The sequence below is a fragment of the Peribacillus sp. TH14 genome (genome assembly GCF_016651145.1).
GTDB classification, from domain to species: Bacteria; Bacillota; Bacilli; order Bacillales; family DSM-1321; genus Peribacillus; species Peribacillus butanolivorans.
Window position 1 is genome coordinate 1 of the sequence record NZ_JAEKEK010000003.1, and the last position, 57,671, is coordinate 57,671.

General features: G+C 37.0%; 55 protein-coding genes and 4 pseudogenes (1 of these 59 running past the window's edge). 21 read left to right on the forward strand and 38 right to left on the reverse strand.

The window, feature by feature from the left end:
• Window positions 1-26 precede the first annotated feature (26 nt).
• The 16 genes and pseudogenes from iolI to JFU50_RS29805 form a co-directional block, all read right to left on the reverse strand.
• Window positions 27-872, reverse strand: coding sequence for a 2-keto-myo-inositol isomerase (gene iolI / locus JFU50_RS29735; RefSeq protein ID WP_201184451.1), 846 nt, complete (start codon window positions 870-872; stop codon window positions 27-29).
• A 4-nt stretch (window positions 873-876) separates the two neighbouring features.
• Window positions 877-1,755, reverse strand: a complete 879-nt coding sequence (locus JFU50_RS29740; protein ID WP_201184453.1) for a sugar phosphate isomerase/epimerase family protein — start codon at window positions 1,753-1,755, stop codon at window positions 877-879.
• A gap of 66 nt (window positions 1,756-1,821) precedes the next feature.
• A complete protein-coding gene (locus tag JFU50_RS29745) occupies window positions 1,822-2,853 on the reverse strand; it encodes a Gfo/Idh/MocA family protein (RefSeq protein ID WP_201225649.1) in 1,032 nt (343 codons plus the stop codon).
• A gap of 55 nt (window positions 2,854-2,908) precedes the next feature.
• A complete protein-coding gene (locus tag JFU50_RS29750) occupies window positions 2,909-4,321 on the reverse strand; it encodes a sugar porter family MFS transporter (protein ID WP_201225651.1) in 1,413 nt (470 codons plus the stop codon).
• Window positions 4,322-4,343: 22 nt separating this feature from the next.
• Window positions 4,344-5,234: a myo-inosose-2 dehydratase gene (gene iolE, locus JFU50_RS29755; RefSeq protein ID WP_201225653.1), complete on the reverse strand. Its 891-nt coding sequence runs from the start codon at window positions 5,232-5,234 to the stop codon at window positions 4,344-4,346.
• Between the two features lie 17 nt (window positions 5,235-5,251).
• Complete coding sequence (iolD, locus tag JFU50_RS29760; protein ID WP_201225655.1) at window positions 5,252-7,162, reverse strand: 3D-(3,5/4)-trihydroxycyclohexane-1,2-dione acylhydrolase (decyclizing); 1,911 nt, start codon at window positions 7,160-7,162, stop codon at window positions 5,252-5,254.
• 30 nt (window positions 7,163-7,192) lie between these two features.
• Window positions 7,193-8,170 (reverse strand): 5-dehydro-2-deoxygluconokinase, encoded by a 978-nt coding sequence (iolC, locus tag JFU50_RS29765; protein ID WP_201225656.1) that lies wholly within the window; start codon window positions 8,168-8,170, stop codon window positions 7,193-7,195.
• Window positions 8,171-8,194: 24 nt separating this feature from the next.
• Window positions 8,195-9,010 (reverse strand): 5-deoxy-glucuronate isomerase, encoded by an 816-nt coding sequence (gene iolB, locus JFU50_RS29770; protein ID WP_201184464.1) that lies wholly within the window; start codon window positions 9,008-9,010, stop codon window positions 8,195-8,197.
• A gap of 94 nt (window positions 9,011-9,104) precedes the next feature.
• Complete coding sequence (locus JFU50_RS29775) at window positions 9,105-10,574, reverse strand: CoA-acylating methylmalonate-semialdehyde dehydrogenase (protein ID WP_201225657.1); 1,470 nt, start codon at window positions 10,572-10,574, stop codon at window positions 9,105-9,107.
• 1,394 nt (window positions 10,575-11,968) lie between these two features.
• Window positions 11,969-12,103 carry a hypothetical protein gene (locus JFU50_RS31685; RefSeq protein ID WP_260398231.1) on the reverse strand — a complete coding sequence of 45 codons (135 nt, stop codon included), beginning with the start codon at window positions 12,101-12,103 and terminating at the stop codon, window positions 11,969-11,971.
• A gap of 577 nt (window positions 12,104-12,680) precedes the next feature.
• Window positions 12,681-12,860 carry an IDEAL domain-containing protein gene (locus JFU50_RS29780; RefSeq protein WP_056521479.1) on the reverse strand — a complete coding sequence of 60 codons (180 nt, stop codon included), beginning with the start codon at window positions 12,858-12,860 and terminating at the stop codon, window positions 12,681-12,683.
• 441 nt (window positions 12,861-13,301) lie between these two features.
• Complete coding sequence (locus JFU50_RS29785) at window positions 13,302-13,928, reverse strand: hypothetical protein (RefSeq protein ID WP_201225658.1); 627 nt, start codon at window positions 13,926-13,928, stop codon at window positions 13,302-13,304.
• Window positions 13,912-14,400: a hypothetical protein gene (locus JFU50_RS29790; protein ID WP_201225659.1), complete on the reverse strand. Its 489-nt coding sequence runs from the start codon at window positions 14,398-14,400 to the stop codon at window positions 13,912-13,914. Before JFU50_RS29790 ends, JFU50_RS29785 begins: the two co-directional genes overlap by 17 nt.
• Before the next feature lie 419 nt (window positions 14,401-14,819).
• Window positions 14,820-14,954, reverse strand: a pseudogene (locus JFU50_RS29795) (HU family DNA-binding protein); the annotation flags it as partial.
• Window positions 14,955-15,173: 219 nt separating this feature from the next.
• Window positions 15,174-16,043 carry a cation diffusion facilitator family transporter gene (locus JFU50_RS29800; RefSeq protein WP_201225660.1) on the reverse strand — a complete coding sequence of 290 codons (870 nt, stop codon included), beginning with the start codon at window positions 16,041-16,043 and terminating at the stop codon, window positions 15,174-15,176.
• A gap of 461 nt (window positions 16,044-16,504) precedes the next feature.
• Window positions 16,505-17,335 carry a DUF2935 domain-containing protein gene (locus JFU50_RS29805; RefSeq protein ID WP_201184471.1) on the reverse strand — a complete coding sequence of 277 codons (831 nt, stop codon included), beginning with the start codon at window positions 17,333-17,335 and terminating at the stop codon, window positions 16,505-16,507.
• Between the two features lie 521 nt (window positions 17,336-17,856).
• Here JFU50_RS29805 and JFU50_RS29810 point away from each other — a divergent pair.
• Window positions 17,857-18,039, forward strand: coding sequence for a YolD-like family protein (locus JFU50_RS29810; RefSeq protein WP_056521496.1), 183 nt, complete (start codon window positions 17,857-17,859; stop codon window positions 18,037-18,039).
• Window positions 18,040-18,186: 147 nt separating this feature from the next.
• Here the strand turns inward: JFU50_RS29810 and JFU50_RS29815 are convergent, their stop codons facing one another.
• Window positions 18,187-19,713, reverse strand: a complete 1,527-nt coding sequence (locus tag JFU50_RS29815; RefSeq protein ID WP_201225662.1) for an MFS transporter — start codon at window positions 19,711-19,713, stop codon at window positions 18,187-18,189.
• 465 nt (window positions 19,714-20,178) lie between these two features.
• Between JFU50_RS29815 and JFU50_RS29820 the strand changes: the two are divergent.
• Window positions 20,179-20,563 (forward strand): annotated as a pseudogene (locus tag JFU50_RS29820) (IS6 family transposase); the annotation flags it as partial.
• Window positions 20,564-20,611: 48 nt separating this feature from the next.
• Here JFU50_RS29820 and JFU50_RS29825 read toward each other — a convergent pair.
• A complete protein-coding gene (locus tag JFU50_RS29825; protein ID WP_201184477.1) occupies window positions 20,612-21,232 on the reverse strand; it encodes a recombinase family protein in 621 nt (206 codons plus the stop codon).
• A 472-nt stretch (window positions 21,233-21,704) separates the two neighbouring features.
• On the opposite strand from JFU50_RS29825, the gene JFU50_RS29830 reads away from it, so the two are divergent.
• Window positions 21,705-21,902, forward strand: coding sequence for a hypothetical protein (locus JFU50_RS29830; protein ID WP_201225663.1), 198 nt, complete (start codon window positions 21,705-21,707; stop codon window positions 21,900-21,902).
• A gap of 452 nt (window positions 21,903-22,354) precedes the next feature.
• On the opposite strand, the gene JFU50_RS29835 is transcribed toward JFU50_RS29830, so the two are convergent.
• The 3 genes from JFU50_RS29835 to JFU50_RS29845 all read right to left on the reverse strand — a co-directional run bounded on the left by JFU50_RS29835 (window position 22,355) and on the right by JFU50_RS29845 (window position 25,476).
• Window positions 22,355-22,723, reverse strand: a complete 369-nt coding sequence (locus JFU50_RS29835) for a hypothetical protein (RefSeq protein WP_201225664.1) — start codon at window positions 22,721-22,723, stop codon at window positions 22,355-22,357.
• Between the two features lie 345 nt (window positions 22,724-23,068).
• Complete coding sequence (locus tag JFU50_RS29840; protein ID WP_201225665.1) at window positions 23,069-23,302, reverse strand: YczI family protein; 234 nt, start codon at window positions 23,300-23,302, stop codon at window positions 23,069-23,071.
• 938 nt (window positions 23,303-24,240) lie between these two features.
• Window positions 24,241-25,476 (reverse strand): IS110 family transposase, encoded by a 1,236-nt coding sequence (locus JFU50_RS29845; protein ID WP_201225666.1) that lies wholly within the window; start codon window positions 25,474-25,476, stop codon window positions 24,241-24,243.
• 596 nt (window positions 25,477-26,072) lie between these two features.
• Between JFU50_RS29845 and JFU50_RS29850 the strand changes: the two genes are divergently transcribed.
• From JFU50_RS29850 to JFU50_RS29860, 3 genes and pseudogenes are all read left to right on the forward strand, one after another.
• Entirely contained in the window at window positions 26,073-27,041 is a 969-nt protein-coding gene (locus JFU50_RS29850) for a hypothetical protein (protein WP_201225667.1), read from the forward strand.
• A gap of 254 nt (window positions 27,042-27,295) precedes the next feature.
• Window positions 27,296-27,478, forward strand: a complete 183-nt coding sequence (locus JFU50_RS29855; protein WP_201225668.1) for a hypothetical protein — start codon at window positions 27,296-27,298, stop codon at window positions 27,476-27,478.
• 195 nt (window positions 27,479-27,673) lie between these two features.
• Window positions 27,674-28,242 (forward strand): annotated as a pseudogene (locus tag JFU50_RS29860) (transposase); the annotation flags it as partial.
• Between the two features lie 19 nt (window positions 28,243-28,261).
• On the opposite strand, the gene JFU50_RS29865 reads toward JFU50_RS29860, so the two are convergent.
• The gene (locus JFU50_RS29865; RefSeq protein WP_207198916.1) at window positions 28,262-28,744 is read right to left on the reverse strand and encodes a CBO0543 family protein; all 483 of its coding nucleotides are present in this window, start codon (window positions 28,742-28,744) and stop codon (window positions 28,262-28,264) included.
• 394 nt (window positions 28,745-29,138) lie between these two features.
• Here JFU50_RS29865 and JFU50_RS29870 point away from each other — a divergent pair, with 394 nt between their 5' ends.
• The gene (locus JFU50_RS29870) at window positions 29,139-29,273 is read left to right on the forward strand and encodes a YjcZ family sporulation protein (protein WP_201225671.1); all 135 of its coding nucleotides are present in this window, start codon (window positions 29,139-29,141) and stop codon (window positions 29,271-29,273) included.
• A 27-nt stretch (window positions 29,274-29,300) separates the two neighbouring features.
• Here the strand turns inward: JFU50_RS29870 and JFU50_RS29875 are convergent, their stop codons facing one another.
• Window positions 29,301-29,792: a LysM peptidoglycan-binding domain-containing protein gene (locus JFU50_RS29875; protein WP_207198917.1), complete on the reverse strand. Its 492-nt coding sequence runs from the start codon at window positions 29,790-29,792 to the stop codon at window positions 29,301-29,303.
• 212 nt (window positions 29,793-30,004) lie between these two features.
• Between JFU50_RS29875 and JFU50_RS29880 the strand changes: the two genes are divergently transcribed.
• From JFU50_RS29880 to JFU50_RS29910, 6 genes are all read left to right on the forward strand, one after another.
• Window positions 30,005-31,513 (forward strand): phospholipase D-like domain-containing protein, encoded by a 1,509-nt coding sequence (locus tag JFU50_RS29880; protein ID WP_201225675.1) that lies wholly within the window; start codon window positions 30,005-30,007, stop codon window positions 31,511-31,513.
• Between the two features lie 173 nt (window positions 31,514-31,686).
• Window positions 31,687-33,219: a spore germination protein gene (locus tag JFU50_RS29885; RefSeq protein WP_446728203.1), complete on the forward strand. Its 1,533-nt coding sequence runs from the start codon at window positions 31,687-31,689 to the stop codon at window positions 33,217-33,219.
• A gap of 30 nt (window positions 33,220-33,249) precedes the next feature.
• On the forward strand, window positions 33,250-34,347 hold the full coding sequence (locus JFU50_RS29890; RefSeq protein ID WP_201225679.1) for a GerAB/ArcD/ProY family transporter: 1,098 nt from the start codon (window positions 33,250-33,252) through the stop codon (window positions 34,345-34,347).
• Window positions 34,348-34,375: 28 nt separating this feature from the next.
• Window positions 34,376-35,566, forward strand: coding sequence for a Ger(x)C family spore germination protein (locus JFU50_RS29895; RefSeq protein WP_201225681.1), 1,191 nt, complete (start codon window positions 34,376-34,378; stop codon window positions 35,564-35,566).
• Window positions 35,563-35,790 carry a hypothetical protein gene (locus JFU50_RS29900; protein WP_201225683.1) on the forward strand — a complete coding sequence of 76 codons (228 nt, stop codon included), beginning with the start codon at window positions 35,563-35,565 and terminating at the stop codon, window positions 35,788-35,790. Before JFU50_RS29895 ends, JFU50_RS29900 begins: the two co-directional genes overlap by 4 nt.
• 280 nt (window positions 35,791-36,070) lie before the next feature.
• On the forward strand, window positions 36,071-36,235 hold the full coding sequence (locus JFU50_RS29910; RefSeq protein ID WP_201225824.1) for a hypothetical protein: 165 nt from the start codon (window positions 36,071-36,073) through the stop codon (window positions 36,233-36,235).
• Here JFU50_RS29910 and JFU50_RS32140 read toward each other — a convergent pair.
• The 3 genes and pseudogenes from JFU50_RS32140 to JFU50_RS29920 all read right to left on the reverse strand — a co-directional run.
• Window positions 36,221-36,357: pseudogene (locus JFU50_RS32140) on the reverse strand (IS110 family transposase); the annotation flags it as partial. The gene JFU50_RS29910 and the pseudogene JFU50_RS32140 sit on opposite strands and share 15 nt — an antisense overlap.
• Before the next feature lie 492 nt (window positions 36,358-36,849).
• A complete protein-coding gene (locus JFU50_RS29915; RefSeq protein WP_201225687.1) occupies window positions 36,850-37,410 on the reverse strand; it encodes a recombinase family protein in 561 nt (186 codons plus the stop codon).
• Between the two features lie 306 nt (window positions 37,411-37,716).
• On the reverse strand, window positions 37,717-37,914 hold the full coding sequence (locus tag JFU50_RS29920; RefSeq protein WP_056527760.1) for an IDEAL domain-containing protein: 198 nt from the start codon (window positions 37,912-37,914) through the stop codon (window positions 37,717-37,719).
• Between the two features lie 560 nt (window positions 37,915-38,474).
• Here JFU50_RS29920 and JFU50_RS29925 point away from each other — a divergent pair.
• Window positions 38,475-39,386, forward strand: a complete 912-nt coding sequence (locus tag JFU50_RS29925; protein ID WP_201225689.1) for a VanZ family protein — start codon at window positions 38,475-38,477, stop codon at window positions 39,384-39,386.
• Between the two features lie 585 nt (window positions 39,387-39,971).
• On the opposite strand, the gene JFU50_RS29930 is transcribed toward JFU50_RS29925, so the two are convergent.
• The 7 genes from JFU50_RS29930 to JFU50_RS29960 all read right to left on the reverse strand — a co-directional run bounded on the left by JFU50_RS29930 (window position 39,972) and on the right by JFU50_RS29960 (window position 45,362).
• Complete coding sequence (locus JFU50_RS29930) at window positions 39,972-41,234, reverse strand: MFS transporter (protein WP_201184510.1); 1,263 nt, start codon at window positions 41,232-41,234, stop codon at window positions 39,972-39,974.
• 249 nt (window positions 41,235-41,483) lie between these two features.
• On the reverse strand, window positions 41,484-41,642 hold the full coding sequence (locus JFU50_RS29935) for a hypothetical protein (RefSeq protein WP_201225691.1): 159 nt from the start codon (window positions 41,640-41,642) through the stop codon (window positions 41,484-41,486).
• A gap of 24 nt (window positions 41,643-41,666) precedes the next feature.
• Window positions 41,667-43,283 carry a gamma-glutamyltransferase gene (gene ggt, locus JFU50_RS29940; protein ID WP_201225693.1) on the reverse strand — a complete coding sequence of 539 codons (1,617 nt, stop codon included), beginning with the start codon at window positions 43,281-43,283 and terminating at the stop codon, window positions 41,667-41,669.
• 245 nt (window positions 43,284-43,528) lie between these two features.
• Complete coding sequence (locus JFU50_RS29945) at window positions 43,529-43,978, reverse strand: Lrp/AsnC family transcriptional regulator (protein WP_201184519.1); 450 nt, start codon at window positions 43,976-43,978, stop codon at window positions 43,529-43,531.
• Window positions 43,979-44,356: 378 nt separating this feature from the next.
• Complete coding sequence (locus JFU50_RS29950; protein ID WP_200949405.1) at window positions 44,357-44,524, reverse strand: hypothetical protein; 168 nt, start codon at window positions 44,522-44,524, stop codon at window positions 44,357-44,359.
• Between the two features lie 273 nt (window positions 44,525-44,797).
• A complete protein-coding gene (locus JFU50_RS29955) occupies window positions 44,798-44,968 on the reverse strand; it encodes a hypothetical protein (protein WP_157443828.1) in 171 nt (56 codons plus the stop codon).
• Between the two features lie 139 nt (window positions 44,969-45,107).
• Window positions 45,108-45,362 carry a hypothetical protein gene (locus JFU50_RS29960; protein ID WP_201225694.1) on the reverse strand — a complete coding sequence of 85 codons (255 nt, stop codon included), beginning with the start codon at window positions 45,360-45,362 and terminating at the stop codon, window positions 45,108-45,110.
• A gap of 963 nt (window positions 45,363-46,325) precedes the next feature.
• Here JFU50_RS29960 and JFU50_RS29965 point away from each other — a divergent pair.
• From JFU50_RS29965 to JFU50_RS29975, 3 genes are all read left to right on the forward strand, one after another.
• Complete coding sequence (locus JFU50_RS29965) at window positions 46,326-47,342, forward strand: multicopper oxidase domain-containing protein (RefSeq protein WP_201225695.1); 1,017 nt, start codon at window positions 46,326-46,328, stop codon at window positions 47,340-47,342.
• Window positions 47,343-47,360: 18 nt separating this feature from the next.
• Complete coding sequence (locus JFU50_RS29970; protein ID WP_201225696.1) at window positions 47,361-48,530, forward strand: ZIP family metal transporter; 1,170 nt, start codon at window positions 47,361-47,363, stop codon at window positions 48,528-48,530.
• Between the two features lie 131 nt (window positions 48,531-48,661).
• A complete protein-coding gene (locus tag JFU50_RS29975; RefSeq protein ID WP_057219691.1) occupies window positions 48,662-48,889 on the forward strand; it encodes a twin-arginine translocase TatA/TatE family subunit in 228 nt (75 codons plus the stop codon).
• A 506-nt stretch (window positions 48,890-49,395) separates the two neighbouring features.
• Here the strand turns inward: JFU50_RS29975 and JFU50_RS29980 are convergent.
• On the reverse strand, window positions 49,396-49,815 hold the full coding sequence (locus JFU50_RS29980) for a sporulation protein (protein ID WP_201225697.1): 420 nt from the start codon (window positions 49,813-49,815) through the stop codon (window positions 49,396-49,398).
• A 1,022-nt stretch (window positions 49,816-50,837) separates the two neighbouring features.
• Here JFU50_RS29980 and accD point away from each other — a divergent pair.
• The 4 genes from accD to JFU50_RS30000 all read left to right on the forward strand — a co-directional run bounded on the left by accD (window position 50,838) and on the right by JFU50_RS30000 (window position 55,080).
• The gene (gene accD, locus JFU50_RS29985) at window positions 50,838-51,671 is read left to right on the forward strand and encodes an acetyl-CoA carboxylase, carboxyltransferase subunit beta (RefSeq protein WP_397443458.1); all 834 of its coding nucleotides are present in this window, start codon (window positions 50,838-50,840) and stop codon (window positions 51,669-51,671) included.
• Complete coding sequence (locus tag JFU50_RS29990) at window positions 51,668-52,621, forward strand: acetyl-CoA carboxylase carboxyltransferase subunit alpha (RefSeq protein ID WP_201184537.1); 954 nt, start codon at window positions 51,668-51,670, stop codon at window positions 52,619-52,621. The genes accD and JFU50_RS29990 overlap by 4 nt, the downstream gene beginning before the upstream one ends.
• A gap of 975 nt (window positions 52,622-53,596) precedes the next feature.
• The gene (locus tag JFU50_RS29995) at window positions 53,597-54,349 is read left to right on the forward strand and encodes an NUDIX domain-containing protein (RefSeq protein ID WP_201225699.1); all 753 of its coding nucleotides are present in this window, start codon (window positions 53,597-53,599) and stop codon (window positions 54,347-54,349) included.
• Between the two features lie 482 nt (window positions 54,350-54,831).
• Complete coding sequence (locus JFU50_RS30000; RefSeq protein WP_201225700.1) at window positions 54,832-55,080, forward strand: hypothetical protein; 249 nt, start codon at window positions 54,832-54,834, stop codon at window positions 55,078-55,080.
• A gap of 119 nt (window positions 55,081-55,199) precedes the next feature.
• Here the strand turns inward: JFU50_RS30000 and JFU50_RS30005 are convergent, their stop codons facing one another.
• From JFU50_RS30005 to JFU50_RS30015, 4 genes are all read right to left on the reverse strand, one after another.
• Window positions 55,200-55,349, reverse strand: a complete 150-nt coding sequence (locus JFU50_RS30005; RefSeq protein WP_201225702.1) for a DUF1540 domain-containing protein — start codon at window positions 55,347-55,349, stop codon at window positions 55,200-55,202.
• A 135-nt stretch (window positions 55,350-55,484) separates the two neighbouring features.
• Entirely contained in the window at window positions 55,485-56,492 is a 1,008-nt protein-coding gene (locus JFU50_RS30010; RefSeq protein WP_201225813.1) for an NAD-dependent epimerase, read from the reverse strand.
• A gap of 363 nt (window positions 56,493-56,855) precedes the next feature.
• Window positions 56,856-57,011, reverse strand: a complete 156-nt coding sequence (locus JFU50_RS30515) for a hypothetical protein (RefSeq protein WP_207196617.1) — start codon at window positions 57,009-57,011, stop codon at window positions 56,856-56,858.
• 31 nt (window positions 57,012-57,042) lie between these two features.
• On the reverse strand, window positions 57,043-57,671 hold the 3' portion of the coding sequence (locus JFU50_RS30015; RefSeq protein ID WP_201225704.1) for a hypothetical protein. Its footprint extends 553 nt past the window's final position; the window shows 629 of its 1,182 coding nt (coding positions 554-1,182); its start codon lies beyond the right edge, outside the window; it ends in the stop codon at window positions 57,043-57,045.

Consider the following 57,671-nt stretch of genomic DNA (forward strand, 5'->3'; position numbering starts at 1 on the left):
TGTTTCCCGAAATTATCATGATTCACTCACACAGTCTGAAGCGCAAAGTATTTTGAAATCACTTGGATTGTTGTTTCTTTTGCTGTTTTAATGGCCTCTTCTGCATCTAGTTCATAATATTCCGGACGGAACAATTCAACAGAGACAACGTCAGAATAACCGATTTCTTTCAATGTAGATAATATACTGTCTAAATCTATAGTGCCATGCCCCGGCCACACCCGGTCTTGGTCTGTCAGGAAACCGATTGGAAAATCCTCTGTATCATCAATGTGTAAAATAAAGATTTTCGATCCATCCGCTTTTTTCAGGTCTTCCAAATTAGATCCCATTGCATGAAAATGAAAGCAGTCGAGCACTAATCCAACATTGTTACGATTGACAGTTTCAACAATATCGTATGCCTGACCGAATGTATTTACTGTACATTGTGGATGGCCAACAAATTCCACCGCAATTTTCACACCGTACGGTTTTGCGATCTCAGATAGCTCCGTTAACACTTCGACACAGCTCTTTTTAATGTCTTCTTTCAAAATTTTATCTTCTGTTACAAGTGGAACCGCCACTACGTATTTCACACCTAGCTTCTCCGCCATAACCATCATTTTTTTAAACTCATCGATAATCGCTTTATAGCCGACTTCATCACGATTATTAAAAAATACAAGAGCGTTGAAAGCAAGTGGCTTAATATGATTCGTATTGAAAAATTCAGCTAGTTCATCAATTGAGCGTTCTTTTAAGTACTCAGGCAATTTATCCATTGTACGGATTTCGATATAGTCGTAACCATGTGTTTCGCAGTACTTGAGATCTTTGTCCAAGTTGGAATTCTCAAGCGTCGTCGCTTGGTTAAAACAAAGTTTCATTATGTCAACCTCCAATTCTTTCTGCTAAACCTAATCCATCTCTCATTTTTTGGAGCATAAGCTTACTTGACCAGTCTGCTTTGTCAATCCAAGCAAATACTGCATTTGTAGCAATACCATCAAAATTCATTTCATTCAGCTTTCTGAAGATCGTATCAAAGTCAACTTCTGCCTCGCCGATGTTCAAGTGCTGGTGAACGGTTGCTTCAACACCTGGAGGGTTGACGATATAACGGAGTCCGTTGGATGCTTTATGATTGAATGTATCGGCAAACAATACGTGTTGTAGGCGATCACCGGCAGAATCAAACATTGGGGCAATATCACCCTTTCCATCATCGTAGAAAAACGTATGGGCGGTTGAATATACAAGGTTGATCCATGAGCGGTCAAGGGCACGAATCATATCCATCGCTCCTTCATGTGTTTCGATAAAATCGAATGGATGCGCCTGTAAGTTCAGTTTAACGCCTTCTTTCTCAAAAACCGGAATGAGCTCATCCATTGATTTAATGAATTTTTCTTCACATACAACTTCATTGAATTTAGAACCGTTAAATTCGCTGTTCATCAAATCAACATCCAATTCCACTGCCACTTCGATGGCGCGTTTCCAGTTGCGAACTGCAGCCTGGCGGCGGTCCTCATCAGGACCAGCCCAGTAGTAAAGTGGAAGCAAGGATGAGATCTTCACACCCGCGTCGCTGCACCAGCGCTTCAAATTTTTAATCTGTTCTTTATCTACTTTAGGATATTTATAGAATGGGCAAAAGTCTTCACGCGGTGATAGTTCGATATATTCATAGCCTAATTCCGCCGTTTTATCGACCATTTCTTTTAAAGATAAATTGGCATACATCGTTGGATCTAATGCTAGTTTCATCGTCGTTTCCTCCAATTTGAATGTAATTATTTTTACCACAACACCACTTAGTTTGTGTTACGAAGTTCACTGTACTGTGATTTTCCCCGTATAAAAATCAGGTTTCTCAGCCAGATCAACCGGTTCTTTTTGGCCTGATTCCTGTGCTTTTACGCAAGCATCAGCTGTTACAGCTGCAATGTATCCGTCCCATGAAGTCGGACCATTTGGCTGACCTGTCTGTTTAATAGAATCTATGAAATCCTGCAATTCTATGTCATACGCATCCATAAAGCGATCTTTCCAGTCTATTAAAATGTCCGTGCTGCGTTTTGCGCCTTTCCTTGTAACGATGCTTGCCGGTTCAGGAAGATACGCAACACCGTCTTCACCAATGACTTCACACTGGATATCATAGCCATATTTACAATTTACGAATACTTCTGCTTGAATAACAATCCCGCTTTTCGTTTCCAATATGATGATTTGAGGATCTTTTAAGTTAGCATGCGCACGACTTGCTTTCTTCGGGTAAATTACTTGAACGGATTTGTAATCATCGCTGATTAGCCAGTGCAATACATCAATTTCATGAATCAATGTATCAACGACCGCCATTTCCGTTGTGTAGTTCTCATCCACTTCTGGATTGCGGTGTACGCAACGGACCATGAGCGGCTCGCCAATTTCATTTCTATCAATGGCTTCTTTCAATTGTACGTAACCGCTGTCATAACGGCGCATAAAACCAACTTGTACCAAACGCTTCCCGTGTTTCATTTCCGCTTCGGTAATTCTCTTGCAACCTTCCGCTGTTGTCGCTAGTGGCTTTTCACAGAACACATATTTTCCGGCTTCAATCGCATTCAATACGTTTTGTTCATGGGCTGGTCCCCAACTTGTCACAAGCACAGCATTCACGTTTTCATCTGATACAAGTGATTGGTCATCCGGATACACGACCGCCTCAAGTCCATATTGGTTTACGACCTGCTTCGCCGCTTCTTCATTCACATCGGTTACAGCGACAATTTTCCCGCCGGATAATTTGTTTGTAATTCTTTTAATGTGCTCCCGTCCTATTGCTCCAGTTCCTATTACGCCAATATTTAATGTCATGATTATATTCCTCCTATTATACGTATCTGCATTTATGCCAATTAACCTGTATCTCTTATACTATTTTTGTTATTTCTTTAACAGGATCTTTTCCATGGTTACGGAAGTTTTGTTCAAGCTGTTCAAGTGTAAGCCCTCTTGTTTCTGGCAAACATTTTTTCACAAATGTGATAGCCAATATACCTAAAATCGCAAAGACATAGAATGTTGTAGACAATCCGACTTTATCAAGTAAAACCGGGAACGTTAAACCAATTAGGAAGTTCACTATCCAAAGGAAGAATACGGTAACACCCATACCAAGCCCACGTACTTGAAGTGGGAAAATCTCTGAAAGCATCAACCAAGTAACCGGTGAAATGGCTCCCTGCTGGAAGGCAAGAAACGTAACAGTCAAAGATAAAATAACATATGGAAGAGCAGCCGTTCCTTCAAGGAGGGAAGAGAAGATGCCAATCAATAGAAGGGCCGTCGTTGTTCCAATCAATCCAGATATAAGCATTGGACGACGCCCAATTTTACCAAGTAGCCAAATACCGAAGAACGTGGCCAAAACGGAGATGACACCGTTTGCAATATTTCCAATCAATGCAGCTTTTGTTGCAAAACCTGCATCTTTTAAAATCTGGGTACCATAGTACATAATCGAGTTGACGCCTGTTATTTGCTGGACAATGGCAATCCCCATTCCGAGAAAAACAATTCTCCGTATCCATGGAACGGTTAAATCTTTATATGTAGCTTTCTTAACATTGGTTTCTTCAACGAATGTTTCTTTAATTCCCTGATATTCTGATTCTGCCTGGTTTGTATTGCGTATTTTTTTCAAAACGTTCAGAGCCTCGGCATTTTTCTTCTTTGATACTAGCCACCTTGGACTTTCAGGCAACCGGAGCATTCCGAAGAAAAGAAGGATAGCTGGAAGTGCCGCTATAGCCAGCATGTAACGCCATACATGAGAACTGTCGCCCATTGTTGTACCAAGAATGGCATTGAAGATAAATGCGAGCAACTGCCCACTTACAATCATTAATTCATTCTGAGTAACAATTCGTCCACGTCGTTCAGCAGGAGACATTTCCGCCAAATAAGTCGGAACGGTTACAGATGCTCCCCCAACAGCAAGTCCGAGTAGAAAACGGCAAGCTATCATGACCGTAACATTCGGTGCAAGCGTACATCCAATCGTAGAAAAGAAGAAGAGTATCGAAAGGAAAAGAATATTTTTTCGGCGACCAGCATAATCCGAAAGCCGGCCTCCTAAAAACGCTCCAAGTGCCGCGCCTAAAAGAAGTGAACTGGCAACAATACCTTGCGTAAGTGAATTGAGGTTAAGTTGGTCTTCTTCTGACATATACGGCAATGCGCCATTAATAACACCTGTATCATATCCAAACAAAAGACCGCCTAACGTCGAGATAATAATAATCTTGCGTAAGAATGCCATTTGATTTCCCTCATTATTCAAATGAATCACTTCTTTCTAGTTTTTAATCTTGAACTAGGAGCAATCTGTCATTTATATATTTGCGAGCGATTAACGCGTATTCTAATGGATGGGCAACAGATGGATCTTGTTCAGCCTCTACAACAATCCACCCTTTATATTGATGGTCAAGGAGTGTATGAAAAGGTTCCACAAAGTCAACGCAACCGTCACCAGGGACTGTAAACATACCAGCTAAAAAAGACTCTTGAAACGATTTTTCTTCTTTCCGACACTTCTCCAGGACCTTATGTCTTACATCTTTAAAATGGACATGTCCAATGCGGTCAATGTGCTTTCTTAACAGTGTCATGTACTCACCATCTGATACATAAATATGTCCAGTATCATATAGCAAATGAACCAAGTTTTTTTCGGTGTTTTCCATAAGACGATCAATTTCAGACAATGTCTGAACTCCTGTCCCCATATGATGGTGATATACCAACTTCAAATTGTACTGACTCGCGATTTTCCCGAGCTTATTTAGTCCGACACACAATATTCCCCATTCTTCATCTGTAAAGTAAGGTTTTCCCTTAAATACATTGATCTCTCCACCTTGAATACTGTAAGTCTGTTCGGATACAACCGCCACATCCCCATGGACAGCCTGTAAATATTGGCAGTGCTTATGGAAATCCTGTTCTGCTTTTTCGATACCATCGCGGATGATATAGCTGCTGAACCACTGACCAGCGATTTTTAAGTTTCGAAGCTGAAGTTCTTTATTCAGGGCGGCTGGTTCAGGGAAGAAACCACCTACTTCTGTCCCCTGAAATCCTGCCACGACAATATCGCTTAAAAGGTGGGATAAGGTATTCTCAGCCCCTATTTCCGGAATGTCATCATTACGCCAACCAATTGGGGCAATCCCCCATAAAATCTCCTGCATTTTCTGAATTCCTCCTTTTAATATTGTTTGGCGGTCTTTAATTTTTCTTGCCTCGCTTCATATGCCTTTTGAACACTTTCTTGTTCAGAAACTTCTGCCACACCAACATTCCACCAAGCGTCATAGCCATCTGTCATTGTTTTCGGAAGTACTTTCATTTCAATTAATGTAGATACTGATTGTTTTTTTGCATCTTCCAAAGCGGCTTTCAATTCAGCAACAGTATTAGCCCGATAAGTCTTGGCTCCGTATCCTTCTGCCACTTTTGCGTAATCAATATTCATAATTTGATTGTCATGTGTTCTGAACTCACAGCTATAAGTGCCGCTACCATTCTCCATTTGCAGATTGTTAATACAGCCAAAGCCTGAATTATCAAACAATAAAATATTGATTTTATGATTATATTGAATGGCCGTGATTAATTCAGAATGGAGCATTAAGAAACTGCCGTCTCCTACCATTGAATAGACTTCCCGGTCCGGATGAGCAAGCTTCGCTCCTAAAGTTCCTGCAATTTCGTAGCCCATGCAGGAGAAGCCATATTCAAGATGGTACGTGTTCGGAACTGTCGAATGCCAGAGACGCTGCAAGTCCCCCGGAAGTGATCCGGCTGAACCGACGACCACACTGTCCGGATTGACTGTATCATTAATTGCGATCATCGCAGTGGATTGTGCCAATTCAGTTTTCAATGCATCTGAGTATTCATTCAAGATTTGCTGTGAAAATTGGCTTTTAATTTCAGGTGTAAAATTTTCACGATTGAATGTCACTCTACTCAAACGGTCTCGTTCGGTAAGCCAATCTTCCTTCCATTCTGCAAACATTTCACCAAATTCTGTTTCGTATCCCTCTAGTAACCCCTCAAGTTGCTCAAGCGCTATTTTTGCATCCGCGACGACTTGAAATCCATCTAGCTTATATGTCTGAAGACGGCTGACATTAATGTTCAAAAACTTAGTGTCTTCAAAATTAAAAGCAGTTTTAGAAGACGTTGTAAAGTCTGTATAACGTGTCCCGACACCAATTACGAGATCTGCCTGGCGGGCTGCTTTATTGGCAGCCATTGTACCAAGAATGCCCACTCCGCCCAAGTTCTTAGTAAAAGATGATTCCACCGTTGATTTACCAGCCTGCGTTTCCACAAGTGGTATGTTATGCTTTTCTGATAGCTTGATTAAAATATCATGTGCACCGGAATACCTTGCTCCTCCTCCGACGATAATGATTGGCTTCTTACTTGCTTTAATCAGATCTGCAGCTCCATTCAGTTCCCGTTCCACTGGCGCTTTCCGATCCAAATAATGAACGCGTTTATCAAAAAATCGTTCATCGTAATCGAATGCTTCTCCTTCTACATCCTGCGAGATGCAAATCGTCGCCGGACCCGCTTTTCCAGGATCGGTCATCACTTCAAATGCACGAATCAGACTTGACATGAGCTGCTCTGGACGAGTGACGCGATCCCAATATCTTGATACCGCCATAAAAGCGTCATTAGTAGTTATCGCCGTACTGTGCTCATGCTCAAGTTGCTGAAGCACCGGATCAGGCTGGCGTGTGGCAAATGTATCTGCCGGGAGCAAAAGGACAGGAATATTATTAGCAAGTGCTGTACCAGCTGCCGCTATTAAGTTAGCAGAACCTGGACCGGCCGATGTGGTAACGGCATAAATTTTACGGCGGAGCATTTCGCGACTATAGGCGATTGCTGCGTGTGCCATTCCTTGCTCATTCTTTCCTTGAATCACTTTCAAGTGGCCCGCATCCTGTTCAAGGGCCTGACCAATTCCAACGACATTTCCATGACCGAATACATTAAAAATCCCTTCGACAAATGGATACTCTTCACCGTCAACGTGGATATACTGCTGATTTAAAAACTTAATTAAAGCTTGGGCTGTTGTTAACCTCACTTTTCCCATCCTTTGCTCACCTCTATGTAGATAATTTGCTTACACTCGTTCGGCAATTAGTTCCTCAATTTCTTCTACAACTGGCATAGCTTCAGAAGAGCTATGTTTGCTTACTACTATTGAAGCAGAAGCACTGCCAAATTTTAAGGCGCTTTCAATCTCTTTGCCGCTCACTAATGCATATAAGAAAGCGGAAGCATATGAATCTCCTGCGCCAAAGGTTTTTAATACTTTCGTTTTATAAGCCTTCGCTTGAAATACTTCGCCCGATTTGGCATAAGCATATGAACCCTCGACACCATGTTTGATGACCACTAGATCTGCGGAATGGTTAAACAAGTAACGGACAGTCTCTTCGTTTGTACCTTTTTCAGAGTTTTCCATTACATCATATTCATCACGCGTGCCTATCAAAATGTCTGATTGCTCTGCTACTAAAGAATAATAAACAGAGGTTTCTTCAATAGAATTCCAGGTATACGGACGGTAATCCAATTCAAATACGACTTTTACATGATGTTTTTTCGCCAGACTGACCGCTTTTAACACAGCTTCACGTGATGGGCTTTGCGCTAAGGCCGTTCCAGAAACAAGAAGAATTTTTGATTTTTTGATGTATTCTTCGTTTACTTCTGAAGGCGCTAAATGAAGGTCGGCTACGTTATCTCTATACATAAGGATGCTACATTCTTCAGGACTTTTGATTTCTGTGAATGCTAGTCCCGTTTTATGCCCCTTCTGATCAATCACCATATTTGATGTATCCACGCCTGCTTCGCGCATATACCGCTCGATAAATCGTCCGTGTTGGTCATCCGCAAGCTTGCCGATGAATCCAACAGTCAAACCTAATTTTGCACTGCCAATGGCAACATTGGCAGGTGAACCGCCCACATATTTTGTAAACGTCATGGTATCTTCCATCGGGCAATTATATTCATTGGCATTTAAGTCGAGGCAGGCACGGCCGATAGCAATCAAGTCAAACTCCTTGTCGGTACTAAATGTATAGTTCATCCAATTAACAGCTCCTTCTTTTTTTTACCGCTTTAAGATCCATTCATGATCTGGATCATTGTAGAATTTCCAAGTCCTCGTCGGGCCAGCCATGACATTTAAGTAATAAGATTCATAACCATCCGGTACCCCTACCGGATGATACCCCGCCGGTACAAGGACAACATCTCCGTTTTCGACAGTCATGGTCTCATCAATCGAACGGTCATCCGTATAAACACGCTGGAAGACAAAACCCTGAGGTGGATTCATTTCATGGTAGTAAGACTCTTCTAATTGCGACTCTACTGGTAAGTTGTCCTGGTCATGTTTATGCGGAGGATAGCTCGACCAGTTGCCGCTTTCTGTGTAGACTTCGACCACAAGAAGACTGTTCGCTGACGGATCCGAATCCGGCAAAATATTATGCACCATCCGTTTATTACTCAAAATACCTCGTTGTTCAACACCAACATCCTCTGCTTTAATCAATTTGGTCGGAAGTTGCTTTTCAGAAGGGGAATAACATAGTGCTACGCGGGCTTCAGTTATACCTTCTACTTGAAAATGGTTGTTATTCGATATGTAGATGCTGTCCGTCGGCACCTTTTCAAACACACTTTCACGTGTGCCTAAATCGTGGAATGTTTCTTCGCCTACTGTCACGTTGATCTTTCCAGTCAAAGCGACGATACAACACTCCGTTTTATTTAATGATTCTGAATATTTAGAGTGTGAAGCTAACTCAACTATTTTAAACTCAACAAATTCTAATGGAGAATTTACTTTCGTTACTTCCTGAACAACTGTAACACCTTCACCAACCTCAAGTTTTCCTGGTTTTTTCAGTAATTTGCTCATATGTACCTCCTTGTTTCTCAGGCAAAAAATTGGATTAATCTGGCCCGTATCTAAACGGACCAGACTTCATTTATTTTCTATGGGATTTATACGATTACTTCACGTAGCGTGCAGTCACCATTTTTTTTCGAGTGTAGAACTCCACACCGTCTGTCCCGTTTGCATGAAGGTCACCATAGAATGAATCTTTATATCCAGAGAATGGGAAGAATGCCATAGGTGCGGGAACCCCCACGTTAATGCCCAGCATACCCGCATGAATTGTTTCACGGAACTGGCGTACATCAGCTGCACTGTCTGTATATAGGCAAGCGCCATTAGCAAGAGCGGATGCATTCGCAATCTCAACGGCCTCTGTTAAATCTTTCGCACGGACTATGGAGAGGACCGGAGCGAAAATTTCATCTTGCCAAATTTTCATTTCCTGTGTTACATGATCAAAAATCGTAGCCCCAAGGTAGTAACCATTTCCACTTGCGGCCTCGTCTTTACGGCCGTCACGTACAAGGGTCGCCCCTTGCGCTACACCGGATTCAATATAGCTAATAGTCCGTTGCTTAGCCCCTTCCCGGATAACTGGTCCAAGAAAAACGCCGTCGTCTAGGCCATTACCGATTGTAATGGTATCTGCAGCCTTTTTTAATTTTTCAACTAACTCATCCGCTACACATTCTTCTACTACAACAACAGCAGCTGCCATGCAACGTTCACCAGCTGAGCCGAAAGCCGCACTTGTAATTTCTTTTGCTGTCATATCAAGATTGGCATCTTTCAAGACAATCGAGTGGTTTTTTGCTCCTGCAAGTGCCTGAACGCGCTTCAAGTTGGCCGTACCTGTTTTATAAACATATTCAGCAACTGGTTGTGAACCAACGAATGAGATAGCTTTCACATCTTTATGTTCAAGAAGCCCGTTTACCACATCATGTGCGCCATTTACAATGTTCAATACACCTTTAGGAAGACCCGCTTCCTCAAACAGTTCAACAATACGTGCTGCAAGAAGTGGTGTACGCTCAGATGGCTTTAACACGAATGTATTGCCACATGCAATTGCAAGTGGGAACATCCAGCAAGGGACCATCATCGGAAAGTTAAACGGTGTGATACCGCCAATTACACCGATTGGATAACGATACATACCCGATTCAATGTTTGTCGCAATATCTGGAAGCTGTTTGCCCATCATAAGTGTAGGTGCACCCGCGGCAAACTCCACACACTCGATGCCTCGCTGTACTTCACCGATTGATTCTGATAAACTTTTTCCATTTTCGATGGTAACAAGTTTCGCAAGTTCCTCCCAATTATCTACTAGGAGCTGCTGATATTTGAACAATATGCGAGCTCTTTTTGGAACGGCTACCTGCGACCATTTTTTAAACGCTTCATTCGCAACTTGAACTGCACGATCCACATCTTCTTTAGTTGAAAGTGGCACTTCGGCAATCGCCTCACCAGTTGCAGGATTAACGACGATCTCCGTTTGCTTTGAGGTGGATTCAATCCACTCACCATTTATGTAGTTTTTTAATTTTTTAACCTCATGTGTTACTGATGACATGCTTTTTTCCTCCTTGTTTTTTCGAAATTATCAGTCTTTTGTGATTAAAGGTTAAATGAAATCGATTTCATTTAACTTTAAATACCATCCGCATTTTAATTCTTTGTCAGGTTTTTTTAGACCAAACAAATAGATCTCTTACTTTCAACGGTAATAGTTTAGTAGTTATAGACTCAATTTGTAATAAGGCTAGTAATGAAATCGATTTCATTATCTTCTAAATCTCTAATTGAAAAGAAAGCTTCCAAAACTCAGATCGGTTACTATTGATTCAAAATCCTAATAGCCTTATTAAATTACCTTTTCTTTTTTTGAAGCAAAATATAAGAATCATTGCGACATGACTATAATTACCTCAAGCGTTTAGACACTTTATCTCCTGAATACAGGTTGCCTATACGGTAAATCGAAAAATGAAATCGATTTCATTTACTTTATAAGGAAATACTACAATGAATTTTTTTCCTTGTAAACACTTTTTTGTATTTTTTTAAACAAACATCCTCTTTTTGTCGATTCAGAGGACCGATAACTAAAAGGAAATTAAGTATGAATACTTAGAGTACCATGACATCTATATGGAGATGAATTCGTAGGTAAGGACTATCTTGATTGTGTTGTATACAATTGCACGATGTAAAATCCAATCTCGATATTGATATTTTCAAATACTAATTTACTAGGTTCATTTACCTTGAATATTCTGCTCTTTTAAAAAACATCACCAGCTGCTCCCCATGCTTTCCCAATTCACTAATTAAGCTATACCCTGATCGAACATATGGTGTAGTTCAAATCAATCCTCCTGGATAAAATCCATTATCAGAACCTTTTCTCCTCCATTTTTTTAAATTCATCCTTATATAAAGCTTTCTATCTACATGACTTCTAATCTCTAAACTTCTTATTAATGTTCTGTTCTTACAACATAGGGCATAGAGCATGCTGAAAAACTTGCTAATAAGTGAACACAAAAAGTACTATAGCAGGAGAAAGAGAATCGATTAGGGATAACAAGAGCCAAACCTAATCTGAGAAAAACAGTGTTAACGAAATAAGGCAATTCATCAGGAAAGCTGATATTTTAGTGAAGGTAAATCTATTGTTTGGATCCCTCCATTCCTTTGTTTTTTTATTTATTTTAAAATATCTTTCTAAATTTCAATGGCTGATCATTTTTTAGAATTCCCTTAGGGTATATTTTTGCTGAAAATAATGAAATAAACGAATGCTAATTAACATAATACTGTACTAATTCCTGCTAAGAATAACATAAGACCAGGGGATGCAATCTAAATAGGTTCATGCATCCTTAACCAAGAATCAATAATAAAGAAAGTGACCCAGGAAGTTTAAAAGCTTTTCCTGAGTCACTATTTCCTGTTGCTTAATTGTTATTGATTTCTTTTATCTTTAAGACTTTTGGGGACATAGTCATTAAGTTTGTTAAATAAAGAAGTAAGGTAGGAGTTGAGTTCAAATCGATCTTCCTGAACAAATTCGGCTAACGAAACACCATTTTTTTTCATTTCTTTTCCCCCCTTCGCAACTTCCATTTCATCTTGATGATGCACAAACTCTCATTCTCTTATACCGTCAAATTGCTTTTCACAAATTTACCCGATTTTCAATTAATTATTATTTTTGAGACAGCCATCTATTGCTATCTTAATTCATATCCTTACAATAAATATTCACAAAAATTAGTGAAACTAAAAGATCATTATGAAGATAGACCCTACCTCGGTCTACTTACCCCATTATGGTTCCACACCATTTGATTATCATAATTATACAAGAAAGCGCTTACAATGTAAAATGTTATAATACTATAGATTCCTATTTACTTAGAATGTTTCTCATAATAAAATTTTATGTCCATCCAAACTGAAGGTAAAGGAATATCAAATAATATTTAACCTCACCAGCTTTTTAAGTGCGACTGCGCTTCTTTTTTATTTTTTCTTGCCTTGTTCCTTAATGGATATTTCAATATTCCTACTATAAACTTTAATAATCAAACCAATTCAAGGATTTCTTACATTGTGAGCCTTATTTTTTATAAAAAAATTTCTGTATGCGTTTTTACTTTGTGCGTACAAAAGTTTAAGAAATACTCTTTAATTCATCTGTTAAACGAATAAACTCTTCCTTATTACGCATTTTCAATGATTCATCGATTTTTTTTTCAATTTGGGCTTTCCTGTAATCGCTGAGAGCCTTTTTTAAAACCATTTCAGCCATCACTTCAGGTTCTAGTGGTGTTCCAGGCAATTGCTTCTCCATACGAAACCAACTCCTTAACCTTTTTTCTATTATACTAAGTAACTTGGAGATTATTATTATTAATTAAATCCTTGTCTTCCCCCCTCTTTTCTATTTGCTTATTCTCATGATTCCCATGTAACCACTCTTCTATACATAAAGATTACTAATTTTATTATTTTGAATACAAACAAGTTAAACCTTAGTCTTAATTCTAATTCGACCTTCAATATTTTATGAGGTTTGAGAATATAAGTGGTGGACTTTTCCCTTTTTTGAAAGGATTCAAACTAAGAAAAACATTACTCCAATATGTACGGTCAAATGAGCTTGAACAATAAAGTAACCTACATAAATGATTTAATGACCCATTTATTCTTTCATTCAATGTGTATAAGTCCATAAAAAAAAGGATAGTGGTTAACACCTATCCTTTTTTCATGATTGTCCTCTGCTCTCTCATTAAAAATAATCCTCATAGTTCAATAAAATGGCCTTCATGGTTTGACTGGAGTTTCCCTTTTCTTTAATTCTTTGTAGAAAGTCCATAAACAAAATCACCAGTAAATCCTCGACAGTGAGTTCTTCATCCATTAAGTACGGTGATATGTCATGAAGAAAGACCTCTCCCCGGTAAATCTCTGACTCCTTGATCCGAAGTGTAATCTCCGCTTGTTTTTCTTCTGATGTTACCTCCATCTCTTCTTCCCTTTGCTCAAAAGAGAAAAGATTGGTTGTCACCTGTTTCAACACCCTTTTTTCGATCATCGGGCGTTGAAGAAATTTTTTCTTGGAAGAAATCAAAAAGGAACATAGCTGGTCATATTTGGCTCCTTTTTTCACTTGTTCCAGAAAATCAAAATACAAGAGGGCAATCAGGTGATACAGTGTCAAATTTTGAGGCGCCTCTTCAAACAAGTCCTTAATGTCTTCAACGAATACCTCACCTCTCAAATATTCATAATAGGGTACCACAATCTGTAGATACCTATATTTAGGCAATAGGTAATCTAAAAAACCCTTTTTTTCCTTAGTCCCATAAAGCAGCTTGTTCGATAGAAGACTGAATTGACTATAGGATTTCTTCAACGGAACCCCCTCTTTCCAGCCAGGAAACAGCATGATGGATCATGAAATAAACGACTCTACGATCAGAAAGATCCTTCAAAATCGCGATTTCATGTAAGCCCCCTTTTTGACCATATTCCGTTTCCAATAGGTAGGTATGCATATATTCCTTCGTGTCTTTGTAATCCATAACATAATCCACATCCCTCCACCTTGCTAGTCCAAACCGCAGCAACAAAGTATTACAGGCCGTTTGTGTCAAAGGCTTTCCCGTCTTTTGATGATATTTGGGGCTTAATGCTTGGCAAAGCGTCCGGAGCTTGACCTTCATAACATAATCTACAGGGAATTTAATATCATGCTGCTTGTCCTTTCTCACTTTTCTCACCGACGTTATTTGATGTGATGGATTTTCCAAAGATTTTTTTTGAATAACTTTTTCTTTAGGATTCGTTTTCTTCCATTCATTGAAAAAAGGGTTCAAAGACGACATCCCCTCCCTCCTCTCTCCTCACATTCTGCAAAAATGGGAAAATACCTTAAGGTCACTTTGTCAGTTTTCCACTTTACTAACAATATAGTGGGGAAAAGCAAGCATTAGAACCGGATAAAGTATGAATTCCCTTTTCCATGGTCATACTATTTAGCAAGAATATTAAATTGCGAGGGATATAAAAATGAAAAAGATTAAGAAGGATACAGAGACAAAGAAAAAATTTGCGAAATTATTGGAACAGGCAGGTAAAAAAGCCGGAGGGAAAATTGTAAAGGTAAAGATTAAGTAAAGTGATAATAAATTTCAAAAGTACACTTAAATAAAAAATTACATAAACAAAAAAACTCTGGTGACTATATCATCTCCAGAGCCCTTTTCACGATTATCATTAAATAAATTTATTTAACAGCTTCTTTTTATTCCTTACCTGCTTTAAAAGCGGGAACTTTTGAAGTTGCAATATGTATTTCTTCTTCTGTTTGTGGGTTTCTATCCGTTCAGGCTGCTCAGTCGCGCACTTCAAATGTGCCAAATCCAACTAATTGGATTTTCCCCTCACAAGACATCCACTGCTTTTTTAGTTTTGCTTGTTTTGCCACACAGTTTTTTCAATCGTTTAACGCCTTCAACAATTTTGTCCGATCACTACATTATATGAGTCTCAAAAAAGGGGGAAAACCCTTCTAATCATCATCCACTATTGTCAAAAGATGCCCGACTACCACACAGTAAAGTACCATACAATTTGTCACTTCTTAATAATCGGCTTTTTAGTTCGGTTCTACATGAATATGAACCTCATAGACATCGTGTTCGGTTTTTAATACATTTTCAACCTTTGTAGAAATGTCATGTGCATCTTTAATTTCCAAAGTAGAATTAACGAGAATAACAGCATCTACAACAGTATTATTACCGTAATTCCTTGCTCTGATATCCTTAACTCCTTTTACACCAAAGGTATTAAGAATGGTTTTTTTATAAGTTTCTATCAGTTCTTCATCGAAACCATCTGTCAAATTAAGTGAAGCTTCTCGGAAAATATCCCAACCAGTTTTACAAATCAATAGACCTACGATAACAGCTGCTACAGGGTCAAGCCATGCAAGGTTAAATTGAGAACCAATAATTCCGACTACCGTACCTATACTTACCCAGGCATCTGAAAGGTTGTCCTTTGCTGCAGCCATTACTGATTGACTATTAATTTTCTTCGCCAAATTCCTATTATATCGATATACGAAATATATAACTATTGCACAGAACATGCCTGTCCATGCTGCGATTAAATCAGGAGATTCTTTTCTTCCCTCGAATACCGAAGAGATAGCTGTATATAAAACTTGAATACCAACAGCCACCATAATAAAAGAAGCAACCATCGATGCTACAGTCTCGGATTTCCAATGACCGTATGGATGGTTCTCATCAGCCGGCTTTTGTGCTATTTTCAGACCTATTAGAACTGCGATCGAAGCAATGATATCAGTCAAATTGTTTAGCCCATCTGCTTTTAAAGCTTCTGAGTCTGCTGAATAACCTATAAATAACTTTGCAGCAGATAAAAATATATAAGTGCAGATACTAAGGATAACTCCCCGTTCACCCATTTTTAACTCATTATACTTCTGTTGTTCCATGGCTACCCCTCCAAATATAACACTTGATTATATTACCAAGCATTAAGTGGGTGGGTCTATAGCAATCTTTTGTTGTTAGTCCATAGAAATAACATCTGTCAAAAAAAGTTTCCTTAAGCAAACACGGTAAAGGTCATTATTTCCTAATCATATTTTTTACTTTAGTGGATTTTTTCTTTAATACCTATGGAAGTACTTCTTATAGTTGTAAATCCACACGAATCAAAAAAAGGGGAAATTCCTCCCCCTTACCCTTACTGCAACTTCATCAATGATGGTTTTATCCAAACTTCAACTTTATATTTGCTTCAAAGATCGACTGTTATCGTTCAAATTGGTTGATTCCTTCATCTCTATGATGAATTTCCCTACATAATCTTCTTAATCAATATAAGACAAAAAAAACGCTAGTTCTTAATTAAGGAATGAATTTTCCATACATTTGTAACTTATTTAGGTTGCTATTTTTCTTCCATCAAATGTGCTTCAAACATATCAATAATTGCAAGGAATCGTTCGGCTTCTCGGAAAACATGATCCGCCAAAAGAGGATGGATAATACTCTTAATTTTACATTCCTCAATTAGATCCCGGGCAGTTTTCTTAAAATCTCGCAGTGATACTACAGACACTCGATTCTGATCAAGAAACTGATCCAAGAGAGGAACGGTCTGTGATTGTGGTTTCATAGACTCTAAATCAGTAGCCTGAAAGACCAATTGATCAAAATCATTGCTAAAGTTTCTCGCCATATCTACAAGCTTTCTTTCCGATGGGTCAAGTAAGTGTCCAATAAATTTAGCGTGGTCGGCCATTATTCTTAAAAAGAAAACATTCTCTTTAATGATAGCATCAGGTAGTGGTTTCAATTTCCCTTCGTTTAATTCAATTAATCTTTTTCTAAAATAATTGGCTTCTCTACTTGTATGATCCACTAAAAGAGGAAAATTGTTTGCTCCTGGTAATTGACAGGTTAGTATCAGTCCTAATACTTTTCGCTTAAATGCGAATATACCTGTTGCAGCCTGTTGGACTTCCGAATTAAATCTTTTAATTTGTTCTGGATCGGTTTGATTTGTAAATGAATGTGATTGCTGTTCAATCCTTTCAAACAATCGATAAAACTGATTAGCTTCTTCAATTAACTGTGTATCTTCACATCTAAATCCTAGCCTAAGAAATAAAGAGTGTTCTTTCATAATTCTTGACCAAAAACGTATTTCATCTAATGAACGCGCAACAAACATTCCAGATGCTATTCTCATATTAAATTCTTGTGAATTCTCAGTCATAGCTAAATCCCCCTTTAAAAAAACCATCTTTCAAATTTTATTAACCGGGAGTCATAAAAAGACCTAAGTAATAATACGAATCAATTGTTAGAGTCACCACCAATAATCTGAATATTCTAATTTAAATTAGTCGTTTTCTCTGAATGTATGAAAAAAAATTACGGACAAAGAATTGTTCGTGAATCGTTGAGTCAGCTTAAAATATTATTAATTATTAACTAGAAGGTGAAAGCCTCTATACATAGAAGTAAGCCTTTGTTTCGTTTAACAAAGGCTTCATTTTGATGAGTTTCTTCTATTATTTATTGCTACTTTGAAGGTCAATCTATAATATAATGCATCCTACAGAAAATGATAATTTCACACAACGTTCATATATAGATGAAAGCGTTTGCAATTATTGGTGTATACTATATGTTATACAACCGATTATTACACTAGCTTTCTTACTATTTATCATAAATAATGGATTGCTAGCATAAAAATTACTTTTATAAACCAGACAGGAAGGAGATGATCAAATGATATTAAAATCATTGAAAAAAAATGGCATAATGACAATCACTTATTTTAAAGATGGGTTTTTAGAAACTTGCAAGGGCCATATGTATAAACTGAACCTTTATGAACAAACCCTGTCCTTAACGGATAAAAATCAAAATATTTTCTCCATTCGATTATCTCACATCAAGGAAATACATTAATTTAGGTACAAACGAGATTTGAGGAAAACCAAGGACTTTAAGAAAATCCCTCTTGATTGGCTGTTCGAAATATTATTAATCCTAACATAAAATCGAGTAGGAGGGGGTTAGTCGCCCCCTCCTACTCGATTTTTAATAGTTAACAAGTTAAGAAGCGTTCTCCTTTTCGGTTGGATCCTCAGGCCATACATTTTCATAAGCATAACCAGTCAGACTTTCAACAACTTCTTTCGTTTTTGGATTAACGTCTGCTTTAGAACCATTATTTTTTAAACGATCAATTTCATCTACTAAGATTTCATGTGTTTTTTTATTTAATTTGAAAGTGAAAGCTATGCACATTGAAATTACTAGCAACAGTGAAGTCCCAATCACTAACGTATATACGATAGTATGAATTGCTTCAGGTGTTTGTGTTGCTGATCCTTCGACAAAACCACCATATTCTAATAGAAGACCAACAGCCATAGTAGCAATTGCTACAGAAGATTTTCTAGCAAATGTCATAACTGCAGCAAAGAGACCTTCACGTCTTTGTCTTGTTACGATTTCATCGATATCCGGAATAAATGGGAAAACATTCCACGGAGTGAATTCCAATATACTTCTACCAACTTGATAAATCCCAGCAATTATAAATAACAAAACGATCATTGAACTTGGTTGAGTTAAATAAATAACATAAAATCCAATTAAACATAAGATCATTATAGAATAAGCTACTTTAAATAAATTTGCAGGTCCCACTTTAACAATCAAAAATCCTGCTAAGATTGTCACCGGTATACCAATGATGCTTAATGAAAGTAAATTAGCACCAAGTGTAGAAGATGTACCTAATGCAAATATACAGAAATATATGAATACTGTATTAAATACATCTTTCCCAGTAAATGAGAAAAGATAAATTCCTAAATGTTTTCGGAAACTCTTGATTTTAAAAGTTGTAGCAAATTCCTTAAGCACAGAACCAATGGCTTTTAATGTTTCACCAAATCCTTTAGTCTCATTTGCTTTTTCGAGGATTACTTTTTCTTCCTCAGGTGAAAACTTATTTTCCCATGATGATTTATACGAAATAAATATACAGATTGCAAATAGTATAGCAAAGAAGGCACCGTTAATTAAGTAAGCGTTGGCATTGTTATCTCCAAAATAAGCAATTAATTGCCCTGGAACAAAAGTAGCTAAAAACGTACCTGTACCAGAAAGAAACATTCTTGATGTTGACATTTTAGTTCTTTCTTTAAAATCTTTTGTCATTTCAGAAGGTAGTGTTTCCCAAGGGATTAATACCATCGCTGCAATTATTTCGAATAGTAAATAAGTGAAAAGATAGTACCAGTAGTTCATTCCTGATACCCATAATAAAACATAAGTAAGCATTAATGGTGAACCGATTAATAGGAAAAAGCGACGTCTACCGAACATTCTACCTAACTTATACTTAAAGAAATTATCTGATATACTTCCAACAAACAAAGCGATAACTGCATCGACAATGCGAGCAATGGCAATGATAGAAGCGGCTTGTACCGGTGATAAACCAGCAAACGTTGTAAAGAAAAATAGTAGCCAAGCTCCAATAATGGTAAAAGCCCCACCACCCATTATGTCTGTTAATCCAAAACCGATACTAGTACGTAATGTAACTTTTCTATCTTTTCTAGACATGGATATTCCCTGCTTTCTCTTCTATTCTGGTTGCAAAGATTTTGATAATAAAAACGCTTACAATACGATTCTGATAATTACAATTAAAAAACTTTAAACGCTTACATTATTGACTTAAAAAATGTAAGTAGATAATAAATTTGTAGTAATTCATATGTTAATGTAAAAAAATTAAAGCGAGTGAATCACTTTTGAATATTAGTTTGTTTATTAAACAAACTAATAAGTAAAATAATGATAACGTTTTATTATAGTTGCGTCAATTATAAAATTAAAAATTAAAAATATTTTGTGATTTTGTTTTAAGTGCATGAAAACACCGAAAATTGGTTTCTTGTGTAAAAACTCCAAGATAATTGCAATTAATCTCTAAATCATGAACACACTGATACTATTACTCTAAAAAAGGTGCGTGATCAGTATGGGGAAAAATATTAATTCAAATGGAAACATTATCAGTCTGACATGATTTTATTAACAGTGAAATGGTATGAGGTACAACTTGAGCTTTCGTAATTTAGTGGAGATGATGGAAGAACGCTTATCGATGGCTCACACACCGATTATGCGTTGGGGTTCATCAATATGGACCGGAATTAGATGAAAGAGTATGAGTACGACGTCATCTTAAGCCAACAAATGACTCCTGGAGAGTCGATGAAACCTATATCAAAGTAAAAGGTCAATGGTTGTATCTGTACGTGCAGGGGATTCCGAAGGAAACACGATTGATTTTCATTTCAGTAAAACAAGAGACAAAAAGACTGCAAAGCACTTCTTCAAGAAAGCTTTGCGGTCTTTACATGTTTCTAAACCTCGCGTCATTACGGTGGATAAGAGTCCTTTTTTTCTATCAAATCATATTTGCATCAGAACCGCCTTTAACGAGTTTCTTCTATTATATATTGATAATTTGAAGGTCTCTCTCATATTCCTTAACCAACTTATAAAAAGTCGTCTTTTTAACGCCTAATTCCGCCATAGCTTTAACGGCTGTCATCTCTCCTGCTTTCCAAAAATCATAGACTTCTTTAAACTCTTCCGTTACTTGTGCTTTCGGTCGGCCGAAAGGCACACCGTTTTGCAAAGCCACATCAATTCCTTCACGCTGCCGTTTTCGAATACGGTCCCGTTCCTCTTCTGCCATCCAAGAAAGGATTTGTAAAACTAGATCTGCAATGAAAGTCCCTAAACTATCCTTAAATTGAGTTGTATCCAACAAAGGCATATCCATCACAACGATATCTGCCTGGATATTTTTCGTGATGTCATTCCATTCTTTTAGAATTTCTTCCTTGTTTCGTCCAAAACGATCGAGTGAATGAATATATAGGACATCCCCTTTTCGGATCATCCGTTTTAATAGTTGATATTGTTCTCGTTCAAAATTTTTCCCACTCTGTTTATCCATAAAGATATCTCGTTCATCAAGCCCCTTTTCTTTCATTGCCTGAAATTGTCGTCCTTCATTTTGATCTTTGCTGCTAACTCGAATGTATCCAAATTTACGAATATCCATTTTTTTCTCCATCTTCTGCTTTTCTCTTATTCTACCAAAAACGTTCGTAAAAGTGTATATAAATACACGAACGTTCGTAAAATGATTTATAACTTTAATGAACGTTAAAACAAGATGATTTTGCATAAAAAATAACCGTTCGTAAAAGTCTACTTTTACGAACGGTAGCAACAATGCTATTTTATACACTAAGAGAATTCCAACCTAAAAAGTCGATCTCCTCTACGTTAAGGAATCGACTTTTTTTACTTTTTCTTAATAAACTAACGCACCCTTTAGCTGAAGAAGAAAATTATATTGCTAACTGGGGTTTGAAAATGGAGACAATCCCTTAGTTTAGGGATTGCTCCCTGCTGTTGATTAGTAGCTAATCACCTAATCACCTAATTTTAATAAAGATAAGCTCTTTCCTAGATATAGTCCATAGTATGAAATAGGCTAGACATTCTCCCACAAAAAAGTAGGTGAAAACATGAATCCAGACATGAGAGTCTGTATGCCTCATCATTATGGAACAGGATATATGCCATATCCTTACTATGGAACCCATTTGGGATACGGATACCCATCTTATGGAATGGGGTACTATCATCCCCACCATCCCCACTATCATCCTCATTATGATCCTTATCCTCATCATATGTTGGCTCCTGCCGTGCCTTTTCGCTAGGATTTTAGGAAGTACCCAAACTAAAAACCCCTTGGACGCCAAGGGGTTTTAACTTGTCCGTTTTATACGTCTATGCATGATTTTATACATCTTTGATGTATCACGTTTTTAGCTTCTGAAGAAGCCTGGCAGCTGTATAAAAAAGTGGTGGTTTATACAATTCTTGTTCAACTAAACTGCCCCGTTAGTTCAATAAGAAAAAAGAGTTGCGTATGCAATTTTTTTTGCAGAACGTGTGCCAGTGCAGTTTTTTTGAACATCGTTGAAAGCCTTGTTATATCTAGGTTCAAACGATTGTGATAAAAAGCTGTATAGGAATAGAATAAAGAAAAACACTTAAAACATTGATATGACAACGTTTTAAGTGTTTTGTTGTATCAACAAACTTTGATTTGGGATTGGTTTCTCAGCTGCGTATGTATAATTATTCTTATTATTTTTTTCAAAGTAAGCTACTCACCTGTGTGTGAATCCATAAGCTTTCCTGTCTTTAAATCGTAAATTTTATAATCCATTTCCCACATACGGTCTTTGGTCACCGTAATCTCACAGTAATAAGGAATTGATTTGCCATAAGCATCAAGGTCAGGAATCTCCATGAAACTAAATTGTTCGTCTGTATTAAACATATTGAAAGTCGAATCAGAAGAACGACCAGATGAAGATATTTCTATCGTACATTTTCCAATAACAACATCAAAGTCTTTCGTTATTACATCTTTTAGACTTGGAATGGTCATCCATAAAAGCAGGAGTCCCACTAGAAAACCGCCCAGCATTTTAATAGTCTGCCAAAACTCAATTTCTCTCTCTATATACATATGAATAAAAAATATCACTGTGAATATAACTAAAAACACACCTAAACCAAATAAAAAATAATAAATTAAAATAATAATCCCTTCCCTACAATAAATAATTACTATATTTACGTTAATTCAATTATAAAAGTTTCAAAAGTTATCATTATAACCTTTCCAAAGCGAGATTTGATATGTTCATTTCCGCTCATAGCAACATTCAATATAGTTATGGAATTTATAGTTTCACTTTTGTATATCTGTTTAAAGTAACTTTCTACTCCTTCATATTCAACTAAACTGCCCCTTTAGTGCCATAAGAAAAAGGCTGCCTCAGCAACCCCTGTTATTGAACTAAAGCACCCGTTAGTTCATTAAGAAACATTGGATTGATACAAATAAACTAAATATAAATACAACTATACTTAGCCAGCCGTAACCTTTTTGTCCCTTTTGAAATTCTCTTAATCCCATTACCAACATCGTTAAACCTAAAAACAACATCATATATGGTTGAAACTTAAAATCCCCAGTAATCAATCCATGTCCTGCAAGTGCAGTGACTGTTATGGATAAAATTATTTGCAAAAACTTTAACAATTAAAAACCTCCTTTAACCAAATTGATTGTTAAACTATCCTGCCCCGTTAGTGCCATAAGAAAAAGCCGCCTTAAAGACAGCCCCGATCTTAAGCTAATGCACCCGTTTGTGAAAATCTTAGAGAAAAATCACAATAAATAGTAATCCTACACCAATAAGAACTCCACCTATCAACTCAAAGTTATCCAATAATAAGAACAATTTACTTTTATTTTTAAAATCGAATGAAAGAATCCTTTTTCTTAACCAAAATCCAAAAATGAAAATAAATAGAAATGAAAAAAGAAGTAACATTGGATTATTTTTAATATAGAGTCACTCCCATTTTTTACACCTAGCAGTAATTACTAAATAATACTGATTGATTTTGTACTCATTCTTCATTGGAATAACTATACACTAAAATAATACCTTCTTGAACTAAACTGCCCCTTTAGTTGCACAAAGAAAAAGCAGCCATAATGACAGCTCTGATCTTCAGCTAACGCTCTGTCTTTGCCTTAAATAATATAAACCACGAGCTAAGTTGAAAAGGGAATAAGTACCAAAAAGGATTGGGAAAGCTTTAGAATTTTGAAAAACTCTAAAAGAAACTAAAGCCAAAATAAGAAAAAATAGAGTGAAGATAAAACTTTGTGTATATCTGGGAAGCTTTTTCAAAAGTAAATCACCTCTTTCTTACTTTACCAATAAATGAAAGATTAGTGAATCTCATAATACAGTGCTTCTAAACTCTATATTCATAAAAATTACTTATTAATTTATTACGTCACAGTTCGAACACACTACGCTTAATGAACTAAACCAGCTAATAGTTTGTCAACATTTTTCAATAAAAACTTAAAATATTTCATGCTATACTAAAAATATGCATGCCAAATAACCTACCTAATTTATATTTTTGGGAGGTTTTTCATTATATAGTTATATTTTTGAACTAAGCTATATCTTGGAAAGTTGAGTTATTTTGTAATAGTGCAAAAATCCATTGTAGAAGCTTATTGGCACATGCTATCACAGCTACTTTAAAGGGCTTTCCTTCTTCACTTTTCTTATCATAGAACTCTCGTAATCTCTTGTTCCGAGGGATGATTTCATCTGTCGTTTTCTTCTTGCGACAATCACGAATGGCACAACGAACTGCCATATATAAGGCATGTCGTAGTCTACCAGAACCTCTTTTGGTAATTCGATTTACTGAGCCTTTAAATTTACCTGATTCAAAGATACTTGGATCAATTCCGGCAAATGCCACTAGTTTTTTAGGGTGATTAAACCGATCAATCTCTCCAATTTCAGAAATAATCGTTGTAGCGATTTTTTCACCGATACCAGGGATGGATTGGATAATCTTATATTCTTCAATTTCTTTTGCCAAAGCATTTATCTCTTCTTCAAATTTGGATAGGTGCTTTTGGTATTCTAGAAGCATTTTTATATACATCTCTAGGCTTAAAATGTGACTCTGATATAAAGTTCTCTGAAAAGGATTTCGAGCTGAGGCAGCCATAAGTTTCTCTGCCTGTGTAATCGCCCACTTTCTAGAACGACTTGGACAAAGTTCATTAATCCTATTTGCTACAGTTTCTTCATCGACTGCTGATATGTCTTCAGAAGTAGGGAATTCTAATAGAGTAAGCAAAGAAACAACCGAATACAAATCTCCAAAAACCCCTCTATATTCAGGAAATACTTGATCAAGAACAGCCTGAAACTGTAGTTTTGTTTGTACATAGATACCTGTTATATTTGCATGTTGTCTTGAAAGATTACGAAGATTTAAGAGTTGCATCCCTCGTTTTTTATAAGGCTCTAAATCCTCTTTATAGTACAGCTCGCAGAGGTGACGTGCATCGATTAAATCTGTCTTTACTTTCCTTAAACTAGAGCTCTTCGCACGATAAGAAATGAGTGGGTTAACGATAATTAATAAGTAACCTCTCTCCTCAAAATACTGTACAACGGGCGTATGATAATGCCCAGTAGACTCTAAAACGACCGGAGGTCGAATTCCTGTTACGTTTTCTATCTCTCTAAGATATTGGTGTAAGCTCTCTAGTCCTTCAATGGTATGTGCTACTTTAAAACTTCTTTTATAAGGCTTCTTTTTATCCAAGAACGCTTGAACCTGACTTTCACCTTTCGCTACATCCAGACCAACCACTGGATTCATTTTTTATCTCCTCCAAAAACATAATATTGCCGGTAACCCCTAATCCTTCTTGCAGTATCATAGCTTCGCTTGTTATACGAGATCTTGGTCCCAACCAGCCAAATCATGTTTAAGCAAGTAGGGGGCGAACTGTTTAGTTGACGGGGTCCAAGCCCCACGGGCAGGAACGTTCTACCCCGGCTACCGTTATCATATATCGATATAAAAATTGTTCAACCAGAAATAACTGGCTGACCTTTATAATACGAAAGGGGCAGGATAGTTCAAGAAGAATTGACACAAGAAGGTCGTCAATGAAGACGATCTTCTTGTGTCAATTTTTTAGAATAAGGGATTTTAAATTGGAATATTATGTTAAAATCAAAGCGAACAGAGCAGTTTTTAGGGTATTGATGGTGAGAGTAATGGGGGAAATGATTATCTTCGTGAATAGTCCTATGATTCATTAAAACTAAAACAGTTTAAATTATAATTCTTAAGGGGTGTTTATTTATAGTTATAAATAGAAATAAAAATGAGAGTTTAATTGGAAGCGCTCTGTTCATTGTAGAGGTAGAGATTTACGAACTCACTGGTCTGGCGGCCGAGGTGACCTCATGACATTAATGAAAAAGCAGCCAATTTCACATTTGATGAAGAAACGTAGATTTTGGGGTTATGGTGCCGCTATAGCGGTAATGCCTTATCTGTTAATCAAAATCGCCTGGACTTTCGGTCTCTTCATGCCGACCGAACAAATGGGCGACCCAAGTTGGCGCACTGCAAACGCAGTAACAATGGTTCTAGCTGCAGTTGGTATCCTGTTAGCATTGGCGTTTAGCATGACATGGGGTGAGCGACTGCCCGCCTGGTTGGTTGCCTTGCCCGTCTGGGTAGGTACTGGTTTACTTATTCCTATGCTGTTGCTGGCACCTGTGCTTGGTCCTGCTGCTATGATACGCGATCAGCAGGCAGGAGCTGCCAACGTTTGGGTATATGAGCAGATTTTCGTAATGGTCTCACTGGTTGGAGTCGGCATCTGCCTACCTTTCGCCTTAGCTGGATACGCTAAAGCGCGTTGGCCTGAGGCATTTACTGATCCAATCGACATTGAATTACTCCCGGGCAACAGCCAGAAACTGCATATCACCTTGGCTAGGCTTGTCGCGGTTGGCTGTATCCTGCTTGGATTTATTAAGCTATTCTGGGCGATTGGTGGAACTATTGGCATCAACCCAGCTATGTTGGATAACCGCGATTTATGGTGGCACCTATTGTCGTTGAGTACCGGTGTGTGGGCCTTCGCGGGGGCGTGGGGTTTGTTGGTACTGACCACCCGCCGCGGGTCGAAGAGGTTCTTCCCTCCTATGGCAGCAGCATGGATCTCGTCGGGAATGCTGTTCTCTTATAACCTCTTTAACCGCTTGTCCGCCACTCGCCCAGATGCACAACCTGCTCTAGAGTACCCACTTGCATATGTACTAACCACCGAGTTAGGTAGCGTCTTGGGAGTGATGATGGGAATAATTATCCTGATGGTACTGCACGACCGCCGGAGAGCAATGCGCAGTTCTAGAAGTAATTAATGTTCCTAATATTGAATTATATTTATAAAAAGAAAATAAATTAAATGAAAAGCCCCCAATTTGAGGGCCTTTTTATACATTATCATACATTCAAAATTAAAGTGAAAAAGCATCCTTAATGAACTAACAGGTGCGTTAGTTGAGAACCGGGGCTGCCATTTGGTGGCCTTTTTGCTTAATGAACTAAAGGGGCAGGTTAGTTCTACAATTCATTTGCTTTTTTTGGTAATATTGATAAAGGGTGGTGAGGAATTATGAAAAAGAATTATACGGTTTTCTTTTTACTTTTGTTTATTGTAGCTATTTCTAGTGGTATGGCACTTAAAAATTATTTCGACTATTCTATGATTATTGGAGTTGGTTTAGCGACAGTATCTTTATTAGCTGCTGGGTTTTCGCTTGGAAAAAGGAACAAGGTAAATAATTCATATCATTAAATTGATCGTTAAGCTAACGCGTGCTTTACATCAATAAGGGAGGTTGCTGAAGCAACCTTTTTTATTTTGTGAAGAAATGTACTTAAACTAACGGGTGCGTTAGTTCTATAAGAAAAAATTAAAAAAGTCGATTCCTTAACGTTGAACTGCACCCCAATTGTTAGACACAACTAACAATTGGAGGTGCAGTTTTTTATGGCGAGATTTTCTTCAGAAGAAAAAATACAGGCAGTAAGACAATATATAGATGGTAATGAGGGAGGACAAACAATTGCTAAATCTATTGGTGTTCATCCGAGTTTACTCCATCAGTGGATTAAACAATTTGCACTTTTTGGTGATGATGCTTTTGAAAAACGCTATACAGCCTACCCCGCACAGTTTAAACTAGATGTACTCAATTATATGAACGAACACGGGACGTCTATCAGGGAAACAGCGGCGATTTTTAATATTCCATCTTATGAAACGCTTCGAAAATGGAAAGTTGCTTATGAATCAGAAGGATTTGATGCCCTACAATCAAAGAAAAAGGGGCATCCATCCATGAAAAATAGAAATAATAAGACATCAAATACTCAAGTACCCGATGAAGGATCAATAGAGGCTTTACAGGCGGAGAATGAACGTTTACGTATGGAGAATGCCTATTTAAAAAAGTTGAATGCCTTAGTTCAAAACAAGGAAAAATCACCAAACAAGACAAAGCACAAGTAGTCTATGAATTAAGGAATACATTCCCGGTGAAAGCACTTATACAGCTAGAACTAACTAACGCACCTTTTATTTGAATAAAATAAATTTACGGACTAATTTGTAATAACCATAAATTATTAAATAAGCCATCAGATAACTGACCGCAGACCAATATATATTCCATTCATCCCGGTATTCTAATTTACCTAGTAATACAATTAAAAGTTCCAAAAAACTTGTACCTAAGGTAAAGACTAAAAAAGTAATTAGAGTAGACATTTTTTTATAATGAATACTACAAATAAATAAACAGCTCAGTATAGGATAAATACCTAGATCATAGGGAATTGAGGGTAACGATAATTCTCGAAAATTTTTATCCAACTTCCAAAAATAGTTAAATCCAATCTCGTTTATTAAAGAGGCTACAGCCACACCAATCGGATAAAAAGTAATGAAAAGCCTTGTCTGATTTCTAAACAAATAAACCCCTAGTACCCAAGGAAGTATAAAACCAACAATAATATGAAAAAGCATATTTACCCCTTTTGTGTTTTTAATCTTATACAATTATCCTGTCCTTTAGTTGAAGAAGAAAACAACATAATCACTAATAGCGCCAATTCAATAAGGAAGAATATAAAGTAATTGAATGGATAAAAATATTAATGAGTATCCCTAAGTACTCCGGAAAAAAGCCCTTCTCATATAGAGAGTGGCTTTTTTATTTAGGCTCATTTAAAAATTAATATTGATAGTTAAACAAAAGAAAAAGGACCTAAATTTGGTCCTTTGTATGTCTTCTTCAACTAACGCACCCGTTATCTCAATAAGAGGTACCTCCAACATTTTATCCTATGAACAGAGATGGAGACTATTGTGTCATTTTCCTAATTAGAGCATAAGGTGATATAACCCATTTAATTAATTTCCTCCTTAAAAACAAATAAGGAGAGGTTTCTGTATGTCAGGTTGTGAATCAAGGTGTGACGATGGTTTTGGATTTGGTGGAGGTTTCGCCTTTATAGTCGTTTTGTTTATACTCTTAATCATTGTTGGAGCTAGCTTTGTTGGTGGCGGCGGTTACGGCGGCTTCTGACAGAAATAATATGAAAAAAGCCGACCTTTATTGGTCGGCTTTTTCAAATTTGATTCCTATTTCTGGGGGAATCTTTACTATCTGTCTGGGATAAATACTAGAAGGGTCTGTAATTCGATTCGTCTTCATAATGGCTTGAACTGTCGTTCCATAACGTCTTGCTATGTCATAAAGGGTATCTCGTTCCCTTACTGTATAATAAATGACCGGAATGGTAAGTCTTTGCCCTGGATAGATCGTAGAAGGATTTGTTATGCGATTCGTTTGCATGATTTCCTGTACGGTTGTTCCAAACTGATTCGCGATTTTTTCGAGAGTATCCCCTTGTTGTACCCTGTACTGAAGATAAGGTTCAGGAATCAAAAGCGCTAGGCCAATAACTAACTTATAGGGATTTTCAAGGCCCTTGATCCTAACAATTCGGTTGGTGATGACACTATATTGTTGGGAAATCCTCCATAAAGAATCCCCCCTATTCACCACATGGATTTTCACGTGCAATGCCCCACTTTCCTTCATAATAGTCCATTCATTTTATTCCCTATATAGCCCTTATATGTTTCGTGGCGTTTACCATTCCAGAATTCTTAGTTTTTTCGCTCTTCTAGCTGATAATTATCGTTCCCCAAGGTGAATCCTAAATGTTTATCTAAACAATTCCTTCGTATTCAAAGCGTATACTCGCTAAACAGTTTGTACATGTTAAGAGAAAAACAAGGGAGGGTTTTCAGTTGGAGTGGATTTTTTATCTATACCTGTTAAATACGTTCTTTATGTTATTCATAGCAATTTGGGAAGTTCGTAGGCCTGCCAAGGCTTTAAATTGGATAACAATCGGCCTTATATTGCCTATCCTTGGTTTCTTGCTATATCTCAGCACAACAAATCCCAAGCGTATTCATCGGAAAAGATTAACCTCTTCTCATAATGAGTTTGACAAATTACCTGATACATATGGTGATTCTGCCTCGATAATCGCTGATGCTTTACGGCATTTCACCGTGCATGGGCTTCGAGTCGGCCAAGTCCAAGTACTTAACAATGGAATAGCAAAGTATGAACAACTAATCAAATCCCTACAAACAGCCCAAAAAACCATTGATCTGGAATATTACATCTACCGGAATGACCAAATTGGGAATCGAATCACAGAACTGCTAATTGATAAAGCAGAAAACGGAGTTCGGGTTCGTTTTGTGAGAGATGGTTGGGGAAGCAAAAAATTTCCGCGTAATGAGATCCTTCGGATGATGGATGCAGGGATTGAATGCCGGACAATATTCCCCTTACGCTTTCCCTGGATTCTGTCCAATTGGAATTATCGGGATCATTCTAAGATTGTCACAATCGATGGAAAGGAAGCTTTTACCGGTGGTATCAACGTGGGGTATGAATATACAGGATTAAAGCCTGAGATAGGTTACTGGCGGGATACTCATTTGCAAATCATAGGGGAAGCAAAAGAAGATTTGCAGACGATTTTCGACGTTCATTGGAATATCGCTTTGCCGGAACAGATAAAGTCGAAAACAAAATCTAAGATAACGAAAAAACCCACTAAATTTCCAAAACATAAATCAAAGGAAGTCGATCGAACTGGCAGCATAGATCTTTCCAGATGGTCAGCCGAATGGGGATCTGAATTGAGCATCGTAGAGGAAAAAGAGGTAAACAAATCAGGGACATTGCCAAAAGCGTACATTCATACGTTGGAAGGAAATCCTGGAGTTCCTACTCCGGTCATTCGGCAGGCTTACTTTATATGCATATCACAGGCGACCAAGACGATTGATATAACGACACCCTACTTTGTACCAAATACAGATATTATCATGGCATTAAAGACAGCTGTGGCTCGTGGTGTACGCGTAAGATTGCTGGTTCCTCGTCATATTGATCAAAAAATTGTGGGCTTTGCAAGCCGTACCTATTACGGGGAACTTATAGAAGCAGGAGTCCAAATTTACCAGTACGACAAAGGAATGTTACATGCGAAGCTGATGATCATAGATGAGGAGATCGCAGAAGTAGGAGCAGCAAACTACGATATGAGAAGTTTTCGTCTTAATTATGAGGTGTGTGAAGTCTTGTATAGTGCTGATGTAGCTAAGGAACTCACACAGCAATTCGAGCGCGATCTTATTGATTCTGTCCCGCTGCATCAGGAAGATTTACTACAACGATCCCTTACAGAGTGCATTCTCGAAAAAGGTGCTCGTCTACTTTCACCATTGTTATAAATTCTGTTTTTCTTGTTCTTACTAAAATAGATATCGACTTTCTTTAGCGGATTACTTCTTTTTTCACCAAATATACTCACATAAAACAAAACTATAATAAATGGTGTTTTTTATTGGGATGGGAAAGGATGACCATGATGAATCATTTGTGGCGGAAATTGTTGAAATCTAAAATGGCGAAAATAACTCCAACAGTGGGACAATTCAAGCAAGAACCAGATCCGCTATTTGATAACTTGACTAATAACGAAAACAAGTTCCGCTCTATATATAACGATTGCTCTGATGTTATCTTTCGTCCTTTTTTCATAGGTGGAAAAGATAAATCCATTCTACTTTACATTGAAGGTTTGTCAAACATTGAAGAAATAGATGACAACGTACTTTCTCCACTTATGCAGAACACTGAGGAGGAATTCTACAACGTTAATAGTCTGATCGAAAAGAAAATATCTGTTTCCAATGTGAAAGAAATCAAAACATTTTCTGAGTGTATACAGGAAATCTCCTCGGGAAATCCAGTGATACTGGTAGATAAGAGAAAAACGGGGTTTTCGTTAGGCCTCTCAAAATGGGAGAAACGTTCAGTTGAGGAACCCTCAGCTGAAATGGTTGTCAGGGGACCACGTGAAGCATTTGTGGAAACCTTACGGGTAAACACTTCCTTACTTCGAAGAAAAATAAGAAGTCCCGAACTAAAAATGCAATCAATTGAGATAGGTCGTTACACCAAAACAAAGGTTGTTATCACGTATATGGAAGGAATTGCAGATAGGACTTTAATAGAAGAAACCCAAAACCGGCTAAGCCGAATTGAAGTTGACGGAATATTGGAAAGTGGAATGATACAGGAGCTTATTGAAGACAACCCAAAATCCCCTTTCCCACAGGTTTTAGCGACGGAACGCCCTGATGTAGTTACCTCAAACCTTCTTGAAGGACGTGTGGCCATCTTAGTAGATGGAACTCCTTTTTCTATCGTTGTGCCTTCGACTTTTTATTCTCTACTGCAATCAAGTGAGGATTATTATGAACGATTCTTGATTGGGACGGCTATTCGATGGCTTCGTTACCTTTTCCTTGTGATTTCACTGTTCCTCCCTGCCCTGTATGTGGCGTTAATCACCTTTCACCATGAGATGATTCCGACGAACCTTTTGATTAGTATGGCTGCCTCGCGAGAGCATGTTCCATTTCCTGCTCTCGTTGAAGTTTTAATCATGGAAGTCATGTTTGAAGCGTTGCGTGAAGCAGGGTTACGACTTCCGAAACAAATCGGGGGTGCAGTAAGCATTGTCGGGGCTCTTGTCATAGGTGAAGCTGCTGTTTCCGCGGGAATTGTCTCTGCACCAATGGTTATAGTCGTTGCGATTACAGGCGTCGCCTCTTTTACGATTCCACGGTATCCGGCAGCAATCGCGATTCGTATGCTTCGTTTTCCAATGATTCTGCTTGCCGGGACACTAGGGATGCTTGGAATTATGCTTGGGACCTTCACAATAATTATCCACTTATGTACGCTTCATTCCTTTGGTGTACCGTATCTTAGACCAGTAGCTCCGTTAAAAAGTAGTGAGTTAGAAGATGTGCTTACACGTACCCCATGGTGGAAGCTGAATCCAAGGACTCAATCAACAGGGGAATACAATAAATATCGACAATCCAATGGGCAGATGCCTGATCCGACTAGTAGGGGTAAAGAGTAGCAAATCTTTTATGTATTGAGGTGATACGGAATGATTGAAAAAGGAAGGATTAGCGCTTTGCAGATGGCCATCATGATCTATCCGACGATTATGGCAACGGCTATTCTCTTAGTGCCGGCCATTACGGGTAAATTCGCAAAACAAGACATGTGGTTATCGCCAATTTGGGCCTCTTTCGCGGGTTTTCTTTCTGTCTATATTGCACAACAATTGAATAGGCGCTATCCGGGGCAAACAGTCATCCAATATAGCGAGAAAATTTTAGGATGGATTCCAGGAAAAATTATCGGGTTTATTTTCCTATTCTTTTATTTACATACAAATGGAATTGTATTAAGGGAGTACGGGGAATTTGTCGTTGGGAATTTTATGACAAAAACCCCAATGGTCGTTGTAATTGGAAGCATGGTACTAGTCTGTGCCTTTTCCATACACGGCGGACTTGAAGTAATAGCGAGAAGTGCAGAATTTCTTGTTCCGGTGGTTATTATATTACTTCTAGTCATCGTTATATTACTTATCCCGGATTTAGAACCTAAGAATTTATATCCTGTCATGGAGAAAGGAATTATGCCTTCTCTGATGGGAGCTGTTGTTCCATCAAGCTGGTTTACCGAATTCTTTCTCATCTCTTTCTTACTCCCATTTTTAGATAAAAAAGAAAAAGGATTGAAATGGGGCATAATCTCTGTGTTTGCTGTGATGCTTACTATGTTGGTAACCAATTTGTTTTCTCTTTTTTTATTTGGAGGCATTACAGCTACTTTTACTTATCCAGTCATGAGTGCTGCCCGGTATATAAACATAGCCGATTTTCTCCAACACCTTGACTCTATAGTGATGGCGATTTGGGTCTCTGGTACGTTTATCAAAATTTCAGTCTTCTATTATGCCATTGTAATTGGTACTGCTCAATGGTTAAATTTATCTGATTACCGGCCAATCGTTTTTCCGCTTGGTTTCCTATTAGTTCTAGTCAGCATTTGGTCGACCCCGAATTTACAGGAACTCACTCATTCATTGAGCACTACTTGGCCTTTTTATGCCATTTTCATTCAAACGATTATACCTATTGTATTGTTGTTGCTTGCTGTTCTGTGTAAAAAAACTTCTAAAAAGCCCAACTAATCAGCTGTGTGCCTGAAAGGGGAAAATGATGAATACTATTTCTTTAACGAAAGCAGTAAAATTAATGCTCACTTTTTCAATTTGTTCATCTACCCTCTTGCTTGCAGGCTGCTGGGATCGAGTAGAAATCAATAACTTAGGAATTGTTTTGGCAGCAGGACTTGATAAAACCGCTGACGATAAGTTTGAGATTTCTGTACAAATGGCTATCCCTGAAGCGATGGGAGGAGGACAAGGAATGGGGGGGGGGGAAGGCGGAGGAGGTAAGATGGTGATCGTTGAAAAAGCAACGGGTACTACAATTTTCGATGCCATGTCACTACTTCAGGAAAAGTTTTCGCGCCGTATTTTCTGGGGACATAACCAGGTAATCATCATTGGCGAAAAACTGGCTAAAGAAGGGATTCAGAAGCACATTGATTTTTTCGCACGTTACCCAGATTCACCAATCAGAGCAAATACATTTGTCACTGACGGAGAAGCCATAGATGTTTTGAAAGCTATTCCTGATTTAGAGAGAAGTTCAGCAGAGTTTGCAAGAGACCTAGCAAACTTAAAAGTGGGAATGAGTGTAACGGTGAAAGACTTGTTGCAGATGTTAAGTGGCGAGTCGGAAGCAGCTGCACTTCCTTGGATAGAGGTAGAACAGGAAGGTCGTTTAAGTGTGAACGGAACGGCAGTTTTTAAAAAAGATAAAATGGTAGGGAGACTCGACGATAAAATAACAAGGGGATTATTATGGGTAAGAAATGAAATCGAATTATCTGCCGTAACCGTTAAGCCAAAAAAAGGTGCTGAAGACCATATTTCATTCAATCTCCTTCGTTCCCGTACGGAGCTGATCCCGAAAATTGAGAACGGGAACTGGATAATGACGGTTAAAATTGTGACGGAAGATGATGTAGTGGAAAACGAGACAAAATTAAATCTTATGAATCCAAGGATTGTGAAAAAGCTTGAAAGGCAATTAGAACTAGAAATTGAACAAAGAATTCGCATAATGCTTGAACAACTTCAAAAAGAGATGGAAGCAGACATTTTGGGTTTTGCCGAGGCGTTTCACCGTCAATATCCAGATCAGTGGTCCAAAGTAAAGGATCAGTGGGGTGAGAAATTCCCAGAAATAGAGGTTGAAATCAAAAGTAAAGCGTATATAAGGAGACCAGGAATGTCTACTTCACCGCAAGGAGTACCGGAAAAAGAGGTGATAGGAAATTGAGGTTGGTTTCAGTGTTCGGTATAACCGTCGTTGCTATTCTCATGACGCTATATGAATGGCAAAAAATGAATAAGAATCAGAAGAAGGAAAAACGGGCCTTTGTTACATTGACAATGGCAGGATGGCTGCTAGCCGTCCTTCTCGTTTTCTTTCCGGATATGCCAGGACCTACACACTTGATGGATGTGATTTTTAAGCCCTTAGGCAAGCTTTTGGAAAAGTAATGTTAAAAGGGAGAAATAAATTTTGTTTGAAAGAGAGATAATTTTTGTCTTTCAACTGGGAATTATGTTTAATTAGCAGGAAATACTTTAGAAGCGACTGTACAAACGCCTGCAAGAAGAATGGTTGAAGTAAGTAATTCCGACAAGTATGTTTTTACTGTCAGAAGGAGCGAAAATGATTCGTGGTCAAACGATTATTATGACGGTGGTATTCCTTGCTTTGTTAACTTTATTGGTAAAAATTCAAAGTTTTTTTATCCGGATACTACCGTGATTTCAGATGGAAAAGAAAAATCAAGCAGGTAATTTTACAAACGCTGGTCAATTCGGTACTGGCTCCATGCCAACAATGGCTTTGGTCCATTTCATGATCACTTTTTACTTGCGAGATACAGTCCAGAAAATGCCGAAATCCTTCTTTCGTATTTTAGAAGTAACAGGGTGAACCAAACTCTAATCCTCTAAAGTCTTGAGCTCTGGCTGATGTTTGAATTTTGCGGTATCGACACCGATAATAAGTGTTTCAGAAATAATTTGAGCGATTTTCTTGTTTTGGTTATAATTCATGATAGGCCTCCTGATTATGATGAAGTTGTCCTTTTCGCTGGCGAGCTTTGGGACACTTTAATCATATCATGAGGTCTTTTTGTGCTAAAATCTCAGTTTCATTCATTACAGGAATGCTGCCCCGTTAGTTGAACAAGTAAAAATCCTGTTTCATATCCAACAGGATTTTTATCAATCTTAATTCAAAATCCACACTAGAATCATTTAGTGATTTTATAACACAATATTACAATAACACAAATTTGAAAGTATCCTGTAAATTTTGAGTACACTCATAGTAGGCAATTAAAAATGCTATTTCAAGTGGATTATTTTGTAAAATTCAAGTTGTATAATAAATGAAGTAGATAAGTAGATTGAAAGGAAGAGTTAGTTTTGTGTCACTTTAATCTGTAAATTCCACCTGTTTTAAGTGATATTTTGCGAATAAGCCTATTCTAAACATTAAAAGCACCTATCCAAGCTTGTGATCTGGTAACAGTTCTTTACGTTTTATTTTAGAGGTTTTCCCAAATAGCGATAAATAGTCGTGCGAGACACGCCCCATTTTTCTGCAACATCTTTTATCGGTGTACCACTTTCGATAAGTGATTTCATCATTTCAATATCTTTTTCCCCAAACTTCTCTGGGCGACCACCAAGACGACCACGCGCCCTTGCTGCTGCACGACCAGCAGCTGAACGTTCTTCTATTAAGTTACGCTCAAATTCCGCAAACGCTGCGAACAAGTGGAACATCAATTGGCCAGTCGCATTACTTTTATCCATTGTTAGGTTTTCTTGTAGACTATGAAAGCCGACACCACGTTCATTCAAACTATTCACAATGTGAATCAGGTCCTGCATATTGCGACCAAGTCGATCCAGTCGCCAAACCACAATTGTATCCCCTTCACGTGCATACTCTAATGCTTCTGCCAATCCTGGACGCTGCTTCTTTGTACCACTCATCTTATCGTGGTAAATTTTACCACAACCATATTTCGTTAGCGCATCCATTTGCAAATCTAAATTTTGTAATCCTGTTGATACACGTGCGTAGCCAATTAACACCAAAATCACTCTTTCCTTATTTTTCTCTAAACTCATTGTAACATAAGATAAAATCCAATAGGTTATTGAACGTAGAATTATGAACAGAGTTTTGTTACGAAAAAGGCAATAAAAAAACGTCCTTTTCAGATTGAACAGCAGTGTGTTCAGAAAGGGACGAGTTTTGGAACAAATAATAACTTATTTATAATATCGTGCTTAATCGATAAAAATCAAATAAACGCCAATCCCTTATAGATATGGGATTGGCGTTTTGGCGTACTTCTTAAAGTTACAAATATGTTAAGTTCATTTTATAACAACATTTTAAGAAATGTTTTTCAATTCCTCTGTTAATCGTAGGAATTCTTCTTTGTTTTTATCCTGTAATGACTGGTCAATCTCTTTTCGGATTTGCTCTTTTCGGAAGTTAAGAAGGGCTTTGTTTATCACCATTTCAGCAAATTCAGAATCCTTGACGTTTATTTCAGGTTGTGGTGGTGTATTAGCCAAATTCTTTTCCATAGGAAATCAACTCCTTGACCTTTTTTCTATTATACCAAAAGTTTTCAGACTATTCAAATAATTATCCTGGTAGTTCCAATGAAATAATCCGTTTGCTCAATGAAAATGAGTCAGTGATGTAGTTTTATAAAAAAGATTGATCATTTAAAACAAAGTTCGATTATTTAAAATACTGTTTGATTAAAGATCCTGTTAAGTTACAAAAAATTGTATACTTTACAATAAAGTTATGTACTAGACAAAAAAGTTGTATACTAAGTGAAGATATTGTTTATAGTAAGCAAACATTCATCCTTCTTTATTAGGTTGAATGTTTGCATAGCCTTTAATTTTATTTTTCTCAAATATATATTTCATGAATAAATCAAAAATAACCTCTTACCAATTATTGTTGGTTTGAAATAAAGATGTATTGTTTATAAGAAAGTCGTACCGTTTTGAACAAAGTTTAACCGTTTACAAAAAACGAACAGGAATTATCATATTCCCGTTTTTTTTGAACTGATATTTTAGTAGGATAAGATTTATTGTAAATGATATGTCGAAATTAAGGAGAGATTATGGAAGCGAAATTACGGAAATTTATCATTGTAGGAACCATTTTATATACAATTTTAATTTTATATTTTATGTTCTTTGCTTTTAATAGATTAGATCATGCAACCGGCGATTATGAATATGTATTTATGCTTGTTCCGGAAAACGTTCCTCTTCGATTTCCAAAACCAACTTTTTCATGGTTATACCAATTTGGAAACATTGCTGCTTTTATCCCTTTTGGAGTAGTAATTCCTTTGTTGTATCGTTCCAGTTTTGGGAAGTTCATATCCTTGTTTGTCTTGACGATTCTCGTTCTGGAATCGCTGCAGGCTTTAACTTATCTTGGCAGCTTTGATGTAGATGATGTTATATCCAATACATTAGGTGCAACGATAGGTTTTATCGCCTATAGAGTAGGATTTTCTTCAAAAATTTCTTATAAAAAGCTTATTGCTTCGGCTCTATCTATTGGTGTTCTTCTAGTTGGGGTAATCGTGGTCTCGGAAACTATCAATTATGTTGTAGCGACAAGAGAAAGCCCGATTCAAGCATTACACGATGTGAAAGAAATGAATGGAACCATGCCTATGACTGAAAATCTTCCAAGTTTCACCGTAGCAGGCAAGAAAATAGAACCTAAAATGAACGTGTATAACAGTGAAGGGGATAAAAGCAAATCATACACTTACATCTTGGGGAACAAGAAAGATGTGACGTTCTATTCTTATTATGGCATTCCAGACAAGGGTAATTTCAAGGGAGAAGTTACTGTACTGGCAGATGGAAACGTAAGAGCTCAGTACAATAATAAAGGGGCAGAATCTTTAGAGATACCATTTTTTGATAAGGTAAACGAAATTACGATTATCGTTTCCGGGAACGCTAAACTATGGGACGTTGGATTCAGTGAAAAGAAGCATTGGTGGGAGTAAAGAATCAACATTCTAAGGGGCTTGCTTTGCAATGTTTTCAACAAATATGGCACGATTGTAGAGCAGACAGATAGAAAATAATTAAACTTTTTTATAAAACCGAAACTTAAATCTGCTGGATAAGAATCCATTTTGATCAATCTTTTTTCAAAATGGATTCATTTTATTTATCGTAAAATGCCGGCTTATGAGGTGTTATTGATCAAACTTTACTTCAAAGCAACAAGTGAAAAATATAAGTGAAAAAACAGGTGGAACAAGAATGACTATCTATAATATAAAGAAGAAAAAAATATGAATTTGTGTAATTATACAATTGTGTAGTTGTGTTAGAATTATAATGTACAAATACATTTAAAATAAAGAACTAATATTAATTCAATAAAAGCCTACATCCTTAAAATCGGGATGTAGGCTTTTAACGTTCTAATTCACTTACTAATTTCATTTGCAAACCATGCTCTTTTTTATTCAGTGCTTCGGCTTTTTCAATTCTGAATTTAACTTAATTGAACCAGCGTTATACCGGATGGTACACACGGTATACGGAGAGGTCGGTGGTTAGTTTTCCTATCTGTTAATTTTCTATAAATTTATAACCTTAGAAGATAACGATGATTTTTTCGTATGATTATCAGGTTTAGTAAAAATGCAGAAAATAAGACTGGCAATTAATAATAAAGTGGCAGTCAATAGAACAGAGTAATTAAAACCGACCCTAATGTTATCTCCTGCAGATTGGACAACAAAACCAATTACAGCTGGACCAATAATTCCTGACAAGTTTGCAATCCCTAGCAAAACACCTGACATTAATCCTCTTCGTTCAGGAAGTAAGTGATTCACAATCTGGGGTGCAAGTGGAAACATACCATTTACAAACGCCATTCCCAAAAATAAGGCAATAATTGCTCCAATTGTACTTTGGACAACTGTTGTAGAATAAAAACATACAGCTGCTAATATTAGAGATGGTCCAGCAACAAGCACACGGGATTGTCGAAGATTTTTTGTTTTTTTAAGTAACCGATCTGATATAAATGAGATAAGTATACCACCAAGAGCAGAACCAAGGCCTATGAACATTACAGCATAGCCCATCTGAGTTTGTGTTAAATGGATAATTTTAACAAGGTAGGTCGGCATCCATATAAACGACCATGTAAGAATCCAGTAAGCCATGAAAAGAGCAAGGCAAGTAAAGATAAAAGTAGAAGATAGAAAAAGTGGATATATCTCTGACCATTTTACTTTCTCGGAAACTAAGGTAGATTCACTTTTCACTATATTTCTCTCATTTTCCCCTTTCAAAGTCATTAGCCACAGCACTGCCCAAACCATACTTAATACTCCTAAAAAAACCAATACCATTCGCCAACCATAAATTCCAATCATGTAAATGAGAAGAGGAACCATAAATTTAGCAATCATGCTACCTGTATTCATAATGGAAATCGCAAGCCCTCGCTGTTCAGGAGCGAAATGTTTGCTTATATGGCTAATAGCAGTTGCATGAAACGGTCCTTCAATAGCACCTAGCAGGACACGACACAAAATTAGCATTGGTAATCCGTAAATTGTCAATGCTCCAAACTGCACTATTGTCAAACCAATAGCCATGAAAGCGAGCATTTTACCCGTTCCAATTCGATCTGACAATGCAGCTCCAACTATAGACATAATTGAAAAGAACCAAAAGAAGCTGCTTCCAACTATACCCCATTGACTATAGTTAAGATCCAAATCTTCCATAATAGGAATAGCTGCGTACCCTATAATCGCCTTATCCGTAAAGTTAATCAAGTAAAGAACGGACAAAAAAGCTAGAACAACCCATTTTAATTTCATAACAGAAAACACATCCTTTTTTGATAATAAAATGATATAGGTTCAATACATGAATCAACTTAGTAAAGGAAGCATCTAAACTCTATTAATTTTAATTAAGATCAATATAGGGAAGAAAGCGCTTTAATTTTTGAAAATTCAAAATATAAAGTGTAATGCTTATCTGTTAATTAAGTAGTTGGGTTTATGAACACACCCTATTGTGTAATCTGTAGAGCCTCTAAATAGAGACTCTACCTAGTGTTTACACTACAAATTGATTGCACCGTATATGAGTGAAGCAAATACTACTAATCCAGGGTGTACTTTCACTTTTTTCATTAATAAATAACTGCCTATTCCTAAGAATAGAATGTGTCCTGTTCCTATTTGAAAATAAGATTCATAGAATGATTGAAATGCCATCACTCCAAGAAGCACCTTTACTGTGGATTACCAACTGGCAATTGCCCCATCTGTCCTTGATTCTGTGCCACCAATTAGTACACCTGTTTCAGGATTTCGCCATATAATTTGACCTCGTCCAAACGAACCTGAGTCTACCGCCACTTTAATATCATGTCCTTTTCGTACTAATTCTTCTGCAATGTGGGATGGGAATGTTTTTTCTATTTCTACTGTTTTTTCGTTCTTCCACTGCCATCTTGGTGCATCTAAAGCTGCTTGAGGATGTAGGTGAAAATCTATTGTATTCATAATAACTTGAACATGCCCTTGCGGCTGCATATATCCCCCCATTACACCGAATGGCCCCACAGGTTGATTATCCTTCGTTAAAAATCCTGGAATAATCGTATGGTACGTTTTCTTACCGCCCTTAAGGCAATTATAATGAGTAGGATCAAGGCTGAAATCATGTCCTCGGTTTTGTAAGGCAATTCCTGTTCCTGGTACTACAACCGCAGAACCGAAGCCCATGTAATTACTTTGGATAAACGATACCATGTTGCCCTCTCCGTCTGCTGTTGCAAGGTATACTGTTCCTCCACGTGGCGGTACACCTGGAGCTGGCATGCATGCTTCACTTCCAATCTGTGCTTGACGCTGCTGGCCATACGAAGTACTTAATAGCTCTTCTGCAGTTACACCCATATGCTTAGGGTCTGTAATGTATTGCTTGCCGCAAGTATAAGCAAGTTTCATTGCTTCGATTTGTTTGTGGTATGTGTTTGTTTCTTCTTTTGCTGTAAAATCAAATCCTTTTAGTATGTTTAGTGCCATAAGAGCTACGATACCTTGTCCATTTGGTGGGATTTCCCAAACATCATAACCGCGATAGTTTACCTTAATGGGATCAACCCACTCTGGTTTAAAGTTTCCTAAATCATCTTTTGTTAAATAGCCCCCATAAGTCGCAGAAGCTGCTGCAATTTTTTCTGCAAGTGCCCCTTTGTAAAAGCTTTCTCCGTTTGTTCTTGCGATTTCTTCTAGTGTGTCAGCGTGGTCAAGAGACGACCATATTTCTCCGACTTCAGGTGCTCGTTCCTTAGGAGCAAATGTCTCAAACCAAGCTTCGAACTCTGCTCCTGTACATTCCAGTTTGTATTGTTCAAATGCCTTTTTCCAAAAGCGACCTAGCGTAGGTGAAACAGGAAATCCGTTTGCGGCATATTCAATTGCTGGCTTCATAACTTCTAGTAGCGGTAGTCGGCCAAAACGTTTTGATAATTCTACCCAAGCTGCCGGAGCACCTGGTACAGTTACCGGCAGCCAGCCGTACTTTGGCATACTTTCGTGTCCATCTTCTTTTACCTTCTCGATGGAGATATTCATAGGTGCTGGACCGCTTGCATTTAGTCCGTGTAATTGTCCTTTAGTCCAAACAAGCGCAAAAGCGTCCCCCCCAATTCCGTTTGAGGTAGGCTCTACTACTGTCAAACAAGCAGCTGTTGCAATGGCTGCATCAATCGCATTTCCGCCTTTTTTCAAAATATCTAACCCTGCTTGTGCAGCTAAAGGCTGAGACGTAGCGACCATTCCATTCTTGGCATATACTACATTTCGTTGTGATGTATAAGGTGAATAATGTGGATCTAACTGTAAAGCCATTATAATACCCCTCCCTTTAAACGTAATATGCACTCATTTTCAAGTGGTATAATTACAAAACGAACGAAAAAAATGTTATTTTCTAACGTTTGTTAATTAAAATGCAATTATTAATTAACAATTGCACGATTTCAAAATAACTATATACTATTTTCCGGAAAAACAAAACATATTTTTACAAAAGTTCTTAATTTTCAATAAAATTACTCAAAAAAAATAAACTCCCCAATTATAAGAGGAGTTTATTATAGTTTTAATCCTGATCTACTTTTGAAACGGCGTAGTAAAATATGACTTTCGACTCGAGAAATACCTTCTATCCCGTATAGTTCATTATTGATAAAGAATTCCAAGGAAGAAAAGTCCTCAACTAAAACGTGCATATGTAAAGTACTAGGTCCTGTCATTTGGTAACAGCTTGCAACACTTGGATTTTTAGCTAGTTTTTCTGCAACTTTCACTAGGTCTGCAGGTTCGCAATCCACTTCAAAAAAGGCCGATACTTTTTTACCTACAGCTTCAGCGTTGACAACAGCGCTGATTTTTTCAATAACACCCTTTTCCGTTAGTTGCTGCACACGATCACGTACAACATTGCGTGATAGATTTAGTTCTTTTCCTATATCCGAATACGAAGTTCGACCATTTTGCATTAATATCTCTAAGATTTTTTTATCTGTATCGTTAATTTCCATCTGTTTCACACACCTTGCCTTGTGATCGGGATTCCTATTAAAAAACTATAATTTTTAAGAGGCTAGCTTTTACTAGGTATTATCTTAATAATAAACTTTATATCCCATACTTAAAAGTTTAATCTACCTTACATAGAGAAATCAATTATTGAAGGGAATGAAGACCTTATACATCATTAGTACATAATGGCAGTTCTCGGCAGTTTAGAATGGAGACCGTAATTTGTCCGAATAATATTGCTTTTTTATTTAACCACCATAATATTAGTCTATAAACACTGAGGTTACTTTATTATTCTTTTGGAACTAACCTACCCCGTTAGTTCCATATGAAAAAGAGTCAGCCGAAACAACTCCCTCGTTGAAGTAAAGCACCCGTTAGTCAATTTTCTCTTTATTAACTTTCAGTATATCCTTTAATGTAGAATGAATATTTTGAAGGCTAATTAAAATAAAGCCCAGCATAATAAATGTTACTAATTCCCCTGTAAATATAGAGACTATTGCTATTAGTAGAGCATATAAACCATAAAGCCAACCTTTCATACTATATCACCTCACCATGTGAATACCTCCTTTATTCTACCATTATTTCTTAAAATATCCTGACCCTTTAGTTCCATAAGAAAAAAAAACGCTGCAGAGTTATGGATATACACATGGTGTTCCTGTAAAAACAACTGATTAATAGTTAAAAAACATTCATGCAACTTTTCCTTTTTTTCTCTAGGTACCCCAACAGAAGAAAATATCCAATTTATCTTTTATAGGATTTCTGGTATACCACAAATACTTGCCAGACAGTTATGTAGTTGTTTGTTAATCGAGATCTTCCACAACGATGGAGGCACTAATGGGATACGGCAAGCCCAAGACGTTTGTTGACTTGAATTTGAAGGAGACAGCCTTGAATCCCTCTTTATTTAAATATGCTGTAATGGCTTCTTCCACTTCTTTGCTATCCAACTGAATTTCTTTGATTAATTCCATATCTTTGTAGCCTCCTCAGACCAAATTAATAGGTAAGTTTCTACACAATAACAAATTTAATTTCGCTACAGATAGTCTCAGCAACATGAATTATACTGTTTAGACAGACTATTCAGTTCATGTACCCTTTTGTCTGTAACTATAATGTCGTCCTATTTTTTAAAATTTTTTTTACAAGACTTGCATTTAATTGCTGACATTTTTTAATCTGGCCTCCTAATTCTTCGTACAGATCCATGTTATCTTCACTTGTACTAACTACCACCTGTACTTCACTTTGACAATATGGAAATGGACATACGAGGTTCCGTTCCACTTCTTTAATTTGAACCTGGGTAATAAATTCATTGCCACATTCTATACATGCGTATTTCATTAAAGGTCCATTACTCATATACTTACCTCCTGTTTTATACGAGTCCACAATAAAACCACCCTAGTTATCTTTATATATCGGATAATTCCTACCTTTTTCAACAAACAACAAATCAAAAATTAGACGGACTGACGTATTTCAATGTAAGTTTAGGAGCTTTTGCCCTTAACGGAAGTGGGACGGTCCTTTTGAAGTTAGAGGTCAATCACAGTCGATGGGACAAAAGAAAAAAGGACAACTGATTAAAGCTGTTGAAAGAGGTTTATACGGAATTATCAATGGAGTTTCAGAAGGATCTGAGATTGGATTTTAAGAAGGTTGGAAGTCCCGTAGAAGATAGCAGGTAGCAGTAAACACTCTTATGGAGGGAGATAAAGTTTGATCATGAAATCTTGTCTGCACTAAAGCCCTTGTTATTTCATTAATCAGCAATTTAATTGAACCAGAAGTTCTTTCTTTAAATAACTCCATCTCCTTTTGAATTTTATGTAAGTTTATCCTTGATTTGTTCGATGCATCCGTCTATTTCTTCTTTCGTTTTACACCAACGATATTAAGGGGCTTCCTCATTTTCCTTGCTTTCCAAGCTCACAAGAAGAAAAACGAGTCCCTTTCATTCCCCTAATCGCTTAATTCCTCATCGTACTGTGTCCTTATCTGCTCATGCTATGATTCCTTTTTTTAAGTTTATTTTCATCTAAAGCCCGCTAAATATTCGTTTTTCTACCCCTTTCAGAATCATCCAAAGTTCATTCTTTGGAGACTATAGAAAAGGTACTATTTCTCTACTATAAATGAACAAACACTTATAAATAGAGTGGGTGCATGAATTATTCCTACACCTCCCCCAGATTCGTCCTTGATTGTCAGCGCTTACACATTTAATAAAAAAGAGTTGACACAAAAGTTGTCTCTGCCTTAAAGTATAGCTTATACTACAAAAAGTTTACTTAAGGAAACTTTTTAGGAGGGTGTCAAGTAATGTCTGATGAGAACAAGGTTTCCCGTAGAGATATTTTAAAGATGGGGACTGCTGGAGCTTTTGGGATAGCTGGAACTTATTACTTAAATAAAATGGCACAATTTCCAACTGTGGCTCAAGCATCCAATGATTCGTCTCACAAAACTAGCAATCATTCCAATCATACAAATATGAGTGATAAAACAAAAACCACAGGTTATAAAATGGCAGAACGGCTCCTTACTGAATTTGATTATGGAGAAGTTACCAAGCTGCCAAGCGGGCAAATACTTCGGGAATATGAAGTCGTGGCGATTGATAAAGAAATCGAAATTGCCAAAGGAATTAAATTTCCAGGCTGGACTTATAACGGGACTATTCCAGGACCAACTTTTCGTTGTACGGAAGGGGATCTTTTGCGGTTTCACTTTATTAATAAGGGTAGCCATCCCCACTCTATTCATTTTCATGGAATCCATCCTCCAGAGATGGACGGTTTAACTTCCATTTATCCGGGACAAAAATTCACATACGAATTTGAAGCGAAGCCATACGGATTACAAATTTACCATTGCCATGTACTCCCCTTAGCCCGCCATATCCATAAAGGCTTATATGGTAATTTTATAATTGATCCAAAGAAGCCAAGAGAGCCGGCATTAGAGTTAAACATGGTTATGAATGGATTTGATTTGGATTTAGACGGCGAAAACGAGTTTTACACTGTTAATGGCTATGCCTTCGCATACATGAATCACCCTATTAAAATCAAAAAAGACCAACTCGTTCGTATCTATCTAAGTAATTTGACAGAATTCGACTTATTAAATTCATTTCACTTGCATGCAAATTACTTTACGTACTATCCAACTGGCAGAAACGATAACCCCTCCCAGTTTACAGATACCATCATGCAATGTCAGGGAGAACGTGGAATTCTTGAAGTTCGTTTTCCATTCAAGGGAACATATATGTTTCATGCCCATGTAAGTGAATTCGCTGAGTTAGGCTGGATGGGATTCTTTGAGGTCGAGTAAAGAAGGGGAGATAATAATATGAAGGGAAAATGGCTAATTACTGGTTTAATACCGTTAGTATTACTTATAGGAGTTCTGGGGTGGGTGCTAAAGAATGGAGCAGGTGTAGAAAAAGATCCTGCTGCACCGATAGAAGTCTTGAACATTGAACAAATAAAGGTAACTAAAAACGGTTTCGAATTATCTGTTAGTAATACGGGGCCAAAACCATTAACGATTTCTCAAGTTATGGTCAATGATTCAGTATGGAATTACAGTGTCTCTCCTCAAGCAATGCTTGAACGATTTGAAGAAGGAAAGGTGACCATCACTTACCCCTGGGTGGAAGGTGATCCACATACCATTAAATTAATCACAGAGAATGGGATTATCACGGAAGGTGAACTTGCAGCTGCCACGCTCACTCCTGAAACCAACTGGAGCAACTTTTTGAACTACGGCTTAATAGGCTTTTACGTTGGGATAGTCCCGATTACATTAGGGTTGTTGTGGTATCCATTTATGAAACGTTTCTCACGAAAGTGGATTAATTCGATTCTTGCCCTTACCGTTGGGTTGCTTTTATTTTTATTTGTCGGGACTCTAGCTGATGGATTTGAAATTGGTGCAGAAGCTCCTTCTGTCTTCCAGGGCAATATGGTTGTCATTATTGGAGCTTCTTTAACCTTCTTATTATTGATCGGCTTTGATCAGTATCAACAAAGAAAGCAAGAAAAGAAAGGATATTCCCCTTTTGGTCTGGCTTTGTTGATGGCTACCGGAATAGGACTTCATAACTTTGGGGAAGGTTTGGCAATTGGTTCATCCTTTTCCCTAGGTGAAGCCGCTCTAGGTACCTTTTTAATTATAGGATTTACCCTTCACAACATTACGGAAGGTATTGGAATCGCTGCTCCTTTATTAAAAACCTCACCTCGATTCAGAGACTTTTTACTACTGGGAGTTATCGCAGGCGCCCCCGCCATTGTAGGTACTTGGGTTGGCGGATTCATCTTCTCACCAATTTTAGGAGCTTTGTTCCTGGGTATTGGTGCAGGGGCAATTCTTCAAGTAATTTATGTGATAACGAAAATGCTCATTGAAGATCATCGAGCACATAAGGAACCATCTGTTTCATGGTTGAACCTTTCAGGATTCACCATTGGACTGTTAATCATGTACTTTACTGCATTTTTTGTTAAATTTTAAGGGAGGACTTTATGCCCTTATTGGAGATTAGTACAACACCCGTGTGGTGTATGGACGTATCGCCCTGGTGAAATAATGCCTCGTCTTTGTGTGACGCTAGTAAAAAATCAAATTTCAGGAGCTGATTATACATGTTGTCAAGTATCGGAATTCCAGGTTTAATTTTAATACTGGTCATCGCTTTGATTATTTTTGGACCTAAAAAACTGCCAGAAATCGGCCGGGCTTTTGGACGTACTTTAACCGAATTCAAGAGTGCGACCAAGGGATTAGTATCTGATGAAGATAAAGAGGAGGAAGGAAATAATCCTGAGTTAACGACTGTTGAAAAGAAGCAGGATAAATCCGTAGTTTCATAAGTAATAGGTAGTTGGGGCAACATGTCTATTTAATACATGGAAATCAAAGATATACATCTTATTTAACTTATGAAGGACTTAGTCAACATTTCTATACCTAGTTTGCCTTTATTGTATCCCTCGTTATTTCTAATTTTTTTCAAGTATTTCCTGTGGAATGGGTCTTTTTGGACTTAATTCAGATGTTACTTTACTAGCATATCCTACCTCAGAAACAATTTAGACAAAAAAACTGTTGGCTGCCAAAGTGCAAAATCCATTTCAGAAAACCTATATCATAATTAAAAAGGAATATCTCTTCGAAGAAGGGGTATTCCTTTAGCTTTTAATAGCTTGTTCCGTTTATTTCGTCGTTCTGTATATCGCTGATAAAATAACGATCTATTATTACTAGGATAATGTGCGGCTACAAAATTCAGACTGAATTTTATTGCAAGGATCAGATAATTAAGATAGTCCGCCATAATCGGGTGCAATATGATTATCATAATCCAAACAGATATATATTATTGTCCAACATCAATTTCTTTACTATTTTGGTCTACTACTTGAATGATATCCTGGTCCTCGCTTATTACCCCTTTATCAAAAAATAACCTAGTGTTGAATCGATAGGATATGTGCTCTGATGACACCGCAGCGGAAACCGGCAACTGGAATGAAAATGGAATACGGATTTCCTGCTCCTCCTCTATAAACTTCGTTGTCAGTATGGTCGTGGTGTCAATGATCCGTTGGGTATTGTTCATCTTGTCTATCTGCACTAAATCACACTCCAACCGTTTTATTTTTTGCTCACAAATCCCCCCTATTATGAAGTATTCACCTGTTACTCGTTCTCCCAGCCCATACATTACCTTGGGCAATTTAAGGTCGATTATGGCTTTTCCTATTCCTAATTGTGACAGATATTTTCTCAACAACAAGTTGGTTTCCCTCCTGGAATTTTACTACAACGATTCAAACTTTTAGCGTCTCACCAGCATAATATCAACAGTTTTCGTATCGCAAATGAACAGTTGCTGCACTTTTCCCTAACTTAGCCATAAACTTCTTAAACACCTGATTTTTTCTTTATTGTCCAGTAGTTCGTTGTGATATATTTACTTTCGGTTGAAATACCTATCAGTCTATACGATTATATAGCTCTTAAAGTTTCATTTACATTTCATTTTTCTATTATGGTCCTCTTTCATAATGTGTATTTTCTAACATGCCCCTTTAGCCTAAGAAAACTATTCAACTTTATCTAAATTTTTAACTAGTCTGATAAACCAATACAATATTATCCATGCAAGAATGAACATTGTAACCCATTCAATTACATTGGTAATTGCATATTATGAGTTTATACAATTGATGGAAGTAATGACCGAAAATAAAACTATAATTCAAATAATTAAATTTTCCTTAGATACCTCCTGCTACTATCTAAAATCACCCCAATATTCCCATATGTTTTTTCTCTACCCCGGATAGAAAGGTCATCAGCACGTTGCCGATTATTTCCTAATGAATCTCTATTTCGCCTATTATTGTTTCTATGGCTTTATTAAATGACTCGAACCGCTTACCGCCCTCATTAAAAGAAGATGCTTTTTTGCATATCGCATTTTTAATAATTAGAAACAAAAAGATAAGCAGAAGTCTTTTTTGCTTAATATACTCTGTTTTAATACAAGCCCATATAAATCCCGGCAATATAATCCTGTGTTTCGAATTCATTCACTTCTATCTATATCTTCCAGTAAAAATGCATGAATAAAGGAATAGAAAAATCATTATGAAGCACCATTCATAAAATCTTCATTCTCTATGAATGATTTTTGATTTTAAAGAAAGCAAAAAATCACGCTCCCTTATTTTATAGAATTGGGAGAGTAATTTGTAATACAGTGGTCTTACCACAGGAGGATTGATGAAGATGCATCCATTTAAGGGCGAAAAAATAGAATCGAACTCTTTTTTTGAAATAGACAAAAGTCTTACCCCCAACCCTTTTACTTGTATATCGTGTGGGGAAACTTATGATGAGTCTCTTATGAAAAAAGAATTGAATGTTTGTCCGAAGTGCCAATATCACTACCCCGTTACAGCTTATGACCGCATTTCAATGCTTACAGATAGTGGTTCTTTTTCGGAATTCAATAAAAGTTTAACTTCCGTTGATCCGTTGAACTTCCCTGAATATAAAGATAAATTAGTTTCGGATAAGAAAAAGACTGCATTAAATGATGCGGTTATTACTGGGGAAGCTTCCATAGGTGGCTATCCGGTTGTAATTGGTGTCATGGATTCTCGCTTCCGAATGGGTAGCATGGGTTCAGCAGTTGGTGAAAAAATTACAAGAGCCATTGAGGAATCATTAAAAACACGAAAACCCTTCATATTGTTTTCAGCAAGCGGTGGAGCCCGCATGCAAGAAGGAATTCTTAGTCTCATGCAGATGGCAAAAACGAGTGTTGCTTTAGAAAAACTAAACTACGAAAAAATTCTTTTCGTATCCGTTTTAACAAATCCTACAACGGGTGGCGTTTCTGCTAGTTTCGCTTCATTAGGCGATATCAATATTGCCGAACCACAAGCATTAATTGGCTTTGCAGGTAGGCGCATAATTGAACAGACTATAAGAGAAGAACTCCCGGAAAATTTTCAAACTTCTGAATTTTTATTAGAACATGGTCAACTAGATATGGTTGTAAATAGGAGTGAATTAAAACAATCATTAACAACCATTTTAAAAATCCATCATCTCAATTTCAGGGAGCGTCTTCAACAATGAATTTGAAAGTATTAAAAAAACTAGAAAACCATATTGCTGAACTAAAAGAGATGTCTACAAAGCATAATCTTAACCTTAGCGAAGTATTAAATAACCTTGAGCAAAAAGCCAATGAAATCAAAATTCATCTTAATGAGAATATGGGAGTTTGGGATAAAATTCAACTATCTAGAATTCAACAACGCCCAACTACTTTAGATTTTATCCATCATATTTTTGAAGATTTTATTGAACTTCATGGTGACAGACTTTATGGGGATGACCCTGCATTAGTTTCAGGAATAGCTACCTTCGAGGGAATGCCTATAACTGTATTAGGAAATCAAAAAGGTAAAAATACAAAAGATAATATCTATCGTCGTTTTGGCATGTCGCAACCTGAAGGCTACAGAAAAGCTTTAAGAATTATGCAACAAGCCAATAAGTTCAATCGACCCATCGTTACATTTATAAACACGGCTGGAGCCTTCCCAGGTCGTGAAGCCGAAGAACGTGGACAATCTGAAGCTATCGCCCGCAATCTACGTGAAATGGCGAGTTTTGGAGTACCTATCATCTGTTTTGTAATTGGTGAAGGTGGGAGTGGTGGTGCGTTGGCTTTAGGTATTGGCAATCGAATCTTCATGCTAGAAAATACATTTTATTCGGTTATTTCGCCTGAAGGAGCAGCTGCATTGTTATGGAAGGACGCCACACAAGCAAAACGAGCAGCCGAAGTTTTGAAAATTACTGCTAAGGACTTGATGGAACTAGGAGTGATTGATGAAATCATCAAAGAACCTGCTGGAGGAGCTCATATTGACCTCCCACTTCAATCACAATATATAAAAGAAACCTTACGAAAAGCATTGCAAGAACTTGGTCAATTTGATAAAGGAATTCTACGCCAACAACGTTTTGATAAGTTCCGCAAAATCGGTGAGTATATGGATGAAAATGAAAGGACATAAGGACATAAGAAAATAAACAATTATTTTCCAAAATGTTCATAGAACATTTGATATAGTCGATAGGCTTAACATCATCTTTTTTATTTTGTAATACAAAATGTTTGTGCCCATGTCCTTCCTCCCCCCTGTAGTCCTAAACTCAAGCACCCGTTAGCACTCCAGACAGCGCAAAAAGCAGCTCTACACCACACAGAACAAAAATGGATATAATTGGAATGTATTAATACTACGGCTGGCGAAGAAGGACGTCACACTTAATTTGTTATGATTGAATCTTTTTCACTTAATCAATCTACCAAACTCAATAGGCACTCAAAAGGGTCAGCACTTTTAAATTATGTTTTTCTGACTCTAGTTTTGTGCTCCTTTTTTTGATTTTGATCCGAATTTAATTTTCATGGAAGTTCATAAGAGAGAACTGTCCTTACGGTAAACCGTTTCTTTGCACCGATGTCTATATTTTTTTAAAAACAGATTAATTTAACTTTCTTTATTTTATTCGCTAACAGCTTTACCAACAATGCTGATAGGTTTTTAGGTTCTGAAAGTTCCGATTCCATTTCAAGATTATCCATCTACATTATTTGTGGCAATTTTATTTCGATTACAATATTAACTACTACAGCAGCTACATTCTGAAAAAATAAAAAGCGTTTGCATCTTTTAGCATCAGCTTTTTATTTTTTCGTTATCATTTAAATCAACTGTTACGCCAAAACCATAACAACATTACAGATCCAACTAATACCATAACTCCCAACACTCCAAAATAACCTCATTGCCAAGTATGTTCTGGCATATATTTAAAATTAATCCCTTAACTATATGGTTTATATGGTTGGCGAGGTAGGTCGAAGAACAATGGACCTTAGAGCCCAACCGTTAGTCTGACTTCAACGATCATGGTGTAAAACGGACTTTCGCATTGGGTCTACATACTTCGAGCCGAAAATAAATATCGAATGGGGAGAAAACATGATATATCGAAGAGAAACATACAAAGTACCGCCTGAAAAAGTTAGTCTATTTGCCGGATTCTTTCATACCTATCTTTTGCCTAATCAGCTGAAAAATGGTGCGAAGTTAGTCGGCCGCTGGATTACGGAAAATAAAGATGAGATTATCACCTTATGGGAGTACCCAAGCTATGAAGAATATATGAAAATAGAAGAACGTGTGAAAAAGGATTTGATGCACAAAAAGGCGCAAACTCAGCTCAATAAATTAGGAAACCTCTACCTAGATAGCAAACAGGATTTTCTGGTACCGACAGGATCCTATCATGATCCAAGGCAAACAGTTACGGTGAGCGGCTATATTACGAATGAAAAAGGCGAAGCTTTGTTGGTTAAAACCTATTGGAGAGCTGACACATGGGAGTTGCCAGGCGGAGCAGTTGATGAAGGTGAGACACTAGACTCCGCCCTGCGCAGGGAGATTTTTGAAGAAACAGGGATTGAGGTAACCTTGCATGGGGTTTCAGGGGTGTATTCGAACGGAAATACCGTTTCTGTTGTATTCCTTGGCAAATACAGCGAAGGAGAGTTAAAAACCTCGACTGAAACAAAAGAAGCCGGTTTCTTTAAAATTAACTTATCAAACGCAGGAACATATGTTACTCGAGAAAAATATAAATCAAGGCTGAAGGATGCAATGACAGGGAAATGCATCCCATACGAGGCATTTAAGGTACGACCTTATAAATTAATAAGTAGGCTATATGATTGAAAAATTCAAATAAGCTACAGCGAAAAAGAAAATTGATGAAGAAGAATTCATGAAATCAAAGATGAAAGAAAAAGAAAAGCTCCTTCATGATTGAGGTTATGTTCCTGACTTGTTAATGGATAACAATAGTACTTTTTATAATATATAAGTAATTATGTTCTTCAATTAACTAAAAAAGGATGCTTATCGAATTTTGATAAGCTTAGAACTGCTACCTTAATAATTCTCAAAGAAAAAACAAACCTTAATTTATGTAAAATACATTCAAATATATCAATATAATATTTAACCCGTAGTTTCACAGTAAGTGTCAATTGGCGAGAAATGCGTTTCACGGTCTACGTGATGGTGCACAACATCGAGGAATGGAGATAGCGAATTCTATATAATTCAATCGGCCATTCAATCATCTCCTCATAAACTCCAATTATTTGCCATATATTTAGAACATTAAAGTGGTATATAGAGGGGATGAGTATATCATGCAAACAAAAGAAATGCGCTTACGTCGAATCCAACATCTAGCTCATGATATCATGGATGAGATGAATGCAAGGAAAGAGAAAAGACAGTTTGATACCTTAATACCAGTAATAGATAACCTAGCTCGGGCAATTGGCGATTTATCTGATCCATTAGGTGATTATTCGCTCGACTACATAGAAGAAAAAGTGGAAAATGCCCATTTCCTGCTATTTAATAACAAAAAAAAGATACAGTTTCATTCATAACTCTTCTTGGAATACCTTATCATAACCCAGATATAAAAATAAAAGTAATTCAAAAAATGCGAATGGAAATGATAGTTATTATCAATACTATAAATAGTAAAGGATAACCAAAATATTGGTTACCCTTTACAAAAATTAAATTTCTGGTTTAAATGTTTAGATGCTTGTTTACCCCTATGACTTACTACATAAATAGCATCAGCATTACATTTGTTTCCAGAACCCCAATAGGTACAGTTATCGACTTCACACAGAACATCTTGAGCCATAGTATCTCACCTCAACTTTGTTATCATTAACAAAGTTGAGGTGATTGATACGGGTGGTTTTATCCTTACTGACTGAAGTAGAGATTCCATCAATATTTTTTTCACTTCTTCACTTCTTCACTACTTCCTTTTTTCTTATTTCATATAGTACTTATTGTACCAATTTACAAACTGTGTTAAACCTTCTTCTACTGTTGTTGCAGGATAGAATCCCACATCAGCATGCAAATCGGAAATATCTGCATAGGTCTCCTTAACATCTCCTGGTTGCATTGGTAAGAATTCTATTCTTGCCTTTTTGCCAATTAGTTTCTCTAATGTATTAATAAAATCCATTAATTTTATGGGATTATTGTTACCAATGTTATAAATCTTGTAGGGGGCATAGCTAGAACTTGGATCAGGATTAGCTCTATCCCATGTTTCGTTATATATCGGTGGATTATCGAGTAATCGGATTATTCCCTCAACAATATCATCAATATAAGTAAAATCTCTTCTCATATCTCCATTATTAAAAACCCTTATTGTATTCTCTTCAATAATATTTCGAGTAAAAGAGTAATAAGCCATATCAGGTCTCCCCCAAGGACCATACACTGTAAAGAATCGGAGTCCTGTGGTTGGAATATTAAATAAATGACTATAAGTATGAGCCATTAATTCATTAGACTTTTTTGTGGCAGCATATAAACTTACTGGATGATCTACTGAGTCTTTAGTTGAGAAAGGGATGTTAGTATTAGCTCCATAAACAGAACTAGAAGATGCATAAATCAAGTGCTCTACATTATATTGTCGACATGCCTCTAAAATATTAACAAACCCAACTAGGTTGGAATTAACATAAGAATCTGGGTTGTCTATACTATAACGTACTCCCGCTTGAGCTGCTAAGTTGATGACTATCTGAATCGTTCTGTCTTTAAATATTTGATTTAATTTTTCTTTATTTGATATATCCATTTTATGGAATTCGAAATTAGGGTTTTCCTCTAATATCTTGAGACGATCGTTCTTTAAAAGAACATCATAATAACCATTAATATTATCTACACCTATAACATTGAAATCTTGAGCTAACAAACGTTTTGTTAGATGGAAACCAATAAAACCTGCCGCTCCCGTCACTAAAATTTTCATAGTATTAATTCCGATCCTTTCTATACAATAGGACTTTGACATTTTCTTGAACACTGAATAAGCTTTCGTATTCATACACTGATACTTTGAATCCTTTACGGCAACAGAGCAAAGGTCATTATCTTGGATATTAGACGAGGCAAACTCAGAAGTTTTCATTCCAACCCCTAGGGGATTGACTTTACAATTCATTCGTAATTCACCAATGACATGAAATCCTTTTTCGCTTCAAACCTCATGATTTTTTCACATTCATTTCTTGAAGATGGATAGTCCTGAATTAATTCAAGTGCCTAGTCTTTTTTGCTTTTGAAAGGGATTGTTGGGGCAATGCTCTTTTAAATTAGGGAAGAAAATAGTGAATCAATAGTCATCTGTCACTGCATGTGCAGTATCGAAACAGCGAGAACCATATACTTTTCCTAATTGATGAGGGAATGAAAAACAAGGTTTTCCATTTTGGAAATAATGAGGAACATGTGTCACCTTGCTTTTCACCAGGTTTTTTAATTTTCTCATCATAAAAAGTTCAAGCGTTGCCTAACTATGACTATAGAAGCGTATTATCATTTTCATCTAATGGTATTGGTGTTTTTGTCCATTCAGCATGCGTATCAGGATCTATCGCTTGCACTTGTTCTAGAAAAGAATCTAAAAAATTTCTTTCTCGCAGGTCTTTAAATAACTCCAGAGGTCTTTTTTGTTCACGTGAAAACGAGTACACATGATCGACTAATTTAAAACCATTATTGGTTATAATAATATGCCTTATTGGGGCATCAATTTGTTTGAAACCTGATTTTTCCATTGTTTTCAATATATAGAGTAATCGTCTTGTTATATCCTCAGAAAGTACAGATTGTTTTTTTAGAAACGTATTTAAATCTGGCCCTAATAGATATTCCATTACAATATAATTTGGTCCTGTTTCAAAGACTTTCGGGATAAAAGGCAAGTCTTGACTTGATAAGAGAACCTTTTTTTCCTGATTTGCATGTTCAGTTTTCCCGTAAAGTTTTACGCATTTGTCTTCAGACACTCGATAAACAGCACCTTGATGCCCTTTTCCAATTAGTGTTTGTGTAATAGCACTATCCACTTTTACTCCACTCCCTGACCCTCCAGAAAGGACGGTAATATTTCTAAAGTCCAAACTATTTTGATTGAAATAATTCTCCC

What these genes read in the sequence shown, in the direction of transcription:
- iolI (WP_201184451.1), bottom strand. Translation starts at nt 872, where the DNA reads ATGAAACTTTGTTTTAACCAAGCGACGACGCTTGAGAATTCCAACTTG.
- JFU50_RS29740 (WP_201184453.1), bottom strand. Translation starts at nt 1,755, where the DNA reads ATGAAACTAGCATTAGATCCAACGATGTATGCCAATTTATCTTTAAAA.
- JFU50_RS29745 (WP_201225649.1), bottom strand. Translation starts at nt 2,853, where the DNA reads ATGACATTAAATATTGGCGTAATAGGAACTGGAGCAATAGGACGGGAG.
- iolE (WP_201225653.1), bottom strand. Translation starts at nt 5,234, where the DNA reads ATGCAGGAGATTTTATGGGGGATTGCCCCAATTGGTTGGCGTAATGAT.
- iolD (WP_201225655.1), bottom strand. Translation starts at nt 7,162, where the DNA reads ATGGGAAAAGTGAGGTTAACAACAGCCCAAGCTTTAATTAAGTTTTTA.
- iolC (WP_201225656.1), bottom strand. Translation starts at nt 8,170, where the DNA reads ATGAACTATACATTTAGTACCGACAAGGAGTTTGACTTGATTGCTATC.
- iolB (WP_201184464.1), bottom strand. Translation starts at nt 9,010, where the DNA reads ATGAGCAAATTACTGAAAAAACCAGGAAAACTTGAGGTTGGTGAAGGT.
- JFU50_RS29775 (WP_201225657.1), bottom strand. Translation starts at nt 10,574, where the DNA reads ATGTCATCAGTAACACATGAGGTTAAAAAATTAAAAAACTACATAAAT.
- JFU50_RS31685 (WP_260398231.1), bottom strand. Translation starts at nt 12,103, where the DNA reads ATGAAAAAAAATGGTGTTTCGTTAGCCGAATTTGTTCAGGAAGATCGA.
- JFU50_RS29780 (WP_056521479.1), bottom strand. Translation starts at nt 12,860, where the DNA reads ATGGAGAAGCAATTGCCTGGAACACCACTAGAACCTGAAGTGATGGCT.
- JFU50_RS29790 (WP_201225659.1), bottom strand. Translation starts at nt 14,400, where the DNA reads ATGTCGTCTTTGAACCCTTTTTTCAATGAATGGAAGAAAACGAATCCT.
- JFU50_RS29800 (WP_201225660.1), bottom strand. Translation starts at nt 16,043, where the DNA reads ATGGAACAACAGAAGTATAATGAGTTAAAAATGGGTGAACGGGGAGTT.
- JFU50_RS29805 (WP_201184471.1), bottom strand. Translation starts at nt 17,335, where the DNA reads ATGACTGAGAATTCACAAGAATTTAATATGAGAATAGCATCTGGAATG.
- JFU50_RS29810 (WP_056521496.1), top strand. Translation starts at nt 17,857, where the DNA reads ATGATATTAAAATCATTGAAAAAAAATGGCATAATGACAATCACTTAT.
- JFU50_RS29815 (WP_201225662.1), bottom strand. Translation starts at nt 19,713, where the DNA reads ATGTCTAGAAAAGATAGAAAAGTTACATTACGTACTAGTATCGGTTTT.
- JFU50_RS29825 (WP_201184477.1), bottom strand. Translation starts at nt 21,232, where the DNA reads ATGGATATTCGTAAATTTGGATACATTCGAGTTAGCAGCAAAGATCAA.
- JFU50_RS29830 (WP_201225663.1), top strand. Translation starts at nt 21,705, where the DNA reads ATGAATCCAGACATGAGAGTCTGTATGCCTCATCATTATGGAACAGGA.
- JFU50_RS29835 (WP_201225664.1), bottom strand. Translation starts at nt 22,723, where the DNA reads ATGTATATAGAGAGAGAAATTGAGTTTTGGCAGACTATTAAAATGCTG.
- JFU50_RS29845 (WP_201225666.1), bottom strand. Translation starts at nt 25,476, where the DNA reads ATGAATCCAGTGGTTGGTCTGGATGTAGCGAAAGGTGAAAGTCAGGTT.
- JFU50_RS29850 (WP_201225667.1), top strand. Translation starts at nt 26,073, where the DNA reads ATGACATTAATGAAAAAGCAGCCAATTTCACATTTGATGAAGAAACGT.
- JFU50_RS29855 (WP_201225668.1), top strand. Translation starts at nt 27,296, where the DNA reads ATGAAAAAGAATTATACGGTTTTCTTTTTACTTTTGTTTATTGTAGCT.
- JFU50_RS29870 (WP_201225671.1), top strand. Translation starts at nt 29,139, where the DNA reads ATGTCAGGTTGTGAATCAAGGTGTGACGATGGTTTTGGATTTGGTGGA.
- JFU50_RS29875 (WP_207198917.1), bottom strand. Translation starts at nt 29,792, where the DNA reads ATGAAGGAAAGTGGGGCATTGCACGTGAAAATCCATGTGGTGAATAGG.
- JFU50_RS29885 (WP_446728203.1), top strand. Translation starts at nt 31,687, where the DNA reads ATGGCGAAAATAACTCCAACAGTGGGACAATTCAAGCAAGAACCAGAT.
- JFU50_RS29890 (WP_201225679.1), top strand. Translation starts at nt 33,250, where the DNA reads ATGATTGAAAAAGGAAGGATTAGCGCTTTGCAGATGGCCATCATGATC.
- JFU50_RS29895 (WP_201225681.1), top strand. Translation starts at nt 34,376, where the DNA reads ATGAATACTATTTCTTTAACGAAAGCAGTAAAATTAATGCTCACTTTT.
- JFU50_RS29910 (WP_201225824.1), top strand. Translation starts at nt 36,071, where the DNA reads ATGGAAAAGAAAAATCAAGCAGGTAATTTTACAAACGCTGGTCAATTC.
- JFU50_RS29920 (WP_056527760.1), bottom strand. Translation starts at nt 37,914, where the DNA reads ATGGAAAAGAATTTGGCTAATACACCACCACAACCTGAAATAAACGTC.
- JFU50_RS29925 (WP_201225689.1), top strand. Translation starts at nt 38,475, where the DNA reads ATGGAAGCGAAATTACGGAAATTTATCATTGTAGGAACCATTTTATAT.
- JFU50_RS29930 (WP_201184510.1), bottom strand. Translation starts at nt 41,234, where the DNA reads ATGAAATTAAAATGGGTTGTTCTAGCTTTTTTGTCCGTTCTTTACTTG.
- ggt (WP_201225693.1), bottom strand. Translation starts at nt 43,283, where the DNA reads ATGGCTTTACAGTTAGATCCACATTATTCACCTTATACATCACAACGA.
- JFU50_RS29945 (WP_201184519.1), bottom strand. Translation starts at nt 43,978, where the DNA reads ATGGAAATTAACGATACAGATAAAAAAATCTTAGAGATATTAATGCAA.
- JFU50_RS29950 (WP_200949405.1), bottom strand. Translation starts at nt 44,524, where the DNA reads ATGAAAGGTTGGCTTTATGGTTTATATGCTCTACTAATAGCAATAGTC.
- JFU50_RS29955 (WP_157443828.1), bottom strand. Translation starts at nt 44,968, where the DNA reads ATGGAATTAATCAAAGAAATTCAGTTGGATAGCAAAGAAGTGGAAGAA.
- JFU50_RS29960 (WP_201225694.1), bottom strand. Translation starts at nt 45,362, where the DNA reads ATGAGTAATGGACCTTTAATGAAATACGCATGTATAGAATGTGGCAAT.
- JFU50_RS29965 (WP_201225695.1), top strand. Translation starts at nt 46,326, where the DNA reads ATGTCTGATGAGAACAAGGTTTCCCGTAGAGATATTTTAAAGATGGGG.
- JFU50_RS29970 (WP_201225696.1), top strand. Translation starts at nt 47,361, where the DNA reads ATGAAGGGAAAATGGCTAATTACTGGTTTAATACCGTTAGTATTACTT.
- JFU50_RS29975 (WP_057219691.1), top strand. Translation starts at nt 48,662, where the DNA reads ATGTTGTCAAGTATCGGAATTCCAGGTTTAATTTTAATACTGGTCATC.
- JFU50_RS29990 (WP_201184537.1), top strand. Translation starts at nt 51,668, where the DNA reads ATGAATTTGAAAGTATTAAAAAAACTAGAAAACCATATTGCTGAACTA.
- JFU50_RS29995 (WP_201225699.1), top strand. Translation starts at nt 53,597, where the DNA reads ATGATATATCGAAGAGAAACATACAAAGTACCGCCTGAAAAAGTTAGT.
- JFU50_RS30000 (WP_201225700.1), top strand. Translation starts at nt 54,832, where the DNA reads ATGCAAACAAAAGAAATGCGCTTACGTCGAATCCAACATCTAGCTCAT.
- JFU50_RS30005 (WP_201225702.1), bottom strand. Translation starts at nt 55,349, where the DNA reads ATGGCTCAAGATGTTCTGTGTGAAGTCGATAACTGTACCTATTGGGGT.
- JFU50_RS30010 (WP_201225813.1), bottom strand. Translation starts at nt 56,492, where the DNA reads ATGAAAATTTTAGTGACGGGAGCGGCAGGTTTTATTGGTTTCCATCTA.
- JFU50_RS30515 (WP_207196617.1), bottom strand. Translation starts at nt 57,011, where the DNA reads ATGAGAAAATTAAAAAACCTGGTGAAAAGCAAGGTGACACATGTTCCT.